Source organism: Candidatus Rickettsiella isopodorum, from assembly GCF_001881495.1.
Taxonomy (GTDB): domain Bacteria; phylum Pseudomonadota; class Gammaproteobacteria; order Diplorickettsiales; family Diplorickettsiaceae; genus Aquirickettsiella; species Aquirickettsiella isopodorum.
In genome coordinates this window covers 1-48,412 of sequence record NZ_LUKY01000027.1, presented here as the reverse complement: position 1 = coordinate 48,412, position 48,412 = coordinate 1, and the positions used below count along the sequence as shown (strand labels likewise).

Here is a 48,412-nt window from a genome sequence, read left to right as displayed (position 1 = left end):
AAAAAAATAGTCTAAATTCAAACGATTAGCTAAGTCAGTCCCTGACTGTTAATCATACTCTCGCCCGCTACAGATATCCAAAAGAACAGATAACTCGGATCCTTGAATTTTTATCGGATTAGCAATCGCTAGAGACCGTCTATTTTTAGTGCAATTTTCCTATCATTTGCCGAATAAGCCTGATAGAATAGCCCACTTTTAGAGCTAAAGATGTTACTTGGCTCACTCAGCCAGGAACTTTTTTAGTGAACTTTACAGAATTTAACTTAAACAGCCAAATTTTATCCGGTATTCAAGCCGAGGGTTACCAAGTAGCCACACCTATCCAAGCAAAAGCCATACCCGCTATCTTACAAGGTCAAGATGTTGTTGGTTTGGCTCAGACCGGAACTGGTAAAACCGCGGCTTTTGCTTTACCCCTACTGCAACACCTAATGTCAGGACCTAAAGGTCAATTACGGGCACTTATCCTAGCACCGACGCGAGAATTAGCTGACCAAATTTGTGTTTCTATCAATAAGCTCGGTGCCAAAACTGGTTTACGCTGTGCCACTATTTACGGTGGTAAAGTCAATTACATTGAGCAATATCGAACATTACGCGGTGGTATCGACATCGTCGTCGCCTGTCCAGGTCGTTTGCTTGACCTACTCCAAGGAGGCAAAAGTAAGCGCGAGCAGGCTAACCTGCATCACATTGAAATATTGGTCTTAGATGAAGCTGATCATATGTTTGATCTCGGCTTTCGAGAACCTATTTATCATATTTTAAAATATTTACCCAAACAACGCCAAAATTTACTTTTTTCTGCCACTATGTCGGCAGATATCCGATTATTAGCAGACAAAGTACTTAATAATCCTGTTTCTATAAAAATTGGTGAATCGGCTCCAGCCAATACCGTCACACAAACCTTATTCCCAATTTCAGAAGCATTGAAAACTGATTTATTGGAAACCATTTTACTAAACAATAAGGTTCAATCAGCCATCATTTTCACTCGAACCAAACATCGTGCCAAGCGTTTGGCTGAACACCTTGGGCATCTCGGTTATAAAGCGACCTCCTTTCAGGGTAATTTATCGCAAAGCAAACGAAAAATTGCGCTCGGTAAATTTCGCCATGGTGAATTGAAATTCTTAGTAGCCACTGATATTGCGGCACGTGGAATTGATATCGATCATATATCCCATGTGATTAACTTTGATATGCCTAATACAGCGATAGATTATACGCATCGGATTGGGCGAACTGGACGCGCATCTAAATTAGGAGCAGCCTTTAGTTTAATTACCAACGGCGATAGACGTCAAATCCGTTCCATTGAGTATTTACTGAAGAAACGTTTAGAAGAATGCATTATCCCTGAATTTGATTATAAAGCGAAAGCAAAAGCCCCCGCCGAACTCACCACGGCAGACCGACCCAGACAGTTTTCTTATACTCATCAAAATTCAGCGCCTAGAAAACCAAAGTCACGTGTTAATTATCAAAAAAGTTATACCGGCCGAAAAAGAAAAACGACCGACTAAATCACTCTATGTTTATTTTCTAAGACCGCTAAAAACGTAATGCTCGCCTTTTCGAATGCTAAAGGCCAGGAATCGTGAAACTAATTTGATTCAAAAAACGTCTGAAATAAATAAATTATGCAAAAATGACGCATTACTGAGATTTATTGTACAATAGCCAGGCTATTTCTGTACGAACAGAATAAAACTCTTATTGTGGTGATAACACTATGAATTTTCTTGATGATTCCCAGCGCATCAAAATCGGCCTGGCTGAAATGCTAAAGGGTGGCGTCATTATGGATGTCACTAACGTTGAACAAGCAAAAGTCGCCGAAGCAGCAGGCGCTTGTTCAGTAATGGCTTTAGAACGTGTACCCGCAGACATTCGTAAAATGGGTGGTATCGCACGTATGGCCTCACCTAAAATAATTCACGATATCATGCAAGCCGTCTCGATACCGGTGATGGCCAAAGTGCGTATTGGTCATTTTGTTGAAGCGCAACTATTACAATCATTGGGTGTTGATTTTATCGACGAAAGTGAAGTATTAAGCATAGCCGATGATGAATGTCATATTGATAAAGAAGCATTTGAAGTCCCCTTTGTCTGTGGTTGTCGCAATCTTAGCGAAGCGTTAAGACGCATTGCCGAAGGTGCTGCTATGATACGTACTAAAGGCGAAGCAGGTTCTGGAAATATTCTCGAAGCTGTGCGTCATATGCGAGCTATCACACGCGAAATTAAACAACTGTCGATTTTAAAAAAAGAAGAACTTTACGCCAAAGCAAAAAACTTAAATGCTCCTTTAGAATTAGTACTTTGGGTTGCTGAACAAGGTAAATTACCCGTCCCACATTTTTCTGCGGGAGGTGTTGCGACACCTGCAGATGCAGCTTTATTACGCCAACTCGGTGCAGAAAGCGTCTTTGTCGGTTCAGGAATTTTTAAATCGGCTGATCCTGAAAAACGTGCCTCTGCTATCGTACAAGCCACTACCCATTTTGATAATCCGGAAATTTTACTCAATGTTTCGAATGATTTGGCAGAAGGGATGAGTGGGTTTAATTTAAAGTCTGAAGAATCCCAATTAATTAATATGAAAATATGAATATTGGAGTTTTAGCCTTACAAGGTGGATATCAAGCACATATCCGCTGTTTAAATAAGCTGGGTGTGTTTTGCTCATGGGTACGTGATCGCCGCACATTGACCGCCAGCGACGCATTAATTATACCGGGTGGAGAAAGTTCGGTATTAATTAAGTTACTTAAGCAACAACAACTTTGGGCGAGTCTGATCGATTATGATAAACCCATCTTAGGGACCTGTGCGGGAGCCATACTACTCGCCAAATCGGTATTATCACCCATACAAGAAAGCTTGGGACGTCTGAATATCTGTGCGACACGAAATGCTTACGGCAGACAACTCGCTTCGCAAGTGGTAAGTGGACATTGTATTATAAGCGATCGAGCGATGGAAATGGTTTTTATCCGCGCTCCTAAACTCACCTTGCTAGATGACAACACCCACATTAAAGTATTAGCCAAATACCAAGATCAGATTGTTGCTGTACATGAAAAAAATATCATCGCTACTAGCTTTCATCCTGAGCTGAGTCAAGATAATTATTTACATCGTTATTTCATCCAGCAAGTCGGCCGAAATTCCGCACAAACTTAAAATTTAAATTATTCTGCCTGCTCTGAATTTGCAACTAAATTCCCAGTAATAATACTTTCTTGGAGTTGCGCGGCAATGTCTTTTAAACCGCCAGGAGAGTGCGGTAATAAGATAGTTGTGCTTTTACTATTGGCACCAATTTCTTTCAGAGTATCAAAATATTGTGTAATCAAGGCTAAATTCATAGTATCCGCCGCTGTTACGCCAGGAATCGCCTTTTGAAATTCACCTACTGATTGTTGTAACCCACAAATGATGGCTTTACGTTGGTTAGCAATACCCTCACCTTGCAAGCGCTTACTTTCTGCTTCTGCCTCTGCTTGTTTTACTTTTAGAATTTTTTCTGCTTCCCCTTTGGCTTGCGCCGCTACTTGTAAACGTTGCTGCTCATTGATTTCATTCATGGCATGTTTTACTTTCTCATCGGGATCAATATTGGTCACTAAAGCTTTCACTATCTCATAACCAAATTCTTGCATGGTCCCTGTCAACTCACTTTTTACCGCGTTTGCAATACTGTCTTTCTTTTCAAAGACCGCATCTAAACTCATGGTCGGTACTTCAGCACGGACCAAATCCAAAACGTAAGCTGTGATTTGTTCTCTCGCATTTTCTAATTTATAGAAAGCATCATAAACACGGTCTTCTTTAATCCGATATTGGACGGAAACCTGGATTTTAACGATCACATTATCTTGAGTTTTGGTATCTAAGGTGACCTCCAATGGATAGATCCGCAGTGAAATAGCGCCGGCAATCCGTTCGATGAACGGAATTTTGAAATTTAAGCCTGCATGTGCACAACGCGTATATTTTCCAAAACGTTCAATCACATCAACCGATTGTTGACTAACGGTGAAAAAGCTCTTCAATAACAAGATTGCTATAGGTATAATGAGAATAAGTAACAGTGATAGGGGCATAAGTGTAACTCTGGTTAAAATTTAGCCTATTCTAGCATGTATTCGCCCTGTTGCCATACTAGGCCGCAATGTGATTATGTCATAGTTAGGCTTTTGTTGCTTTAACAGCTCCTGACAGGCGTCTCTAATATCTTCACAATCCCCTTTTTTTCTAAAAAACGATTGCCGAAACGGTTGTGAATACTCTACCTTCTTTTCTTCTCTGATAACACCTCGTGCATGGAGATCATTTAAGATAGCTATTGCATTACTAATCATTAAATTTTCAAGATCTTTTTTAGGGATTAAAGTTTTATCATTTGGCTTTAATTGTTGATAATCTTCATTTAAAGCCTTAATAATCTTACTAGGTAATAATTTATTTTCTTCATCATCACCTTTTAAAAGCAAACTTCCTTCTTGTTTTAAACCTTCTATTTTCTCCTGTATTTTTTGTTTTTCTGAAAAAAATCTTATTCTAGAAGAAGAATTTTTTAATTTAGCTTCCAACTGAATAATTTTAAGCACTATTTCTTTTAATAGATAAACTCGATTTGCTTCAGAACTTTCTTCAGCGTCATCTATTATCTTTAATCTGCCAACTCGACACTTTCTATAATAATAATCACTCTTAGAAAAATCGAGTAGTGAATTATGCTGCGGCAAACTACCTATTTGAGGCTCTGGAACATCACAACCATTCTTATAAAAATAAATCGCTTTGGCGATATCTATTATCAGCAGCAAACCCGCTAACACGATAACCACCGCCAATCCTATTGGCCCCAAGCCGAAGCCACATACGCTCACTAGCGTCAATAACACCGCTATTGATATACCTAGCACTAAAATATGAGTATGTTTTTGAATATTGGCTTGATAATTCGCTTGTAACCAAGCATGCGCTGCGTCGTCACGATAGGATTTAGCCCTATAGTAACTAAATCCTAAGGTCAGCAAGCTAATGCCAAATTTTGAAAACGTATAAACACGAAATAAGTTTTTGAGATGCGCATAAGCGACTACTCCCAAAGGTGCCATACCATAGACGAATAGTAAAATCAGAAAACTAAACATCAAACACGAAATAAGGATCTTAAAGCAAGCATATAAAAATTTAGTTCTTTCAACTAAATTTTTATTATCCGTATCTTTAAAAAAATTAATCAGCGTTAAAAATGCCCTAGCAAGATGTAGAACATAGAAAAACTCCAGCGCAGGAATAGGTAAATCAATTAAAAAATACTTTAACCCGGCCTTGATAACACCTATTAAGCGTTTCAGCACCAGAAAGATTAGACGCCAAAGAGGAATGGAAGTAATAGAGAGGTACAGTTGCTGTAACTGGTCTAAAAATTGGCGGATTAAGCACCACAGCTCACTTAATGCCAATAAGGCTTGAAGCTGATTAATATACTTCTCTACCTCTAAAAGAAACCAATCGTTAAGCACGTAAAGCATAGTCTATACTCTATGACATGTTTCTTAATTGCATGCCTGATGGCATCAAGCCGCTCATTATAATTAAGTTTCCTTTTACTATCCTTAACACCACCTAGTCATTATTTTTGACTCATTAGTTTAAATAAGCCACCAGAGGTAGGTTGGATACGCTTATCTGTTCCTCTATGTTTCGTGATGCTCGAAATGCCTGTGATAAGGCATCACAGGCCCCGACTTTTTTCCAAAAAGATTGATAAAACGCTTGAGGTTTAACGATTTCTGTTTGTTGGGTACATTCACCCTGCCTCGCTAAAAAAAATAATTGGGCCAAGCTATTTTTTTGTAGTAGGTGATAATCGAGATTACCTCTATCCAATAAATCCAGTAATTCACATAGATTATTTTTTAAAAACACGGTTCTTTTATTTTCAGCCAAATCGATAATGGCTAGGATAAAAAGATCGATTAAAACTTCTTGATCATCGGTATTTAAAGCCCAAGTTAACTCACGGAGTAAATATTCTTTTTTGACATTTAGTTTTTTTTGTGAAGAAAAAAATCGACTGAATGCGCTTAATTTTGTAATTTTTGCTAATTTATTTTCTAATTGCAGTAATTTAACCAATGTTACTTTTAAAATCAGTTTTTTATTGGCTTTATTAACCTCTTTAATCTGCTGCAGCTTCTCTGAAACTTGTGTCTGTAAATATAATATGGGGGAAAAAGTGTGATAATAATCTCGGTTGGTTTGGCCGATGTAGGTATTTAATGGCTCTTCATTAAGATTAGCGGGTTCAGGATCCGGTATATAAACCCCATTAAAATAATAATAAACAGTCAATACGATATCTTGTGAACAAAGTAATACCAACGCGATCGTGATAGCAGAAACTCCGAGACTAGGCGTAGCGGCAGTTAATAGCAAAGCGACGATAGCTAAACCGAACAACAATAAAAATTTCTTTATTTTCGCAGCCTGATCCGACATGAAAACTAGATTTTCGCTTGCGAGGTGTTTATTTTTGCCAATTTTATAGCCTAAATAAAATACAGCTACGAGCAATCCCACACCAATTACCGTATCCGCCAACAGTAATAACGGGTTAGACCAGATTAAAATACTCGTTCCAACGTTGAACAGGCAGGTAAATAACACAAACAATAGGCCTGCGCCTAACATACCGACATGTTTGGTCATGTTATCGCGATAGTGTGCTCGCCTCCATCGCTGTCCGATACTCTGTTTATCGATTTTTAGATAGGCGATAGTGCTGGCTAACAAAACTATCGCGCTATGAATAAGCTTTAAAATACTGTAAGCAAAAAACGAGGCTAACAAAATCGAAGGCAGTGAAGCAAAACCACATCCGAGTAAAACTAATGCGATAATAGCTATCGATACTTTAAATACAGCAAATAATAGCTTACACGTATCACCTAAGTTTTTATTTTTAATTTTATAAAAATAACTATATATCCTTAAAGCTGCTCTTAGCAGGTGTAAGATATAAAGGCTAAAGGTAAAAGGTAGAGGAAGTTTAGTGAGGTATTTTGCGATACTTTCTAGGCGCTTCAAGACGAACGACAAGGCCCGCCAAAACTCAGTTGTAGTGATGTGTTTCTTTATGCTAGAAACAATCCTGGGCATTAAGTTTATTTACCCCCTAACTAGGAAGGCCGGAATTATACTAAACTTTTTTGAAAATTTCTTGTCAAATATTATTTTTTTTATTTATTCCCTATTTTTTCATAAAAGCTTGTTAAACTAACGAGAGTTTTACTAAGGTACTTGATTATGTCACTCATTTCTCCGATTCCATTATTTGATAGTTTAAAATTTATCGATCCCAAAAAAAAACTGCAACCCATTTCAGACACAACCCACCCTAAGCCTTATGCCAGCCAAGATTATTCTCAAGCCTTACAGTTTCTGTATAGTTATCGGGGCAGCGAGGCTACATTTAATGCGTATCGGCGCGAAATTGAACGTTTATTACAGTGGAGTTGGTTCGTTTTAGGAAAGTCGATCAAAGGATTGCGCCGCGATGACTTTGAAGCCTTCATAGAATTTTGCCAGCAACCCCCTAAACACTGGATTGGTGTTAAAACCGTTGCGCGCTATTTCACGCATCAGGGAAAGAGAAAACCCCATCCCCATTGGCGGCCTTTTGTCGCGACGATTAATAAAATGGCTAGTCAACAAGGCATCCTGCCGGATATAAAAAAATATGCCCTATCACAAAAAGCATTACAAGCAATTTTTGCGGTGTGTGGAAGCTTTTATAACTATTTGATTCAAGAAGACTATATTCATTTCAATCCTGTAGCACAAATTCGACAAAAAAGTAAATTCATACGGCAACAAAAAAGTAATCATCAAGTGCGTCGCTTAAGTGAGTTACAATGGTCGTATGTCATAGAAACGGCAGAAATCCTCTTCGAACAGAAACCTGCCTTGCATAATAGAACCTTATTCATTATGAAGGCATTATATGGGATGTATCTACGAATTTCTGAACTTGCCGCGAGCCCGCGTTGGGAACCACAGATGGGTCATTTTCAAAAAGATGCCGATAGCAACTGGTGGTTTTTAACGGTGGGGAAGGGAAATAAAGAACGTTTAATTAGTGTCAGTGATGATATGTTAAATGCATTAAAGCAGTACCGCAAAAGTTTAGGACTAATGAGTTTACCTAGCCGCGGTGAAACCACGCCTTTAATTAGAAAAATTAATGGCCAAACGGCTATTCAAAGTACTCGACAAATTCGTTGTATCGTCCAAGCTTGTTTTGATGCGGCTTTTACTCGTATGGTTAAGGATGGACTTAAAGACGAGGCAATAGAATTAAAAACCGCTACCGTACATTGGTTGCGACACACGGGAATTTCCGAGGATGTCAAGCATCGGCCCCGTGAACATGTCAGGGATGATGCCGGCCATAGCTCTAGCGCAATTACCGATCAATATATCGACGTTGAAATGCGTGCACGCCATGCATCCGCTAAGAAGAAAAAATTAGATCCCTTAGCTTAGTCATACTCTTCGCACTTCAGTTTTTGCCTAATCTATCTCGCAATAAAACTAAGCTAACCAATCTCTAGCAATTAAAAAATTTTCGGTTAATTCTGCTTCTTGAGAGCCTGGTTCCGGTTGCCAATTATAGTGCCAATTCGCTTGTGGCGGCAGTGAGGTTAATATCGATTCAACTCGCCCACCACTTTGCAAGCCAAACAATGTACCGCGATCATAAATCAAATTAAATTCAACATAGCGACTCCGTCGATAGGCTTGAAATTGACGTTCGCGCTGGCCATAAGCATAATCTTTACGTCGTTGTAATATAGGTAAATAAGCTTTTAAAAAATGATTACCCACGCTTTGAATCAATTCAAAGCATCGATTAAATTCCCAGTGATTTAAATCATCAAAAAAAAGTCCACCGATACCGCGCGCCTCTTGCCGATGCTTTAAATAAAAATATTCATCACAATTTTTTTTATAACGCGGATAAAGTTCAATGCCGAAGGGGTCGCAACTTTGTTTAGCGATTAGATGCCAATGCCGACAATCTTCTAAAAAAGGATAATAAGGTGTTAAATCAAAGCCACCACCAAACCACCATTGTGCCACTTGTTGATCAGTGCCTAACACGGCAATAAAGCGCAAATTCATATGCACCGTGGGCACATAGGGATTGCGCGGATGGATCACTAAGGAAATACCGGTTGCTTGAAACGCTGCTGCCGTTAAAGAAGGATGTCGCTGACTGGCACTGGGTGGTAAAGCTCCACCAAAAACATGAGAAAAATTAACTGCACCCCGTTCTATTAGTGCACCGGTCAAAATACAGGTTTTTCCACCGCCGCCTTCACTACGCACCCAATCATCGATTAAAAATTTTTCTTCTTGCTCTTCGTTCTCTAAACTTAAACAAATCTTAGCCTGCAAAGCGAGTAAATAATCTTTGATTGTCGGAATAATTACGTCATAATTCATAGCAAGGCTATTTTATTAATTAAAATTAAAAGTATTATCAGCACTTGGAGCCACCTATGCCCTGGATTAAAGCATTTCACATTATTGCAATGGTCGCTTGGTTTGCAGGTTTATTTTATTTACCACGCTTATTTGTCTATCATGCCGACGCTAAAGATAAAATCAGTATTGAACGCTTTAAGCTCATGGAACATCGCCTTTATTATTACATTATGGCACCGGCCGCTTTATTAACCCTCCTTTTTGGTTTTATCTTGTTTAGCTTGGCTGCCAACTACTATGCGGCTGCCACTTGGATGCATCTAAAATTAGGATTAGTGGCTATATTAATCCTATTTCATCTCTATTGTGGAAAATGTTTACATGATTTTAAGGAGGATAACAACCGACATTCCAGCCTATTTTATCGCTGGCTGAATGAGTTTCCAACCTTGTTGCTCATTGCTATCGTCATTGTCGCTGAGGTACATCCTTTTAGTTTATAATTCTACCATTTCAAAATCTTCTTTCATGGCACCACACTCAGGGCAACGCCAGGTTAAAGGGACATCTTCCCAACGAGTCCCCGGCGGAATCCCGTCTTCTTCCCAGCCTAGCTCCTCATCGTAAACATAACCACAAAGTAGGCACATATATTTTCTAAAAACGTTTGTGTCAGTCATTTTTCCTCTTTCAATTAACTTTTTGAATCTTATTATTATTTGTATTCCATTTGTAGTCCGCTACCGAATAGTAAAGAAATTATTCCCGTTTAGCAAAGTTTTTAAGCCATTTTTTAGTGTAAAACTTCGTTATTTTCTATAGAAAATAATGCACGAACAAATTCCTGTGCTGAAAAAACCTGTAGATCTTCGATACCTTCACCCAAACCTACAAAGCGTATCGGCAACGCTAATTTTTTGGCGATGGCAAAAATCACCCCTCCTTTTGCAGTCCCATCTAATTTAGTCAGCATCAAACTGGTTAAAGCTATCGCTTTGTTAAAAGCTTCCGCTTGCAGTAACGCATTCTGGCCTGTGCCTGCATCCAGGATTAACATAATTTCATGGGGGGCTGTCGCATCCAATTTACTAATAACCTTTTTTACTTTTTGTAATTCTTGCATTAAATTATTTTTACTATGTAAACGACCCGCCGTATCTGCAATCAAGACATCGATGTTTCTCACTTTAGCGGCTTGAAAAGCGTCATAAATGACTGAAGCACTATCAGCACCCTGATGTTGGGCGACGATGGGAATATGGTTACGTTCAGCCCAAATCGTTAATTGTTCAGTAGCCGCTGCTCGAAAGGTATCACCTGCAGCTAACATCACCTGTTTACCTTGCTTCTGCAAGTAATGAGCTAGCTTACCAATACTTGTCGTTTTACCGACACCATTAACGCCAACCACTAAAATAACAGTCGGTTTATGCTCAGAATTAATCACTAACGCAGATTCACACGGTTGTAATAATTCGCCTAATTGTTGTTTTAATATCTCCCATACCGCTAGCCCATCCGCTAATTGATTGCGTGCTAATTTTGTGCTTAAGCACTGGATAATTTCTTCAGTCACTGTGGGACCGACATCGGCTGTTAAAAGTAACTCTTCAACTTCCTCAATTAATTCGGCATCAACCTTTTTTTTACCTAATACTAAGCGAGCAAGACTTTCAGTTAATTGATGACGAGTTTTTTGTAAACTATTTTTTATTCGATTAAAAAAACGAGGTTTACTGCTAATCACTCTCTCCTCATCAGAGAAGTCGGGTTGAGATTCTTTGCGTTTTAAAAATTTAAACATAATCTATGCAGTGTAACTGAAAACGCTTATAATAAATGACTTTTCTAATTAAACGCAATCCGTTATTAACCGAATCATGTCACATTATTCTTAAAACTCTATTTAAGAATAATAACACTCAATAGCTCTAGAGACGTCTGTTCTATGAAAAAGAATGAAGTCAGAATCATCGGCGGACAATGGCGCGGAAGAAAACTTCATTTTCCAGCGATACCCGACTTACGCCCTACTCCCAATCGCATCCGAGAAACTTTATTTAATTGGTTAGCTCCTGACATTGCTAATGCCCATTGCTTAGATTTATTCGCCGGTAGCGGTGCCTTAGGTTTTGAAGCACTCTCCCGATATGCTCAATCCGTTACTTTTATAGAACAATCCACTGTATTAGTTTCCTATTTAAAAACACAGCTCAAACAGCTCGCCGCTGAAAACCGTGCCAAAGTGTATCAGGGACAATTTCCTTTTGTAGCAACGCAACTCTTTAAACCAAAAAAACCTTTATTTAATATCATCTTTCTGGATCCGCCTTTCCATCAAAATTTGATCGGCTCAGCCTGCTTCTGGTTGGTTAAAGAAACGCTTTTGGCACCGGAAAGTAAAATTTATATTGAAGCCGAAGCCAGTCTCAAAAATCTGACGCTTCCAGAAAATTGGCAAATTCAACACTGTAAAACGGCAGGCCAAGTGCAATATGCCTTAATTAAACTGAACCCCTAAAACCATGGCTTGACATTATATTTCCTTCTTGTTTCAATGCAGAAGTAAGTTACACAATTTTATCTACAATAAGATAAGCATGAAAAAAATAACAGTGGCGCTTTTTGTGAGTCTACTATCGGGGTGTGCTTCACAAAACTTACCTAACTCCATAACTCCCACTATCAATACGGGTTCAGACGACGCCTCGATTAAACTAGCCGAGGCAGCGCGTTCCGTTAGTCAATCATTAAATGAATTAAAAGAACTGGAGAAAGCCTCTAGCCCTCCTATTAGCAAACCACTACCCTATCCTAGCTCTTCAGGCTTAGAAAAAACGATCGCTTCGGTTGATTGGTCAGGTCCGATTGAACCACTATTGCAGCGTATCGCCAAACTTGCTCACTTCCATTTAGAAGTCATAGGAAAATGCCCAGCAGTTCCAGTTTTAGTAACGATTTCCTCACAAAATACACCCCTAAACTATATCATTCGCAATGCCAATCTACAAGCAGGAGAAAAAGCCAATATCTTTGTTTATCCGGGCATTAAGACCATTGAATTACGTTATGCTAAAAATTAATGTTAAATGCGTCGAAAATTTATTGCATAAATATTTACGCCTATCATTTAACCTAAAAAAAATTACAGGTTACCGAAAAAATACACTCCCGTTAGTAACAGGCTTAAGTCTGTGTGCACTGCTCACGGCCTGCAGCACCACACAATCTAATTATAAAACCGTAGGTAGTTTAGATAATTTAACACAACTACAGGATTTACATGCACAGGTCACGACTGCCAAAAAACAAATGACCGCTTTACACTCACAAGCACTCCAAGATATTGCGATGAGTATCGGTGCTCAAGCCGGTTTGGCTTGGCGATCTGAGCATATTAATCACGTGTTAACTAAAAATTCGTCACAATTAGATCGTATTTTTAATTTTAATCTCATCTTACTCGACCACAATGTCATTCCTCCTGTATTAGTCCAGGGAAATAATTCGCTGAATCTCACCGATGGACAAACCTTACGTATCGACGATCGCACTTATCAAATTATCAGCCAAGCACACTTCACTACCGCGCCACCACAATGGCGTAACTATCTCTGGATGGATTATCAACACCCCGAATTACCTTTACCTGCTTTTTTACCGAAAACACCTGAAGAACGTCTCGTTTGGAAAAAATATGCCACATTAGGCTGGCAAGATGGTATTAATCAAGCCAATGCTATTTTTAATGATAATTTAGCGCGTTTAACCCGTGATTACACCGGTATGGCTTTATATCGGAATTTATTACTAAAAGGAATGGTCAGTAAACCTTTTGTTGCCCATACCGATTTAGGTGTTACCGGCGATAGTTCTGATTTGCATATTAACGATCAAATATTGCGTATCACTTCATTTCCAAAATTACAAGTTAATCCAAGTCGATGGAAATCCATCGTGACACACGATGACAGCCCATCTACTTCCCGATGAACCGGTACGTTTCACCGCGGCTTGTTTAACCCGGCTACTAATCCATTGCCAAAAAGTGGGCGCTTCAGATATTACACTACAGACCGGTGAACCAGTCTTTGCTGAAAGTTACGGTCGATTATTACGTATTACCCAACGTAAATTATCCAACACTGAAGTCTCAGAAACACTCAATCTTATCTATGGCCCGAATGGTAGCGCACAAATTTTAAGTGGCGTTGATATCGATACACACTATGAATTTCGGCCTAATCGTAACGAGCGTTATCGATTTCGTGTCAATGCCACAGGTTGCTTAGTAGAAGGTCATGACGCGATCCAAATCAGTTTTCGTACCATTCCGAGTACACCACCGAAAATGTCCGATCTGAATCTAGAAACTCCATTAATCGACGCTTTAGCGCCAGCACAAGGTATCGTCTATGTCACCGGTGCAACCGGTTCTGGCAAAACCACGTTGTTAGCCGCTATCATTCGCGATCTGGCTGAAAAAGAAGATTCACATCGTAAAATCCTTACTTATGAAGCCCCTATAGAATTTGTTTACGACTCGATTGCTATGCCTAGTTCCATCATCAGTCAATCCGAGATACCTAGACATCTCCCCAGCTTCGCAGCCGGCGTACGTAATGCCTTGCGACGTAAACCGCGGTTAATCTTAGTCGGCGAATCGCGCGACCCAGAAACTATTGGCGCTTCTATTGAAGCGGCTTTAACCGGGCATCCCGTCTATACCACACTGCATAGTAATGGAGTGGCTGAAACTTTAAGACGATTAGTCAACTCTTTTCCTGCTGAAGAAGCTAAAACGAGAATGATCGATATTATCGAGACCATACGCGTAGTCATTTGGCAACAGCTGGTCCCTAGCACCGATGGACAACGTATTGCTTTACGTGAATTTTTAGTTTTTGATGAAAAATTACGAGATATTTTATTAGACTCTAAACTAGAAAATATCAGTGCCCATACCCGTCTCGTATTAAAAAAATATGGTCAACCGATGTCTGTTGACGCTAAACGCAAATTTAACGCCGGCCTCATCAGTGAACGGGTTTATAAACGGTTAATTCTCAGGACAGAAATAGCCGAACACCATGACGAAATTTAAAAAAAACGTCTGGCAACCCACTGCTACGTTATCCATGCTGCGTTGTCGCGCAAAACTTTTAGAAGCTATTCGTGAGTTTTTTGTCGAACGTGAGGTTCTAGAAGTAGAAACTCCAGTACTTTCCCATGCCACAGTGACAGATCCACATTTGCATAGTTTTCAAACGCAATATTGTTTAGATCATCCTGACCATCAACAAACGCTTTATCTACAAACTTCGCCTGAGTTTGCAATGAAACGTTTATTAGCCGTGGGATCAGGTCCCATTTATCAGATTTCTAAAGCATTTCGTAACCAAGGAGAATCGGGACGTTATCACAATCCTGAATTTAGCTTATTAGAATGGTATCGTCCTGGCTATAATCATCATCAATTAATGGATGAAGTAGAAACCTTATTAAAACGATTGTTAGTTTGCGAGTCGGCGCAACGTTTTAGTTATGCAGAAATTTTTCAACGTTATTTGAAGATCAATCCGCACCTACTATCGCTTAAAAATTCAAAACAACTCGCTGCTCATTTAGGTTTAACAACCGAAAATTTAAATTTAAACACGGTTGAAGATTATTTAAACTTTTTAATGTCTCATGTCATTGAACCACAATTACCTAAACAATTAATTTTTATTTATGATTTTCCTGTTGGTTTAGCCGCTTTAGCCAAAATACGCCACGAAACAACCCCTGTGGCGGAACGTTTTGAGGTTTATCTAAAGGGTATAGAACTTGCCAATGGCTTTCATGAATTAAATGATGCGAACGAACAAAAACTACGTTTTCAAAATGACCTCTGCACCCGTGCTAAAAATCACTCCCCACAAATACCTCTCGATCAATATTTGTTAGCGGCTTTGACACACGGACTTCCTGATTGTTCTGGAGTTGCTTTAGGCATTGATCGTCTATTAATGCTCATGGAAAAAGTAGATGAGATATCAGAGGTGCTTAGCTTTCCGATCCAACGTTCCTAAATAATCGGTGTCTTTTGTTTTATTTTCCGCACGCTACTTTCATAAGTGACTTATTCAACTTCATCACTTTGAATTATTTTTACGCCGACGGTTTTCATTTCGGAAATTGCCAAACGTCCATCTTCTGGATTAACATTCACAGCACGACATCCATCTTCAATCAAATAAGTTTTAAAGCCTAATTTACAGGCATCTAACACCGTATATTTAACACAATAATCGGTTGCTACTCCCATAATATACACTTCGGTAATCTGTAATTCTTTAAGAAACTCAGCCAAACCAGTTTCTTTTTGATGACCATTGTCAAAAAAACCGCTATAACTATCAATTTTTGGATCACTGCCTTTGCGAACGACTTTAATAATATGATCCAATTTAAGATTTTTAACAAATTCAGCCCCTTTGGTATTTTGTACACAATGTACAGGCCATAATATTTGTGACAAACCTGCTTGCTGAATAAACTCGCCTGGAAAACGTCCCTTATGATTCGTTGCAAAACAGGTATGATCTTTTGGGTGCCAATCTTGCGTTGCAATAATATATTTAAAATACTGCTGAACTCGGTTAGCCACTGGAATAACTTCGTCAGCATTATCTACTGCTAAGGACCCTCCAGGCATAAAATCATTTTGTAAATCTACTAAGATCAAAGCTTTTTTCATAAAAGTTAGATTCCTGGGGCAAAGAAAATTGTTATATTTAATTAAGCTAGCTACTTTAAAAAAAGTATCTAGCATTTTTCATTTTAAACTCTTTTGATAATGCAGGAAAGAGGCTTTTGCGATATGAGCTCCCTGTCATTTTTAAAAAAAATTATTTTTACTAAAAAATTTAATTAATATAAATTCAAAGTTTAAGAATCAATAGAAGTTTTTGCTTTTAAAATAAGTTGTAACTTTAAATGATACAGCTTCTCTTCTAAACCCACTGGATAAGTATGAGGATTTAGCAATCGACGAATACTTTCATGAAATTGTTGTAACTCCTGATGAGTTTTTTCTTGACTGGATTTTAACGAAGGTACTTTGTAAACTAATTTTCCTCGTCTAAAAATAGGCGTTAATAAATCACGGTGTGGTGCTGCTGCGGAAATAGAGCGCCGTTTCGTCGGATCGATAGGGTCAATAATAGTAATATTATCTTCTGAAATCCCTAATCGTTCCTCATAAATGGCATCCGCCATCGCCGAACCATCCACTTTATCCGCATAATAACGCCGCACTGATAAAATCCCAGGAGTAGAAATTTTTATGGTTTGTTCGGATAATTTAACTTTATTTTCCCATACACCTTGCGCAGACTTAATTGCACTTAATTTATAAACACCTTCGAGTGCGGGCTGTTCGTAAGCAGTAATTAAATGTGTGCCCACTCCCCAAACGTTAATACTTGCACCTTGTTCTTTTAAACTGGTAATCACTAAAGGATTCAAATCATTACTACCCACTATCAGCGCATCATGATAGCCTGCAGCATCTAAAAGTTTGCGTGCTTGTTGACTTAAATAAGCTAAATCACCTGAGTCTAAACGTATGCCGGCTAATTTAAATCCTTCCGGTTTTAATTCTTCGGCGATCTTGATGGCATTTTTTACTCCTTTAATTGTGTTATAGGTATCCACTAAAAAAATACAGCGGTCGGGAAAGGTTTGCGCATAAGCACGAAACGCTGCTAATTCATTCTCAAAACATAATACCCAACTATGTGCATGTGTCCCACGCACTGGAATGCCTAATAATTTTCCAGCTAATACATTAGAGGTAGCAGAACAACCACCAATATAAGCAGCTCGACTAGCCATCAACGCACCATCGAAACCTTGTGCACGACGTAAACCGAATTCGAATATCGGTTCGCCGCGGCTTGCTTGTAATAAACGTGCGGCACTCGTGGCAATGAGACTTTGAAAGTTAATAATATTCAGTAAAATACTTTCAAGTAACTGACATTGTAATAACGGCCCTTTAACACGAACTAAAGGTTCTTGCGGGAAAACTACAGTGCCTTCCTCTATTGCATCGATGTCACAAGCAAAACGTAAACGTTGTAAATAATTTAAAAAATCGGTAGGAAATAATACTTTCCCCTGCGTATCAGTCAATCCAGCTAAATAATCGATATCGTCTTTAGTAAATTGAAAATTAAGCAAGTAGTCAATTAATGTACCTAAGCCTGCACAAATCGTGTATCTGCCATTAAACGGTGCTTGTCGAAAGTTATGGTAAAAAACCGTTTCACGTTCGTGAATACCCGCCTTCCAATAACCATAGGCCATGGTCAACTGGTAAAAATCCGTTAATAAAATTAAGGAGGATTTATAAAGTGATACTAATGCGTTTTGCATTGAAAATAAACCCCAGCAAGGACGAACAAGTTCCGCGCCTTGAATAATAGTTGTGTTTTTCTTTTGTAGCGGTGGGGATTTTCAAGGAAAGCGTCGTCACTTTTTCCTTGAATGGCTGCGCACACGCTGGGTTAGCTTCAGCCATGCAAGGTTCTTTCAGCATTATTTGAAAAATTCGCATTTTTTGACCCAATAGTTTCAACCACCGGTTTGTTTTTCTCGAATCTCATCCAAAGTTTTACAATCAATACAAAGACTGGCGGTAGGACGTGCTTCTAAGCGGCGAATTCCAATTTCAACGCCACACGAATTACAGAAGCCATAATGACCTTCATCAAGTTGCTGTAAAGCATCCTCAATTTTCTTAATAAGTTTACGTTCACGGTCACGTGCACGAAGTTCTAAATTAAATTCCTCTTCCTGCGTGGCACGATCACTAATATCGGGCAAAGAAGTACCCTCATCTTGTAGATGATGCACGGTTCGACCCATATCTTCCAACAATACGCGTTTTCGCTGTAATAATAAACGGCGAAAATACGCCTGCTGGCTCGAGCTCATATAGTCTTCCCCAGGACGTTCCTTATAAGGCGCTATATTTAAATCGATTTCCGAATTAATAGAAGTCAATTCTAGCCTTGTTTCTGGTAAAGAACGTTGTTTTTTAGATTCTTTTTTAGGTTTTTTATGTTCTGCCATTTTAGTTTCTATTGATGATTGTTGTTTTACCGCAGGTAGCGCCTGGGAATCAGACTTTGCTTGCTGTTGTTTTTTTTTAGAAGGAGCTCGGATAACTTTTGCCTTCGCTACTTTTGTTGATTTTTTTTTAGCTATAGGCTTTCTACTTCTGGTAACACGGGAAGACGTCGACGTTTTTTTTGAGGCTTTGCTTTTACTAGGCTTTTTTTTTACCCGACTAACTACTTTTTTTTTAGTCTTTCTGCGCGTAGCAGTCTTACGGCGAGTCGCTGGCTTCTTACGTGTTGCCGCTTTTCTGCGACGTGGTTTGCGCGTCACTTTTTTAGCCGTGGTTTTTCTACGACGACGTGGTTTAGCAGTCATCCCCACTTTTTTCTTTCTTCGTTTTATCGTTTTTCTTTTACGTGTAGGTGTGGACTTTGCAACCGTAGAGCGTTTTTTACGTCGCTTTGGAGCTGCAGATTTTCTTTTTACTGGCATAAAAAGTTCTCCTCTTGAGAATTTAACATTTGCCGGAATTGGCACACACACATAAACCAAACACATCTATACCAAAAATAATTCGACATGGCAATTATTTCAAAGTACAGGGCCATGTCTCTTCTTTTTATTAATGTGCTTCTTTTTATTAATGATTTATAGATCATATTTTCAATTAATTCCATTTTCCACTACTAACTCGTTGATGACCTGCTAAATCTTTGTAATTTTTTATCTCCTGGTAACCATATTTTAAAAAAAATTCCTCAACAAAAGCTGCCTGCTGATAGCCATGCTCTAAAAATAAAATACCCCCTTGATGAAGATGTTCACGCGCTTGTAGAATAATAATTTCTAAATCCTTCAAGCCTTTTTCCCCTGAAATTAAAGCATTTTTCGGTTCGTAAGCCAAAGCACATTCCGTTTGAAAGTGTGGATCATCGAGAGTAAGATAAGGTGGATTACTGAGAATAATATCAAATTTTTCACCGACTAATAATGCCTGGCACCAATCACCCTGGCGTAGTTCTATCGTTTGTATGTGATAACGGCGGATATTGCGTTCGGCAATCTGTAAAGCACCTGGTGAATAATCCGTTGCAATAAATTGCCATGTAGGTCTAGCCAATGCTAATGCGACCGCAATGGCTGCCGAGCCGGTTCCCAAATCCACTATGTTTCGTTGCTCAGTACTAAAATCATCTAGTATCTTTTGCACTAATAATTCCGTTTCTGGCCTAGGTATCAGTACCTCAGGAGTTACTTCAAAAGACAGCGACCAAAACTCCTGCCGACCCAGTAAATAGGCTATCGGTTCTCCAGATTGTCGACGGGCAATCAATTGTTTTATTCTTTTTTGCTGAGATAATGTCAGTAATCTATCGGGAAGTTGGCTATGTAATTGAGCCCGTGTTAGTCCTAAAACATGAGCAAATAACAATTCTGTGTCTAAATAGGCGCTGGGACTGGTTCGATTTAACTCTTTGATTGCCCAACGCCAATAGGAAACTAACAACATAAGAGGCGCCTGTTAGAAGTCATTATACTCACAGCAATTGGTCTTTTGGTAAGTGCCCAAATGCCGTGAAGAGGATTGCAAATCACGCAGCAGCACAGGTAAAAATTCAAGTGCGAAGAGTCTCTCGCTTAAAATTCTTTAGGATTTTGCTTACGTCGAATATAGGAGACAAAAAATAAGATAATTAACAACGGCAATAAAATCGGCAATAAAATCGGAAATAAAATAATAGCAACAATCGTCCAAATAACCGCAATAGCACCAATTATCAATGCTCCAGCCCAGGTTAAAATAAATAAGAGTAAAATACTTAACGAAAAAAAGAATACTGAAGCAACCAAAAACCCCCAGACGCTAAAACTAATCATTACAGCACCGGTAAATAAAGTCAGTGCGATGTGACCGCCAATAATGAGTAATAACAGAATAAACAATGCAATAGCCATCGATCGAAACATTGATCTTCCCTCCACATGAAAAACGATTAAGTTTTACGTCTAATCACCTAAGGCAGCTAATTCATCCGCTTGATATTCACGCGTCAAGGATTGAATAACCGGCTCTAAATGGCCTTCCATGATATCAGATAATTGATACAGCGTTAGATTAATTCGGTGATCGGTTAAACGACCTTGAGGAAAATTATAGGTCCGGATACGCTCTGAACGATCCCCAGTACCAACAAGATCGCGACGGGTTTCTGCTTCCTCGCGTTGTTGCTTTGCTTTCTGAGCGGTTAATAATTTAGCTTGTAGTAATGACATAGCCCGAGCACGATTTTTATGTTGTGAACGTTCATCTTGACATTCAACCACTAAGCCAGAGGGTAAATGGGTAATACGGATGGCAGAATCGGTTTTTTGTACATGTTGTCCTCCTGCACCTGAGGCACGAAAGGTATCAATTTTTAAATCTACAGGGTTGATGGTGACATCATCCACCGATTCGATTTCCGGTAGTATCGCCACTGTACAAGTCGATGTATGCACACGCCCCTGTGCTTCGGTTTTAGGCACGCGTTGCACACGATGCGCGCCGGATTCAAATTTCAAATGCGCATAAACAGCCGTTCCAGCGATACGTGCAATAATTTCTTTATAACCTCCTTGTTCGCTAGGATTCATATGAATAATTTCCATTGTCCAACCTTGATTTTCGGCGTAACGCGAATACATCCGAAATAAATCACCGGAAAAAATAGCCGCTTCGTCGCCTCCAGCAGCTGCACGAATTTCTAAAAAAACATTCCGTTGATCATTAGGATCTTGCGGCAATAATAAGTGTTCTAATTCTTTTTCTAACTCTTGTTGTTTTTGTTGTGCAATTTTAATTTCTTCTGCGGCAAGCTCTCGCACTACCGTATCCTTATCATGCAAACATTGCTCGGCTTGATTTAGGATATCTAAGTTAGTCCGATATTGCTGAAAACATTGTACGACAGAGCCTAACTGAACATACTCCTTAGATAAGTCACGGAAATGATTTTGATCCTTAATCACGTCCATATCACCCAACAAGGCAGTTAATTCTTCGTAACGTTCGACAATTAAGGTCAATCTATTGAATAAAGAGGTCTTCATATGACCACTTTATACCTAAAGCTCATCACGAAGTCGAGTGCTGGATAGCGCGTTATATAAAGCTTGGAAAATTGAATCTTAATGATTCATAAGCTATTCTAAAAATGAGTAGACCACTATAGCGGGCGCTATAAGGTTTTACACTATATAACCTAAGGGGATAGTATGAAAAAATTATTACTAATGGCTTCAGCTATTTGCATGGGTTTATTAAGTAGCATCAATGTGGCTAATGCCCATCCAGGACAAAGTGCTTGTGCATTTAATGCTCACTTAGTAAAAAAGGCTGGTTTTTGCTCTGGTTCATATTATGATTGCGCATGTATACGGCAGTTATTAACCAGACTAAACGTTTCACCACATGCATGTACAAATATTGCATCATGTCAATATCGTTATGTTTGCAGCGAATACCATAATCTCGCTACCAATAAATTAATTCCTAACCGAGGCCCAACTATTTATTGGCATACTTCAAAACCTTTTTAATAAAAAAGGCGCCGGGCAAATTTAGGTATCCCTTCTTCAGTGAAGGGATATTTTTTTGTGCGTGATACGCTTCGTACTTGAATTTTTGTCTGTGTGTTGTCGCTCAACTTGCAATCCTCTTCGCGGCACTTGCCAAAAACTCAATGGCTGTGAGTATGCTTCTCGATATTTGCTGGTAAAGTTTAAGTTATTATCTTAGGTTATGCTTCATGTCGAAATCAGTTAATGCTTCTATTGCCATCTCAGCACAGCAAAAAAATCAGATCGACTGTTTCGGTTCCTGGACCTTAAACGGTATTCATAAAAAAAGCTTAGATCAATCTTTTAAAAAGCTGAACCACAACACAGCATCCCCACTCATTTTAAATACTAAATCCATCACACGTATGGATAGCAGTGGTGCTTGGCAACTTTATCAATGGAAAAAACAACTGGCTAAAAAAAGAGAAGTCCAACTCATCGGTTTGAATCCCAAACACAACGCACTGTTTGGGATGATAGAACAGACAGCCAAACAAATAAAACCGCTACCCAGTGTAAAAACTTATACCGGTTTAGCCTTACTCGGTAAAAAAACAGTCGAATCATGGCAGGAATTTAAATCTTTTTTACGTTTTATTGGGAAAAACTTTTTTAGCGCCTGGCATACTATTTGGCATCCGCGTCAACTTCGTGGTCATGCCATCCTAGGTATCATTGAAAATACCGGCTTAGATGCCTTAGCCATTATTGCCTTATTATCTTTTATGATTGGTATTGTCTTAACCTATCAAATGGGGTTTCAATTAAAAAATTTTGGCGCGACCATGTTTATCATTGATTTATTAGGATTGGCCATACTACGTGAATTTGCGCCATTGTTGACGGCGATCATGATAGCCGGTCGTAGTGGATCGTCATTTACGGCTCAACTGGGTATGATGAAGATTAAAGAAGAAATTGATGCTTTAAACACGATGGGTGTTTTACCGAGTCAATTGTTAATTTTACCACGTATTTGGGGCTTATTGATTGCTTTACCCTTACTCACGATTTGGGCAGATATTTTTGGTCTACTCGGTGGGATGGCGATGACACATAATATGCTAAATATTAGTTATACTGATTTCTTACAACGCTTTCCAAAAGTTGTTTCACTTTCTTCGCTCATTATTGGCATCGGTAAAGCACCCATATTTGCGCTGATTATTGCCAGCACTGCTTGTTTCCAAGGTTTGCGTGTCAGTGGCAGTGCTGATAGTGTTGGCAAACAAACCACACGCAGCGTGGTACAAGGCATCTTTTTTATTATTGTCGCCGATGCACTCTTTTCAATTTTATTTAGCAAGCTAAATATCTAATCCTCGTTATTTTCTCATGTGAAGTCTCAGGTAGTCAAAATCGCGCTATACTCAGATTATGCAGTCGTCTGACCCGGTTATAAAAGTTGAAAATGTTAAACTATACCTCGCTGGCCAATGGATCCACTGTGGCATTAATTTACAAGTGCAACGTGGAGAAATCATTGCCATTGTCGGGGGTAGTGGTTCTGGTAAATCGACCTTGTTGCGCGAAATTTTAGCATTACTGACACCGACTTCGGGAAACATCACCGTATTTGGTAAAAATTTAAGCAAACTTTCCTCAACTGAGTTGCTCAAATTACAATGTCGTTGGGGAGTCTTATTTCAACAATCTGCACTCTTTACATCGCTTAACGTGATTGAAAATATTGCTTTTCCTCTACAAGAACATACTCAATTGGACAAAACGACTATCAAAGAACTCGCTTTAATTAAATTATTAGCGGTGGGCTTGCCGATAGAATCCGTCACAAAATATCCCTCTGAACTCAGTGGCGGGATGCTTAAGCGAGCCGCTCTCGCACGAGCTTTGGTGATGGATCCTGAATTACTGTTACTGGATGAACCCACATCAGGCCTCGATCCACAAGGTGCCGAAGAATTTGATGCACTTGTTTTAAATTTACGCAGTATTTTAGGATTAACCATCGTCATGGTCACACATGATTTGGATACCTTATGGCAAATTACCGATAAAGTTGCTTTTTTAAGTGCAGGACGCGTTTTAGAATTTGCACCCATGGCACAACTAACACAATCCAAGCAAGCTGCTATAAGCGCTTATTTTCAAGGGCCACGGGGACGCACTACGCAACATCTTTACGAGGGAAATCATGGAATCTAAAGTCAATTATACCTTAGTCGGTGCTTTTGTTCTTATTTTAACCATCGCCCTCATTATTTTCATTACGTGGTTATCGGCTGGATTATCCACAAAGCGCTATAAAAATTTTATGGTCATCATGAATGAATCCGTAGCCGGCTTAGGCGTTAATTCTCCCGTTAAATATAATGGTGTTAATGTTGGTACGGTTAAGAAAATTTTTTTAAGTCATAAAAATCCAGAACAAGTTCGCTTGGTGCTACAAATAGAAGAGCATACACCCATTACTGAAGGAACGACAGCTACCTTAAATAGTCAAGGTTTGACGGGTATCACCTATCTCGCGTTACAAGGTAGTGACTCTAACGTCAATCGTATTCCACTGCTTCCCGGTGAAAAATATCCTATTATTAAAAGTACTCCTTCCTTGTTTTTGCGTTTAGATACGACATTGCGCAATTTAAATAATAATATGAAACAAATTACACAGGATATTAATGACGTATTAGGTGGCGAAAACCCCATTTTATTTAGAAAGATTTTAAATAATTTATCCATAACCAGTCATCATTTAGCCGCTCAAAGTAAACGTCTCGATACTATTTTAATCAATACGGCTCGTTCAACCCGTTCATTTCCATCTTTAATGAATACATTAACCCAACAAACACTTCCTTCTACCAATCAAGTATTAAATAATTTAAGTATCATGACCGATAATTTGCTTGAACTATCAGATAATCTAAGACAAAACCCTAGTATATTAATTCGCGGACAAAAACCACCCCCTTTAGGACCAGGAGAACAATAGCGTGTTTAACTTTCTACGTTGTCTTGGCTTCAGTAAAAATAATAGCGTCCATAAAGCGGCTGTCTGTTTGTTAAGTTTCCTGCTGTTATCCGCCTGTTCGATATTTGAACCCGTTAAAATACCACCGATGCATTACTTTACCTTAGCCATGCCTGATCCAGATTGGGATTGCTCCATTCAACAAGGATGTAGCACTATTTTAGTCAATCAACCCCGTGCGAATGCAGCTTATAATAGCCCACGTATGATTTATATTCCGGCCTGTTATCAAATCCAATATTTTTCACAAAACCGCTGGGCCAACATGCCCACACAAATGTTACAGGCTTTATTGATCAACTCGTTACAACATACCGGTTATTTTCAAGCAATTATTAATACACCGTCCACCACTTATTACGATTGGATACTCAATACGCAATTACTCAGCTTTCAACAAGAATTTATCACCCTTCCCAGTCGTTTCCGCATCGCGATACGTGCGCAACTCATTGATGCTCGATCCAGACATGTCATTGCGACTCAGGATTTTATTGTGATGCAAATCGCACCGCATGATGATCCTTACGGTGGAGCGCTGGCCGCCAACCTAGCTACACAAAAAATACTCAATGAAATTAATTGTTTTTGCTTAAGAAATTTAACGTGAGATGATAGATTTTATCCGAACTAAGATTGCAATTTAAGCTTTGGTAGGAAATAACATAATAACATTAAAATGATCATTTTTTTGTTTCGCATCCTCTGGCCAAACATAAATTTTTTTATCGTTGCTGATTTTCTTCAAGCCATTTACTTTTTTCCTCAATGCATAACGGTGATTCTTTTTCTTAATTCTTTTTTGTATCGATAACATAGCGATGCTTAACCTCTTAATGTTAAAATTAGTAATAAATTTTTAATAAAATAAAAAAATAGATAATTAGTATAAGTAGATTATATTAAGCCTATATTAAATAAAAATTAAATTGACTCAATAAATTATTAAAAATATGTCTCACTATTTAAAAATAGAATTTAAAAAAAAAATACTACTGATCCCATTTTTTCCATTGTTATTAGTTTGCTACGAAATAATTAATTATTTAGCCAACGATATGTACTTACCGGCTTTGCCGAGTATGATTAACGATCTCGGAATCAGTGCCGAATTAGGCCGACAAACTTTAACTGCCTGGTTTTTCGGCGCAAGCGCTTTTCATTTATTATCAGGTCCTATCTCGGATCGATTTGGTAGAAAATCCGTTTTACTGATAGGTGGAGTTTTATTTACTACCGCCACGTGGATCTGCGCATTCACTGAGAACATTAGCACTTTACTCATCGCACGATTTATGCAAGGGGCTGTGGTGTCTACTTTAAGTGCAGCCGGTTATGCCTGCATACACGAAGCTTATCAACGTAAACAAGCGATTCAAATTTTAACTGTGATGAGCAGCGTAGTGATCTTAGCTCCGGCTGTAGGACCTCTGCTAGGTGGGATTTTTTTACAATCGCTCAACTGGCGTTGGATATTTGTTTTTTTAGCGCTAAGTGCCAGTATCATTTGGTTAGGTTTATGTTTCATCATGCCAGGAACTCACACAAACACCCGAAGATTAATGTTCAGATGGTCACCTGTGCTAATAAACTATCAGCAGATTCTTAAAAATAAAGCATTTATGTTTAATCTATTTATTATTAGTTTTAATGTCTCAGCTAAAATGGCATGGATCGTGGGTGGTCCGTTTTTAATCATCAGTCAATTTAAATTAAATTCGCTTTATTTTGGTCTAATACAAATTTTAATATTTGGCAGTCAGATTTTAGGCACACGAATTGTGCAACGAATTATCCATCATATAGAAATAAATCATTTAATTAATTACGGCTTAGTCATTTCCTTATTCTCGAGCTTACTCGCAGTAGGTTTAAGTTTTATTTTTCCAAATAAGCTCATCGGACTGGTTATCAGCTTAATGATTTTTTGTTTCGGTACCGCACTGTCCAGTCCTTTACAACGACTCTGCATCGAAGCAAGCCCTGAACCGATGGAAGCACGGATAGCCATCTATGCCACTTTGATGAGTTTATTTTGCACTTTAGCGAGCTTTTTATTTAGCTTCACTTATACCGGCAGCTTACTCTGGTTTGCTAGCTTATTATTTATACTCGCCAGTCTCGCCAGTTTAGTGCGTTGGTTTAGCTTGAAATACTTTTTTAGTGTTTAAAATTTTTATTTTTTAGATGTGATTACCAAAATTATTACTGCTTAGGTAAACTTCGAATTAGTTTTTTTTTAACCTCATCCTGTAAGATCAAAATACTCAATAGTGAATTGACACTATTAAGCAATTAATTATTTATTACAATAACAATGAGGTTATTATGCCCGTCCTATTTGATTTCGATGAAAAAACTATTAATACCACTTTACTTTGTCCAGCCAGTCGCGAATATTTAGCTAATCCTCAGATCGATCAAAAACTATCTAGCCTCATTGAAAATTTAGATTCACTTGAAAAAACTTATCAAGCTCAAACTGAAGATGCTTTTAAAAAAGCGAAAATTAAAACTAATAAAATGATTTTATGGCTTGGTGGAGCTTTTATAACGACAGTCCTATTGTTCGCTGCTGCAACATTATTAGTCCAATTTTTTCCGCCTGCGGCTGCGCTTATCCTACCCATCTTTACAGCGATCGGGAGTTGGCTGCCTTTACTCGTACTCACTACCTTTTTACCCAGCGCAGGTCTGGGCATAGCAAGTCTCTTTGCATTACGCAGTTGCAATAAAATTAAAACAACACTTGAGATCAGTAAGGACCTATCAAAGCAATTAGAACACGCTAGAAATCATATAATGGAAACAATACCTCATCATTCATCGATGAAATCATCCATTGAAAATGAATTGGAAAAATTGGTTTCGTCAAGCGGAGAAGACGCTTCACAAAGCCTCAAAACAGTAACAGTACCCAGACGGCACAGTGTATTTAACAATACAAGCAGTCAAAATATAGAAGACTCTCAAAATACAATCCCAACGAAACAAGTAAGTAAAAGCTTCTAACTCGTTATCATTTGTCAACCACTCAGGCTGAGGCTTTCGTTTCGGCCTGAACATCCCATCCTGCTATAAGCATTATAGTCCTTGCATAATCTCATTGATCACATTGTGAATAGATCTTTTTGATTGAGTTTCGCCGCTTTACTTAAAGCAACGCTCGGCGCATGGATGAGTTTATTGGTTAATCGATAAGCTAAGTGTTTGATGACTTCCTCTTGTGCATGGCCTTTCTCTAACAAAGCTAAGGCTTTTTTGACTTCTGCATCACGGAATTGTTCCGCTTTCTGGCGATAAGAACAAATGATCGGTGTAGCAGCGGCTTTTATTTTCAACTGTTCTAGGTAATGTTGAACCTTTTCTTCTATCAGGCTTTCAGCTTTTACGGCTGCGGCTTTTCGGCCTTGTTGATTCTTCTGGATTAACTTATGCAAATCATCGAGTGTATAAAGGTATACATCTTCTAATTCATGGACACTAGGCTCTATATCTCTAGGCATACCGAGATCAGCAATAAATAAAGGTCGGCGTTTACGTTCTTTTAAAGCCTCTTCTAACATAACCTTTTTAACTAGCGGTGCATCACTCGCCGTCGCGGCAATAATAATATCGGCTTTGGCTAAAAAATAAGGGATCGCATTTAAACAAATCGCCTGGCCGTCGATAGCTGTGCTCAGTTTTTCTGCTTGCTGTGGCGTCCGATTGGCAATCCAGAAATGACAAACGCCTTGTGAGAATAAATGTTTAGCCACTAAGGAAATCGTCTCGCCCGCACCTACCAACAAAACCCGCGTATCAGCCAAATGGGCAAAAATTTGTTTGGCGCAAGTCACCACCGAAAATGCAAGCGATACCGGGTGGGCAGTAATATCAGTGGCAAAACGCACTTGTTTGCTGACAGAAAATACATATTGAAACAGTCGATTAAAATGCGCCCCCACACTTCCTAAGGAATGTGCTAAAGAATAGGCCTGTTTTATCTGCCCTAAAATTTGTGGTTCACCTAAAATTTTAGAATCTAAACCGCTGGCTAAACGCAGTAAATGACGCAAAGCATCTTCTTGCTGGTAAACATACCAATGAGATTTTAGGCTATCTTGTGGAAGCTTTTTATGTCGATACAACCAGTTCATAGTATTTTGTGGATCACCATTAATACAATAGAATTCCGTACGATGACAGGTCGATAAAATCACAACCTCTTCTGTGAAGGTATCCTGTAACATAGCGCGCAAAGAACTTGCCAAATAATCTTTACTAAAACTTAACTGTTCCCTGATTGTGAGATCCGCTGTTTCATGATTAATTCCACAGGCAAGCAATTTCATAAAATTTTACACTGCACTCCCCACCAAACTGACCCATTCTTGTTGATGATGAATAGTCATTATTTTAAATCCTGCAACACGATAGGCTTGCTGCACAGGCTCAATTTGTTCATTTAAAATCCCTGCTAATATACAATAGGCTCCCGATTTAACTAAGGACCTAAAATAAGTCGCTAAATCGATCAAGGGTTGAGCTAAGATATTAGCCAGAAAAATATCGACCGGTTCCTGCGATTGAAAATCAATAGGCAAAAAAATCTTTAATTTTTCTGCGGATATCTCATTCTTCTCAGCATTCATTGTCGTTGCGGCTAATGCTTGCGGATCATGATCCACGGCTATCACCTGCTTTGCGCCACATTTCACAGCCGCTATCGCTAAAATACCGGAACCGCAGCCATAATCGATTACCGTTTTATTTTGAAGTCGCTGGCTATCTAACCATTCTAAACATAAGGCAGTACTCGGATGGGTGCCGGTACCAAAGGCTAAACCCGGGTCTAAACGTATATTCACAGCGGTTTTCACCGGTGGTTCATAAGCACTAGGACAAATCCAGATCTTTTTTCCAAAGCGCATTGGTTTAAAATCATTCAGCCATAGTCGTTCCCAAGCTTGATCCGCTAATATTTCACTATGACTGGCTAAAATAATTTTTTCATTAAATTCTTGGTGCAAAGCATCCATCAACGCAGATAATGAAGTATGCTCTGGGAAGACAGCACTGATTTTAACTTGCTGCCAAAGGGGTGTGCTATCTAAAGGGGGTTCATACACACTTTGTTCATCCAATGCCTGCCAAGTAATCGATAAAGCGGAGGCGTTCTCTAAAAATTCACTCAGCCTTTCGGTATGCTCGCGCTGTGTATTAAGATGTAATTGTAAGCAAGCCATCATTGAAATGAGATCTCATACTATTTATAACGCTAAACGTTGTTCAAGGTAATGGATATTGGTTCCACCTTTAATAAAATTGGCATCACGTACTAAAGCTTGATGCATCGCAATATTAGTATGAATACCTTCGATCACAATTTCATCTAAGGCATTGCGTAATCGTGCCAGTGCAATTTCGCGTGTCTCTCCATACGCAATTAATTTACCTATCAAGGAATCATAATAAGGCGGCACCCGATATCCAGTATAAATGGGCGTATCAACACGGATCCCAGGACCCCCTGGAGGATGATATAAGGTAATTGTTCCTGGGGAAGGCATAAACGTTTTCGGGTCCTCAGCATTAATACGACATTCAATCGCATGACCCCGTATCCTAATTTGTTTTTGTTTATAATTTAATTTTTCATCGGATGCGATACGCAATTGCTCAACCACTAAATCAACACCCGTAATCATTTCCGTAATAGGATGCTCGACTTGAATACGTGTATTCATTTCAATGAAGTAAAAATCACCATTTTCATACAGAAATTCAAAAGTACCCGCCCCTCGATAGTTCATATCACGACAGGCTTTCACACACAGTTCACCCATATGCTGACGTTGCTTTTCAGTAATCCCGACAGCAGGCGCTTCTTCAATAACCTTTTGATGACGGCGTTGCATTGAACAATCTCGCTCACCTAAATGTATAGCATGACCTTGACCATCACCTAATACCTGAATTTCGATATGTCTAGGATTCGTTAAAAATTTTTCCAAATAGACGCTTGCGTTTTTAAAATTAGCGTGTGCTTCGGATCGTGTCATCGCAATCGCATTTAAAAGCGCTGCTTCACTATGCACCACGCGTATTCCTCGCCCACCACCACCTCCTGCCGCTTTGATCAAAACTGGATAACCAATTTTTTGCGCAATTTTTAGATTTTTTTTGTCATCATTATCCAATTCTCCTTCTGAACCAGGTACACAAGGGATCTTAGCTTTACGCATCGCAGCAATTGCCGATACCTTATCACCCATCATACGGATGGTCTCAGGCTCAGGCCCAATAAAAACAAAACCACTTTGCTGAACACGTTCTGCAAAATCTGCATTTTCAGAAAGAAAACCATAACCTGGATGTATACCCATCGCATCGGTAATTTCAGCCGCACTGATAATGGCAGGAATGTTTAAATAACTTTTCGCAGCAGGCGGAGGACCAATACAAACCGTTTCATCAGCTAATTTCACATGCTTTAAATTATCATCGGCAGTTGAATGTAAGGCAACGGTTTGTATACCTAATTCTTTACAGGCACGTAAAATACGTAAAGCAATTTCACCACGATTTGCAATAACCACTTTATTTAGCATTATTTTTACCTACTCATTTTTTCTAGCCGTAACACCCGCTGTTGCAAGAACGAAATAAAGTCAATTAGTAAGTTTCTATTCAATCACGAATAACGCTTGATTATATTCAACGGGCGTACCATTTTCTACTAACCTAGCTTTAATGATGCCCGCTTTATCTGCTTCAATCTGATTCATCATTTTCATAGCTTCGACTATACACAACACTTCACCTAATTTAACTGTCTGACCTAAACTCACAAAAGGAGGAGCATCTGGACTGGGCGCCAAATAAACAGTACCTACCATCGGTGAACGCACTTTATGACCACTTATTTCAACATCTGAAAAGGCTGAAGACGCTGTTTGAGGTGGCATAATTTCACCCGCAGAACTAGGCTGTAAGCGTGTTGTCCGAGCAGGTGAAGATGATTGTCGCTTTATGCGTATCGATTGATCCCCTTCAGAAAATTCAATTTCAGTCAAACCATGCTCATTCAGGAGTTTAATAAGCTGATTAATTTTTTCCGAATCCATAAAAAACGGCCTCTTTTTCAAACAATAATATGCGACTTATTGGAGCATATCCTAGCTGACTTTGCTAGTCTTTATCTATTCTTCGCACTTGAATTTTTGTCTGTGTTGCTGCTCAACTCGCTCTCTTCGCGCCACTTGCCAAAAAACCAATTGCTATGAGTATACACTCAAGTTTGTTAAGCTGAGTATAATGACATTTTTATTGGTTGTTTAAATAATCGCTAGCGTAGAGATTGCATTATGCAAAACCTAGGTTTAAAAAACCCCAATGTCGCTAACAAACAGACGTTGGCAGAAATTAGCTGTACACAATTGCTCGGTGTTGGCCAAAAAATAACCGGCTATTTGAACAAATGTGGAATACTTAACTTACAAGATCTGCTGCTGCATCTACCGTTACGTTATGAAAATAGGACTCAACTTACGCCTATCGAAGCGCTTCGTAGTGGCACGCACGCACTAATTGCAGGCGTTATTCAGGCCGACTCACACCGCATTAAAAGCAGAAAAGGCTATTCTTGTAAACTCAGTGATGAGACAGGCTGTATTACGCTACGATTTTTTCATTTCAAACCTAAGCAATCTCAACAATTTAAAAAAGGACTGCGTTTACTTTGCTTTGGAGAAATACGCACAAAAAAAAATAAGTTTTTTGAATTAGAAATGATCCATCCCGACTATGAATTCTTACGCAGTCATAATCAGCTTATTTTACCCAATTATTTAACCGGTATTTATCCCAGTACACCGGGCATGTCCCAACGCCTATGGCACAAACTGATCACTCAAGTATTACATTTATTATTCACAAAGGCTGAAACTAAGTTAATCCACAAACAACAGCATTATTTTCCTGAATATTTACCTGAAAATTTACTAAAACGTATCCAATTCCCTACTTTATTGGAAGCTTTATATTACATCCACCGCCCTCCTGCCGATGCCCCTTTAGACGAATTAGCAACTGGAAAACATATTACCCAACAACGTTTGGCCTTAGAAGAATTACTCGCTCATTCGCTTAGTGTTCAACAAATGAAGAAAAAACGTGCTGCCGAAATTGCACCTCATTTAAAAGCTGATCCTGCTTTAATTAAACGGTTTTTGACTGCCTTACCTTTTCAATTAACTCAAGCACAAAAACGCGTCATCAAAGAAATTAATCACGATATGCAAGGCGTGATTCCGATGCAGCGCTTATTACAAGGTGATGTGGGTTCAGGTAAAACCGTCGTCGCTGCCTTTGCTACATTAATTGCCATTGCTAATCACTATCAAGTCGCTCTCATGGCTCCAACTGAATTATTAAGTGAACAGCATTATCAGCATTTTCATCGCTGGCTAACCCCTTTAGGTTTTCATGTGGTGTGTTTAAATGCAGGTTTAAAAGGCAAAGTCAAAAAACAAATTTTGGATGAAATAAAAATTGGCAAAGCACATATCGCTATTGGCACTCACGCACTTTTTCAAGATGGCGTGCATTTTGAAAACTTAGGTTTCATTATCGTCGATGAACAGCATCGGTTTGGTGTACAACAACGTTTAGCCTTATGGAAAAAAGGTCAGCAAGAAAATTTACAAGCCCATCAGCTATTCATGACCGCCACACCGATTCCGCGAACTTTAGCCATGACAAGTTTTACCGATTTAGATATTTCTTTTCTAGATGAATTACCACCCGGCCGCCTACCTGTACAAACTATTGTTCTCTCCGATCATCGCCGTTCAGATGTAATAGAAAGAGTGCGTGCCACGTGCACTCAACAAAAACAAGTCTATTGGGTATGTCCACTCATAGAAGAATCGGATTTACAACATTATCAAGCGGCTGAAACGACTTTTAAAGCATTAAAAGCGGATTTAACCGATTTACGCTTGGGATTAATACACGGAAGACTGCCGAGTGCTGAAAAAGAACGGATTATGCGTGATTTTAAAAAGGGTGAGATTGATTTATTAGTAGCCACTTCAGTCATTGAAGTGGGTGTCGATGTCAGTAGTGCTAATTTAATTGTCATTGAAAATGCTGAACGCTTAGGCTTAGCACAACTTCATCAATTGCGGGGTCGCGTCGGTCGTAGTGATAGCAAAAGTTTTTGTATTTTACTTTATCAAACCTTATCCCCATTAGCTAAAGAACGTTTAGGTATTATGCGAAGCAGCAACGACGGTTTTATGATCGCTCAACGCGATTTAGAATTACGCGGCCCCGGTGAAATTTGGGGCTTGCGCCAAACCGGTTGGCAGCAATTACGCATCGCTGATCTTAAACGCGATCATGATTTAATTCCACATGTCTTAAATCTCAGCACAACACTAAACAGCGACTATCCTCATTTAATCAAACCTATTATTCAACGCTGGGCAGAAAATAATGATGGTAGCTATAGCAAAGTTTAGTGTTGTGCAGCGATCGTTTTACTAAAACCATACTGACTAGTTAGCGATGATGGATTATCATTGATTAGACTGTTGCTAGAAACAAAATGAGCCTGATGAAAAAAATGGGTTGAATGACTGCCCAATAAAGCCGATGCAGAAAGAGACATTGGAACTGAAGCTGGAGCTGTCACCATATGCGCCAATCTAATTGCCTCTTCATAAGTAGGAGGTTCTACATCCCACTCAGGCGCAGAAAGAGAAACTGTACTACTACTACTTGCCATCACATCCGTATAACTTGGTGGCGGCAGTACTTGAGAGCAAAAAAAATGTAGTTCATTTTCTAATTCCGTTAGCCGTCTAACATTTTTTTTCCTAAAACAAGACAAAAAAATTCCCATCCCTAATTTTAAATAGCTTATACTTAGCTTGATAAAACCATGCGTTGTACAGACTAGCACAGGAATAATAAATAATAATGCTATCCAGCCAGAATTAGCGGGTGACAAACCCATAAGAAGAAGCATCAAAGCAATACCAACACCACCAACTGCAATGACCAAAAAACCAAAAAAAAATTGCCTAATCGAGTCTCCCAAATCAAATTTTATTTCATCATTTTTATCTTTTTGTTGGGCTAACTTCAAATATTCTTTGAGTCTTTTGAATTGCTCAGGCGCATTTTTATCAAATTGAGCTTGTTTTAAAACCGTATGGACCAGCCCACTATCGCAACTTTTAGGTAAATGCGTCAACAAATCAGGGCATGCCAAAAAACTATTTGTCGTTTGATGGTCAAACACATTAACATTCACGCAATACCAACATTCTGAAGGCGTCATATACAGACCATGCAAACCTATTAGACTATCTGCATAGATTTTTTTTATTCGATAAGTTTTCATATACTCTCCTTGCAAATAAAATCTATTCTTATCAAACTACTGTCATTAAAAAGTGTAACACCTTCCTTGCCTTGGATCAGTCTTTCTTTTATTAATTAAAAATAATAGATGTGCCTATTCGTTGATACTCATCTTATTTGATTAACTCGTTTTTTTCTTAGGCATATATAAATCAGTAATCGTTCCTTCAAAGATTTCACTGGCTAGCATCACAGTCTCAGATAGTGTGGGATGAGGATGTATCGTTAATGCAATATCTTCGGCTTCACAACCCATTTCTATCGCCAATGCAATTTCAGCAATCAGTTCACCTGCATTAGGACCGACGATGCCTGCGCCCAAAATACGGTGGGTTTTGGGATCAAATAATAATTTAGTCAAACCCTCATCACGCCCTTGTCCCAAGGAACGCCCACTCGCTAACCAGGGAAAAACGGCTTTTTCGTAAGGAATATTTTTCTCTTTAGCAAGTATTTCCGTTAAGCCAACCCAAGTAATTTCGGGATCAGTATAAGCCACGGAAGGAATACAACGCGGTTCGAAAAAGTGCTTTTTACCGGCAATTACTTCGGCTGCGACACGCCCTTCTGCCACGGCTTTGTGTGCCAACATAGGATTACCAATGACATCCCCAATAGCGAAAATATGTGGGATATTGGTTCTCAGTTGTTTATCGACCGGAATAAAACCTTGTTCAGTGACATTGATACCTAAGACTTCGGCACCCATTAATTTTCCATTTGGTTTACGACCTACGGCAGATAAAATTTGATCAAATCGTTGTGGTTTTGAAGCTCCCTCACCTTCAAACGTCACCCATAGGCCATCTTTCTTAGCTTCGACTTTGGTTACTTTGGTTTTTAATAAAAATTTATACTGTTTTTGCAAACGTTTATATAAAGGCATTACCATATCTTTATCAGCGCCATTGATGATCATGTCACCAGCTTCTACCACGGTAATATCACTACCCAAGGCATGGTAAACTGTTGCCATTTCCATACCGATGATGCCGCCACCTAACACTAAGAGATTACGCTGAACTTCTTTTAATTCAAGTGCACCGGTTGAATCGATAATTCGGGGATCATCCGGTAAAAAAGGCAAACGTATCGGCTGCGAACCCACCGCAATGATGGCTTGTTCAAAAACAATTTTCTGTTTTCCAACCGTTAATTCATTTTTCCCGGTAAATTTTCCTTCACCAACAATGCATTCAACTTTACGTTGTTTAGCTAACAGGGATAAGCCACCAGTTAATTTTTTTACGACACTATCTTTCCAGCTACGCAATTGTTTGATATCAATTTTAGGTTTACCAAAACTTACACCCAATTCAGCCATGGCGCGGGCGTCTTCTATCACTTTAGCCGCATGTAATAACGCTTTAGAGGGGATACATCCGACATTTAAACAAACACCCCCTAATGTCGATTCTCTTTCCACTAGTATGACTTTTTTACCTAAATCTGCGGCGCGAAATGCAGCGCTGTAACCACCCGGGCCGCTACCTAATACGAGTACTTCGGTTTTTTTAATTTCTAATTCAGCCATATATTCCTCTAAAATAATTTTAATATATAAATAAATAATACCAAAGTCTTCTTGATATACTCAGAGCAATTGGTTTTTTGGCAAGTGCCGCGAAGAGAATGACGAGTTGAACGGCAACACAGGCAAAAATTCAAGTGCGAAGAATATTACAATAGCCAACGTCGTATGTCTGACAGACACTCCGTTAAATGCATAATGAAACGAGCACCTTCCGCACCATCGATGACACGGTGATCATACGATAACGATAAAGGCAACATTAATCGTGGCACAAACTCTCCATCCTGATAGAGTGGCTTAAACTGTGCCTTAGAGACACCTAAAATAGCCACATCGGGTACATTCACTATAGGTGTAAATGCTGTACCGCCGATACCTCCTAAACTTGAGATAGTGAATGAACTACCTTGTAAATCAGCAGCCGTCAGTTGTTTAGCACGTGCTTTCTGACTCACTGTTCCTAATTCTTGTGCTAATTCTAAAAGACTTTTTTTATCCACATCCCGTATCACCGGCACCACTAAACCTTCCGGTGTATCAACGGCAATACCGATATGATAATATTTTTTCAGGATCAAGTCCTCGCCATCGGCTGACAAAGAAGCATTAAACGATGGAAATGATTTTAAACTGGTTACAACTGCCTTCATAATAAAAACTAATGGGGTTAATTTAATATTTTGCTTGGCAGCAAACCCCGCTTGTGCTTTGCGAAAAACTTCCAATTCTGTAATATCCGCATCGTTAAATTGGGTGACATGCGGAACCAACAACCAATTGCGATGTAAATATTGAGCGGTTAATTTTTTAATCCGCGTTAAAGCCTGCTTTTCTGTTTTACCAAATTGATTAAAATCAATCTCCGGCGCGGATGGTAAACCCATCTGACCATTAGAACTTTGACTTAGATGAGCTTTAACAAATTTCTGTAAGTCTTCTTTAATAATGCGACCTTTTTGTCCGGTACCGCTAATTTTATTCAGATCGAGCCCAAACTCACGTGCTAAACGTCGCACACCAGGCCCGGCATGGATATCTTCTTCGTCATCCTTCTCTTCTTCTTGTATTTCGTCCTTTAACTCTGCCGATCGAGATGAAATATTTATATTTTTATTTGATAATTCTGATCCAGCCATTTTAGTGCTTGTATCTGGGGAAGATTTTTTTTCTACCTCCGCTGGTGCAGCCGAAGTCGCACTCGCTTTTTCAGTGGAGGAACTCGCGTCTGCTGTTTCTAAAATAGCAATCAAATCACCTTTAGTGACTTTATCGCCTACTTTGACTTTCAACTCTTTTAGCTTTCCGGCTAAAGGCGATGGAATATCCATCGATGCTTTATCACTTTCTAATGTAATGAGCGCATCTTCTACCGCAATATCTTGTCCTACTTTAGCGGGTATTTCGATAATAGCCGCAGCAGCCACATTACCTAAATCTGGAACATGTATTTCTTTTAAACTAGACAAACGTTTTCTCCTCAATGCTCTTCGCACTTGAATTTTTACCTTTGTTACCGCTCAATTTGCAATCCTCATGTATATTCATACACAAATAATAAACGTTAAATGGTAAAAGGATTTGGCTTTTCAGAATCAATCGCATATTTTTTAAAGGCCTGTTCGATTTGAGTCGTACTGACTGAACCTTCTGCCATCAAGGCATGTAAACTGGCTATCACAATGTAGTAACGATTCACTTCAAAAAACTGACGCAATTGCTCGCGCGTATCACTCCGCCCATAACCATCGGTTCCTAATACCACATAAGGAGCTTTAACAAACCCGCGAATTTGATCGGCATTTAAGCGTATGTAATCCGTTGCAGCAATCACTGGTCCTATTCGATCCTGTAAACATTGCGCCACATAACTCTGTTGTTCGGGTTCGTTAGGATGTAATAAATTATGTCGCTCAATGCTTAAGGCTTGTTTACGACACTCTGAAAAACTGGTGACACTCCAAATATCGGCGGTCACATCAAAATCCGTTTTTAATAATTCTGCCGCCGCTATCACTTCATTTAAAATTGTGCCTGAACCTAATAATTGTACGTGTCGTTTACTCGGTTTGGTTTCGGATAATAAATACATTCCCTTAAGAATGCCTTCTTTATGGGCTTCGTTCAATGCAGGATGTGCATAGTTTTCATTCATTAAAGTTAGATAATAAAAACTATTTTCTTGCTCTTGCATCATGCGACGCAAGCCATCTTGAATAATGACCGCTAATTCATAACCGAAACAAGGATCATAAGCCACACAGTTAGGCACTACCGAAAAAAACAACAGATTATGTCCATCTTGATGTTGTAATCCCTCACCCGCTAAGGTTGTTCTACCCGCTGTGGCACCTAAAATAAATCCGCGCGCTTGCATATCCCCTGCGGCCCAAACAAAATCACCCACCCGTTGATAGCCAAACATGGAGTAATAAATATAAAAAGGGATCATACTTAAATTATTGGTACTATAAGAAGTGGCAGCCGCCATCCAAGAACAAAATGCACCCCCTTCATTAATCCCTTCTTCTAATAATTGACCTTTTTTATCTTCACGGTAATACATTAATTGACCCGCATCGACGGGATCATAGAGTTGACCTACCGGAGAATAAATACCAATCTGACGAAATAAACCTTCCATACCAAATGTACGTGATTCATCAGGTACTATTGGTACAATACGCGGACCTAAGGTTTTGTCCTTTAACAGATGACGCAAAATTTCTACAAATACCATGGTTGTAGAGATTTCGCGTCCTTTAGACCCTTGTAACACATTGTCAAAATTATTTAATGGCGGTGCTATTAAACTTTCGTCAGACCGCATACGACGCGCAGGTAAATATCCACCCAATTTTTTTCGCTGTGCTTTTAAATACTTGATTTCTGGGCTTTTTTCATCAGGACAGTAAAAGCTTAAATTTTCAATATCCGTATCACTCATCGAGAGTTTGAAACGATCACGAAACGTACGTAATTGTTCTTGTGTCATCTTTTTTTGTTGATGCGTAATATTCTGGCCTTCACCCGCCGTGCCCATCCCATATCCTTTAATAGTTTTCGCTAAGATCACTGTTGGCTGACCTTTATGTTCTACTGCCGCTTTATAAGCCGCATAAACTTTTTTAATATCATGACCGCCACGTTTTAAAAGCCATAGTTGTTCATCACTCATATCGGCAACCATAGCTTTTAATTCTGGATATTTCGCAAAAAAATGTTCACGAATGTAAGTACCATCTTTCGCACGGAAATTTTGATATTCACCGTCAAGGGTTTCCATCATTAATTGAGGTAACAAACCTTGCTTATCTTTTTTAAATAATGGATCCCAAGCACTACCCCATAAAACCTTATTGACATTCCAACCTGAACCACGAAATACTCCTTCTAATTCTTGGACTATCTTACCGTTTCCTCGTACGGGCCCATCCAATCGTTGTAAATTACAGTTAATAACAAAAATGAGATTATCTAACTTTTCCCGCGCGGCAATACAGAGCGCGCCGAGTGATTCCGGCTCATCCATTTCTCCATCACCACAAAACATCCACACTTTTCTATCTTTGTTGTCTAATAATCCACGATTTTGTAAATATTTTAAAAAACGTGCTTGGTAAATGGCCTGCATAGGACCTAAGCCCATGGAAACGGTTGGGAATTGCCAAAATTCTGGCATAAGCCATGGATGAGGATAAGAAGAAAGGCCTTTTCCGCCTATTTCTTGACGAAAAAGGGCTAATTGCTCTTTTGTAAGGCGTCCTTCTAAAAAGGCACGTGCATAAATACCCGGTGAAGAATGGCCTTGAATATACAATAAATCGCCACCGTGTTCAGAATTAACCGCATGAAAAAAATGATTAAAGCCTACTTCATACAAGGTCGCTGCCGAAGCATAGGTCGCTATATGACCTCCGAGCTCAGAAGAAACTTTACCCGCTTGTAACACCATCATCACAGCGTTCCAACGAATTAAAGCGGCAATGCGTTTCTCTAGTTTTTCATCCCCAGGAAAAGATGGCTCTAATTCGACAGGAATCGTATTCACATAGGGTGTATTGAGACCTATCGTGAGCTCTAAGCCCCGTTGACGCGCTTTATTGACGAGTTGTTGGATAAGAAATTGTGCCCTATCTGCTCCTTCAAACTTTAAAACAGATAAAAGGGCATCTATCCACTCTTTGGTTTCAAGCGGATCCTTATCTAGATAAGGAGTTTGCTGTGTCATAAGGCTTACCTTTAGAAATTCTTCTATTGATGATTGATTATTTTTTGTACTAACTGTTTAGTGAGCCAATTATAACAGCACGCCCAGCGTCACAGCGAATACGATAATTAAAAAGAGAATTAAATCACGGTCTATGAGTTTTAAAGCGGAACCATAGTTCTCATTCGTAAATTCAGCCGTCTCATCGAGTCCTAAAGCAATGCGCCCACTTTTTTCAATGAGCTCTCGATTAAATGAAACATCTCTTAGCAAATAATCGAAACAAAATTGACTGGTTTGTACAAAATTACCCGCTAAGGCAAACAATATTGAAAATAAACGTACCGGTAACCAATCCAATAACGCTCGAACTTGTTGAGCTGACTTTCCTAAAGCAGGATAACTGGCATGGATGTGTGCAGAACGTTCAACAAGACGATAAACTAATGCGGCGATAGGGCCTAACAAAGCCATCCAAAAAATTACTGCAAACAAGGCTTCATTGGCTTGCCAAAATATTGGCTGATGTATTTGCTTGGTATCAAAAATATTGATGGGGCCCAAACAATAAAAAAGCACCACGGCACCTATTAAAAAAGCTAATAAACCTTGAATAAAAGCAGCACTTAAAAAATAAATCACGGCCACAGGTATCACAATAGGTAATACGACTAATATTAAAGGGATAAAATATTGCTGTGCCCAAGTTTTATTTTTAGTCATGTCATTTATTTTGCTGACATATTCCTCAAACCAATTAAAACGAGCTAAAAAGTTACCTCGATGTAAGAAACGTTCCAATGCTAAGCACAGTAACAGTGTAATAAATGTCATAATCTTCCTCCGGGCATCCTAGCCCTATGTTTAAAAATTATTATTCGGCTTTATACTCTTCGCACAGATGTGAGTATATACTCTTCGCATAGGCGTGAATATATAGTGAAAAGACATAGTTTAGTCTACTCGCATCTTTTCATTCAAGGCCAAAGGTGTAGGATAACGTAATACGACCCAATAAGATGAACCCACAAATGTCAAAATAGTGACCGCTTGGATCAAATAGCTTGCTTTATCGCCGATTAAGGCCGGTGTCGTTTCAGCGGCTAAATAAGCAATTAATAAAGAAAATTCGCTGGCTTGTCCTAAACGTACGCCGACTTCACGAGCGATATATTTTTTTTCACCGGACATTTGCAATAATACTTGAAACAACCAGGGTTTAATTAACAACACCAATCCTGCTAATAAGAATGCGGGTATAATGACCATCGGTAAATAATGTAAATCAAAACTTGCGCCTATCGCAAAGAAAAACATAATTAAACAAAAATCACGCAATGGTTTTAAATTATCGGCAATGAAAACCGCAATCGGCCCTTCTGCTATCGATACACCCGCTAAAAAAGCACCTATTTCTGCTGACAAGCCCAATGCACGCGACAATTCCGCTAACCCTAAACACCAACCTAACGCAACTAAAAAAAGATATTCTTGGACACGATCAAAACGAATAAATAATTTACTAATGAAATAGCGTTGGACGACAAATGCAAAAGCAAGCAATGAAGGAAAAGTAATTAAGGTTAAACCCAAATCGGCTAATTTAGAACCGGTTAGATGGGCACCATGCACAAACAACAACATGCCAATGGCTAATAAGTCTTGTAGCAACAACACACTGATCATCGTTTCACCAATCGGCTTATGATGTAACGCGAGTGTGGGCAATAATTTAAGACCGATAATAGTACTCGAAAAAATTAAACTAGCGCCGATTAATAAACTTTCTAAGAGAGTAAAACTAAATAAATAGCCGACTGCAAAACCTATCGTTGTAAACAAAGCACTAAAAACTAAGGTCACAATGGCTGTTTTACGTAAGCTACGATAAAACTCTTGCGGTGTTAAATCCAGACCCACTAAAAATAACAAAAAGATAATGCCCACATCGCCAATGTCGCGTGCTAGAGCCAAGTTTGGCACTAACTTCAAACAACTAGGACCTAATATCAAGCCGAGTAAAATATAAGCAACTAATAAAGATTGACGCGTATATAGCGCTATTGTTGCTAATACGGCCGCACCGGTAAAAATGACAAAAATAGAAAAGACAAAACTTTGATCCATTATTCCTCCAGGCAAAGCAAAGAGGCATTACCTCCCGCCGCCGTCGTATTGATGGATAATGAACGTTCTAAACACAGACGAGGTAAATAATGCGGTCCGCCTGCCTTAGGTCCTGTTCCAGAAAGACCTTCCCCACCAAAAGGTTGTACGCCCACCACTGCGCCTATCATAGAACGATTCACATACTGATTTCCGACATGAACCTGGCGCGAAATCGACTCCACCGTTTGTTGAATCCGACTTTGTATCCCTAAAGTCAAACCATATCCAGTATGATTGATAGCCTGGATTACTTGCTCACGATCTTTAACGGTATAACGAATTACATGCAAGATAGGACCAAAAACTTCACGTTTTAAAAGATCCAAACTTGTTAACTCAAATAGACTAGGAGCAAAAAAGTTCGTTTGATCCAATCCACTCGGCAGCTTGCATTGATAAAGCAATTTAGCTTCTTGGGACATGCGATCAAAATGTTCCTGTAAGGTTTTCTTAGCCATACTATCGATCACAGGACCCACATCGGTAAACAACTCACTAGGATCACCTAATTTGAGTTCCGCCATCGCACCACATAGCATTTCAATTAAGGATTCTGCCATTTCTTCTTGAATAAACAATACACGTAATGCGGAACAACGTTGTCCGGCACTACCAAAAGCGGAGTTCAATACGTCAACCACCACTTGTTCCTTAAGTGCCGATGTATCAACGATCATAGCATTCTGTCCACCGGTCTCCGCAATAAAAGGTAAAATTCCACCCTCACGACTAGCTAAACCTTGATTGATTTCACGCGCAGTTTCAGTAGAGCCAGTAAATACAATGCCTTTAATCCGAGGATCAAAGGTTATTTTTGGCCCAATAACCGCACCACTCGCAGGTACAAGTTGTAATACATCCCCTGGAATTCCTGCTTCATGTAAAAGTTGTACCGCTGCATTAGCGATTAACGGTGTTTGACTTGCAGGCTTAGCAATCACTGTATTACCCGTCACTAAAGCGGCGGTCACTTGACCAATAAAAATCGCTAACGGAAAATTCCAGGGACTAATACAGGCAATAACCCCTCGACCTTGAAAGCTTAACCAATTTTCCTCACCCGTCGGCCCAGGTAATAATTGAGGTATTAAATCTAAGCGCGCGCGCATGGCATAATAACGACAAAAATCTACGGCTTCTCGTACTTCAGCCAGTGCATCATTGAGTGTTTTACCCGCTTCTTTGATCGCTAGCGCCATAAATTCACTTAAGCGTTGCTCAAAAAGATCCGCAGCACGCTCTAAACAAGCCGCACGTATTTCTATCGGTGTATTTGCCCAAGTAAAATTTATTTGATGCGCGTTGCTTATCGCCTGTTCCAATTGTTCGACACTCGCTAAACTAACATGCCCAACGATTTCCTGTGGATTAGCCGGATTGTTGATAGCCCGTGTTTTCTCGCCATCGACTAAAATACCTTTAATCAAAGGTCCCGCGATATAAGATTTTTTAGAGGCTATGTCTATTTGACTGGCCAGTGGTTCCCAGGTTTCACTATCCGAAAAATCGATACCTCGAGAATTTTTGCGGCCGGGTCCATAAATATCTCTTGGTAAAGGAATTTTAGGATGTGGAATGACTTTCAATTGAGATAATTTTTGTACTGGATCTTCTAACATTTCTTCGATAGGAATAGCCGGATCAACAATACGATTCACAAATGAAGTATTCGCACCATTTTCTAACAAACGTCTCACCAAATAGGCAAGTAAATCTTCATACCCACCTACCGGTGCATAAACACGACAAGGAACATTAAGATGCTTAGGACCTACGATATGATCATACAAGGTATAACCCATACCATGTAAGCATTGCATCTCAAAATCTCGATTCTTTCCAGCCAACTCGAGTATTGTTGCTAAGGTATAAGCATTATGTGTCGCAAACTGCGGATAGATTTGTGCAGCGTGTTCCAGTAATTTTTTTGCACAGGCAACAAAACAAACATCCGTTGCCGCTTTACGCGTAAAGACCGGATAGCCTTGCAATCCTTTTAATTGTGCATTTTTGATTTCGGTATCCCAATAAGCCCCTTTAATTAATCGAACCATCCAACGTTTATTTTGTTTTTTTGCCAGATCAACTAACCAATCAATAACAAAAGGGGCTCGTTTTTGATAAGCCTGCACCGCCAAACCAAATCCTTCCCAATGCGCTAAATCGGAATCACAAAATACTGCAGCAATAATATCTAAGGAAATATCCAAACGATCGGCTTCTTCGGCATCCACTGTCAGTGTCAGGTTATTCGCTTTCGCTGCTAAAGCTAATATTTTTAACTGCTTAATTAAAAAAGGAACCACCACTTCTTTTTTAGCAAACTCATATCGTGGATGCAGCGCAGATAATTTAACTGAAATACCGGGTGCATCGTTTAAAGATTTGCTTGATGCCGCCTTACCAATCGCAGTGATTGCAGTGTAATAGGCTCGAAAATAACGTTCCGCATCTTTTTCGGTACGTGCCGCCTCACCTAACATATCGTAAGAAAAACAATAGCCTTTCGCTTCATAGGCTTTAGCGCGTTTCAGCGCTTCATCAATTCCTTGCCCCATGACAAATTGACGACCTAATACCTGCATGGCTTGTTTGACTGTCTTACGGATAATAGGCGCACTACTTCGACTAACAAACCGGCGCAATACATTACCTAAACCACCCGATTGATCCGATTGTAATAATTTTCCTGTTAAAACAAGACCCCAAGTACTAGCATTAACAAAAAAAGAAGCACTTTGACCTAGGTGCGAAGCCCAATCGGCATGGGTAATTTTATCTTTTAATAAGGCATCGATGGTATTACTATCTGGAATACGTAACAATGCTTCTGCCAAACACATCAATGCAATCCCTTCTTCACTCGATAAATCGTATTCGTATAAAAAAGCGTCTAAGCCACCTTTCGATAAACGCTGCTTACGAATTTGATCAATTAATTGGGCAGCATATTGTGAAATTTTTTCTATCACTTGACGAGGTAAAGCAGCTTCTTGCAATAACTGTTTAACACACGTCGTTTCATCCGCATAATAAGCTTGCGCAATAGCTAATCTTAACGGATTTTTCTTAACTGATATTAAGGGAATCGACATTTGAGCCTCTATAAAATTCCGAAAAATTATTTTTTTATTTACTCTGCACTTGGATTTTTGCCTGTATTGTCGCTCGACTCGTAATTTTCATGTAGTTAATACATTCTGGTTGCTTCACTACGCGACATCTTACCAACAATCTAATTGCTGTGAATATTTTAAACAGCATGAACCAACGTTCTATGCAGAATAATTCATATCCGTTGTCTTTTAAATAATGTACTAATCGTACATGAGTTCATCAAGCGGGGTTTGAGCAGTTGAGCCTCCATTTTGCATCAACTCACATAATACATCCGTAATGCAAAGATAGCGTAAAATATTAGGGGTTACTTCATCAAAGCTTGCTTTCACTCCTAATAAAGATTGCTCTATCTCATCAAAACTAACACCAATTCCATAACCTAAACAGAGCGAGCACAGTTGATCCGCACGGCGCGCAATTGCTGGTAACAATCCGACCTCAGAAAAAACCTCATCATAGGTAATGGGCCTACCCTTCAGTGTAAAATTGACCTTTAATGCCATAGCAATGGAATGTAGTGCTCTTTTTAATTCCATGACACTTCTACTCCTTCCACCACGGAATAGCCATCTTACGCGGTCCGGCTAACACCGTTCGTAACCAACGTAAAAAAACTGTAACAGAAAAACCATAGTGTTCTAATAAACCAAAAAACGCCATGGCGACTATTGCTAATAGAAAGCTCCAAACACGAATATGCAATAAAAACAAGAGCAATGGGAAAGCCGAACGCGCATCGATTAAAAAGAATCGCGGTATACGTGCCGAATCACGCCAATGTGCAGCTGTAGGAACTCGTGCCATAAATAGTCCTATGACCTATTTGGTTAATATTCTATCATTTATGCCGGGAATCATACAGCAACTGACTAAAAATTTAAAGTTGAGAAATGGCAGGCAGTCATCGAGTTAGCTTGCTATCCTAGTGATGATTTAAAATGAGTATTTTAAACTATCCGTTTGCACTCAGGTTTAATTAATAAATTTTATGATTCGCTTGACTCAACTTTAACTAAACGCTTTAATACGCAACCTAACGTCAAGTTTACGAAAAATAGAATCTGCACCAAAAAACGTCAACCTGGCCGAATAGCTCAGTCGGTAGAGCAGAAGACTGAAAATCTTTGTGTCGGTGGTTCGATTCCACCTTCGGCCACCAGAATAATCAAGTAAAATCAATAAACTAACAAACTTCTCTACAACTTCAAGTTTCTACTTACCAAATTCACATTTTCAAGCTGAACAATTGGATACATAAAAATAGATTTATATTTCGTTTCTAATTAATTTTAAACCTTGTTGGAGAGATACTTATCCATTAGATTTAAAACCTAACTCCGCATGACTTTCTATATATTGGCTTCCTTAACTAGGGTCTAAAGAAGAGCCCATTACTATTTTCCTGCTCTTGTGATGACGTTGCTTCTTTGGGTATTTGATTTGAAGTTCTGTTTTGTGCCAACATTAGTTGTCTTAATTGCTCAATTTCTTCTTTCATCTTCTTTCGCTCTCGTGCTCGTTTTGCTTCTGCCTCCTCTCGTTCTTGCGCGCGTTTTGCTTCTGCCTTCTCTCGCTCTTGTGCTTGTTTTGCTGCTGCTTCTTCTCGCTCTTTTCTCATCTGTGCAATCTCTTTTCCTACTTGTGCAAGCTCTGCTCTGAAGGCTTTACGATCACATTCTATTTCGTCTAATATTTTTTGAATCTCCGCTTCACATTGAGGAGCATAGGTTTTTAGTAT

At 39.1% G+C, this 48,412-nt stretch carries 45 protein-coding genes and 1 tRNA gene; 19 read left to right on the top strand and 27 right to left on the bottom strand.

The features are described 5' to 3' along the window. Positions 1-245: 245 nt before the first annotated feature. From A1D18_RS00810 to pdxT, 3 genes are all read left to right on the top strand, one after another. On the top strand, positions 246-1,532 hold the full coding sequence (locus A1D18_RS00810) for a DEAD/DEAH box helicase (RefSeq protein ID WP_084028679.1): 1,287 nt from the start codon (positions 246-248) through the stop codon (positions 1,530-1,532). A 209-nt stretch (positions 1,533-1,741) separates the two neighbouring features. Beyond that, positions 1,742-2,623 carry a pyridoxal 5'-phosphate synthase lyase subunit PdxS gene (pdxS, locus tag A1D18_RS00805; protein WP_071661920.1) on the top strand — a complete coding sequence of 294 codons (882 nt, stop codon included), beginning with the start codon at positions 1,742-1,744 and terminating at the stop codon, positions 2,621-2,623. Beyond that, positions 2,620-3,198, top strand: a complete 579-nt coding sequence (pdxT, locus tag A1D18_RS00800) for a pyridoxal 5'-phosphate synthase glutaminase subunit PdxT (protein WP_071661919.1) — start codon at positions 2,620-2,622, stop codon at positions 3,196-3,198. The genes pdxS and pdxT overlap by 4 nt, the downstream gene beginning before the upstream one ends. An 8-nt stretch (positions 3,199-3,206) precedes the next feature. Here the strand turns inward: pdxT and A1D18_RS00795 are convergent, their stop codons facing one another. The 3 genes from A1D18_RS00795 to A1D18_RS00785 all read right to left on the bottom strand — a co-directional run bounded on the left by A1D18_RS00795 (position 3,207) and on the right by A1D18_RS00785 (position 7,191). After that, the gene (locus A1D18_RS00795) at positions 3,207-4,121 is read right to left on the bottom strand and encodes an SPFH domain-containing protein (RefSeq protein WP_071661918.1); all 915 of its coding nucleotides are present in this window, start codon (positions 4,119-4,121) and stop codon (positions 3,207-3,209) included. A gap of 21 nt (positions 4,122-4,142) precedes the next feature. Beyond that, positions 4,143-5,561, bottom strand: coding sequence for a hypothetical protein (locus tag A1D18_RS00790; RefSeq protein WP_071661917.1), 1,419 nt, complete (start codon positions 5,559-5,561; stop codon positions 4,143-4,145). 115 nt (positions 5,562-5,676) lie between these two features. Continuing rightward, positions 5,677-7,191, bottom strand: coding sequence for a hypothetical protein (locus A1D18_RS00785; RefSeq protein ID WP_071661916.1), 1,515 nt, complete (start codon positions 7,189-7,191; stop codon positions 5,677-5,679). A 147-nt stretch (positions 7,192-7,338) separates the two neighbouring features. On the opposite strand from A1D18_RS00785, the gene A1D18_RS00780 reads away from it, so the two are divergent. After that, complete coding sequence (locus tag A1D18_RS00780; RefSeq protein ID WP_071661915.1) at positions 7,339-8,577, top strand: tyrosine-type recombinase/integrase; 1,239 nt, start codon at positions 7,339-7,341, stop codon at positions 8,575-8,577. Positions 8,578-8,625: 48 nt separating this feature from the next. Here the strand turns inward: A1D18_RS00780 and hemF are convergent, their stop codons facing one another. Continuing rightward, on the bottom strand, positions 8,626-9,540 hold the full coding sequence (gene hemF, locus A1D18_RS00775) for an oxygen-dependent coproporphyrinogen oxidase (RefSeq protein ID WP_071661914.1): 915 nt from the start codon (positions 9,538-9,540) through the stop codon (positions 8,626-8,628). A gap of 56 nt (positions 9,541-9,596) precedes the next feature. Between hemF and hemJ the strand changes: the two genes are divergently transcribed. Further along, entirely contained in the window at positions 9,597-10,025 is a 429-nt protein-coding gene (gene hemJ / locus A1D18_RS00770) for a protoporphyrinogen oxidase HemJ (protein ID WP_071661913.1), read from the top strand. Here the strand turns inward: hemJ and A1D18_RS00765 are convergent. Next, positions 10,020-10,202 (bottom strand): rubredoxin, encoded by a 183-nt coding sequence (locus A1D18_RS00765; protein ID WP_071661912.1) that lies wholly within the window; start codon positions 10,200-10,202, stop codon positions 10,020-10,022. The genes hemJ and A1D18_RS00765 overlap by 6 nt on opposite strands. A gap of 113 nt (positions 10,203-10,315) precedes the next feature. After that, entirely contained in the window at positions 10,316-11,326 is a 1,011-nt protein-coding gene (ftsY, locus tag A1D18_RS00760) for a signal recognition particle-docking protein FtsY (protein WP_084028678.1), read from the bottom strand. A gap of 144 nt (positions 11,327-11,470) precedes the next feature. Between ftsY and rsmD the strand changes: the two genes are divergently transcribed. The 5 genes from rsmD to epmA all read left to right on the top strand — a co-directional run bounded on the left by rsmD (position 11,471) and on the right by epmA (position 15,596). Continuing rightward, positions 11,471-12,043 (top strand): 16S rRNA (guanine(966)-N(2))-methyltransferase RsmD, encoded by a 573-nt coding sequence (gene rsmD / locus A1D18_RS00755; protein WP_071661911.1) that lies wholly within the window; start codon positions 11,471-11,473, stop codon positions 12,041-12,043. Positions 12,044-12,122: 79 nt separating this feature from the next. Beyond that, a complete protein-coding gene (gene dotD, locus A1D18_RS00750; protein WP_071661910.1) occupies positions 12,123-12,605 on the top strand; it encodes a type IVB secretion system lipoprotein DotD in 483 nt (160 codons plus the stop codon). Then, complete coding sequence (locus A1D18_RS00745; protein WP_084028677.1) at positions 12,592-13,515, top strand: type IV secretory system conjugative DNA transfer family protein; 924 nt, start codon at positions 12,592-12,594, stop codon at positions 13,513-13,515. The genes dotD and A1D18_RS00745 overlap by 14 nt, the downstream gene beginning before the upstream one ends. Beyond that, positions 13,490-14,626, top strand: a complete 1,137-nt coding sequence (gene dotB, locus A1D18_RS00740) for a Dot/Icm type IV secretion system ATPase DotB (RefSeq protein ID WP_071661909.1) — start codon at positions 13,490-13,492, stop codon at positions 14,624-14,626. The genes A1D18_RS00745 and dotB overlap by 26 nt, the downstream gene beginning before the upstream one ends. Next, the gene (epmA, locus tag A1D18_RS00735) at positions 14,613-15,596 is read left to right on the top strand and encodes an elongation factor P--(R)-beta-lysine ligase (RefSeq protein ID WP_071661908.1); all 984 of its coding nucleotides are present in this window, start codon (positions 14,613-14,615) and stop codon (positions 15,594-15,596) included. The genes dotB and epmA overlap by 14 nt, the downstream gene beginning before the upstream one ends. A gap of 50 nt (positions 15,597-15,646) precedes the next feature. On the opposite strand, the gene pncA is transcribed toward epmA, so the two are convergent. From pncA to prfA, 6 genes are all read right to left on the bottom strand, one after another. Beyond that, positions 15,647-16,264, bottom strand: coding sequence for a bifunctional nicotinamidase/pyrazinamidase (gene pncA, locus A1D18_RS00730; RefSeq protein WP_071661907.1), 618 nt, complete (start codon positions 16,262-16,264; stop codon positions 15,647-15,649). 191 nt (positions 16,265-16,455) lie between these two features. Continuing rightward, complete coding sequence (locus A1D18_RS00725) at positions 16,456-17,946, bottom strand: nicotinate phosphoribosyltransferase (protein ID WP_071661906.1); 1,491 nt, start codon at positions 17,944-17,946, stop codon at positions 16,456-16,458. Positions 17,947-18,144: 198 nt separating this feature from the next. Next, positions 18,145-18,645 carry an RNA polymerase-binding protein DksA gene (gene dksA, locus A1D18_RS06905; RefSeq protein WP_084028680.1) on the bottom strand — a complete coding sequence of 167 codons (501 nt, stop codon included), beginning with the start codon at positions 18,643-18,645 and terminating at the stop codon, positions 18,145-18,147. Between the two features lie 655 nt (positions 18,646-19,300). After that, positions 19,301-20,143, bottom strand: a complete 843-nt coding sequence (gene prmC / locus A1D18_RS00715; RefSeq protein ID WP_071661905.1) for a peptide chain release factor N(5)-glutamine methyltransferase — start codon at positions 20,141-20,143, stop codon at positions 19,301-19,303. 128 nt (positions 20,144-20,271) lie between these two features. Then, positions 20,272-20,601 carry a hypothetical protein gene (locus A1D18_RS00710; RefSeq protein ID WP_071661904.1) on the bottom strand — a complete coding sequence of 110 codons (330 nt, stop codon included), beginning with the start codon at positions 20,599-20,601 and terminating at the stop codon, positions 20,272-20,274. A 39-nt stretch (positions 20,602-20,640) separates the two neighbouring features. Then, positions 20,641-21,723 (bottom strand): peptide chain release factor 1, encoded by a 1,083-nt coding sequence (gene prfA / locus A1D18_RS00705; protein WP_071661903.1) that lies wholly within the window; start codon positions 21,721-21,723, stop codon positions 20,641-20,643. 165 nt (positions 21,724-21,888) lie between these two features. Between prfA and A1D18_RS00700 the strand changes: the two genes are divergently transcribed. The 5 genes from A1D18_RS00700 (at position 21,889) to A1D18_RS00680 (ending at position 25,838) form a co-directional block, all read left to right on the top strand. Then, positions 21,889-22,212, top strand: a complete 324-nt coding sequence (locus tag A1D18_RS00700; protein WP_071661902.1) for a hypothetical protein — start codon at positions 21,889-21,891, stop codon at positions 22,210-22,212. A gap of 209 nt (positions 22,213-22,421) precedes the next feature. Further along, positions 22,422-23,552 (top strand): MlaE family ABC transporter permease, encoded by a 1,131-nt coding sequence (locus A1D18_RS00695; RefSeq protein ID WP_071661901.1) that lies wholly within the window; start codon positions 22,422-22,424, stop codon positions 23,550-23,552. A gap of 58 nt (positions 23,553-23,610) precedes the next feature. Beyond that, positions 23,611-24,399, top strand: a complete 789-nt coding sequence (locus A1D18_RS00690) for an ABC transporter ATP-binding protein (RefSeq protein WP_071661900.1) — start codon at positions 23,611-23,613, stop codon at positions 24,397-24,399. Then, positions 24,389-25,189, top strand: coding sequence for an MlaD family protein (locus tag A1D18_RS00685; RefSeq protein WP_071661899.1), 801 nt, complete (start codon positions 24,389-24,391; stop codon positions 25,187-25,189). Before A1D18_RS00690 ends, A1D18_RS00685 begins: the two co-directional genes overlap by 11 nt. 1 nt (position 25,190) lies before the next feature. Beyond that, positions 25,191-25,838, top strand: a complete 648-nt coding sequence (locus A1D18_RS00680; protein ID WP_071661898.1) for an ABC-type transport auxiliary lipoprotein family protein — start codon at positions 25,191-25,193, stop codon at positions 25,836-25,838. 33 nt (positions 25,839-25,871) lie between these two features. Here A1D18_RS00680 and A1D18_RS06815 read toward each other — a convergent pair whose 3' ends face one another. After that, positions 25,872-26,045 carry a hypothetical protein gene (locus A1D18_RS06815; protein WP_171910799.1) on the bottom strand — a complete coding sequence of 58 codons (174 nt, stop codon included), beginning with the start codon at positions 26,043-26,045 and terminating at the stop codon, positions 25,872-25,874. A gap of 136 nt (positions 26,046-26,181) precedes the next feature. On the opposite strand from A1D18_RS06815, the gene A1D18_RS00675 reads away from it, so the two are divergent. Next, positions 26,182-27,399, top strand: a complete 1,218-nt coding sequence (locus tag A1D18_RS00675) for an MFS transporter (protein WP_071661897.1) — start codon at positions 26,182-26,184, stop codon at positions 27,397-27,399. Between the two features lie 157 nt (positions 27,400-27,556). Continuing rightward, positions 27,557-28,240 carry a hypothetical protein gene (locus A1D18_RS00670; protein ID WP_071661896.1) on the top strand — a complete coding sequence of 228 codons (684 nt, stop codon included), beginning with the start codon at positions 27,557-27,559 and terminating at the stop codon, positions 28,238-28,240. Positions 28,241-28,338: 98 nt separating this feature from the next. Here A1D18_RS00670 and hemA read toward each other — a convergent pair whose 3' ends face one another. The 4 genes from hemA to accB form a co-directional block, all read right to left on the bottom strand. Beyond that, a complete protein-coding gene (hemA, locus tag A1D18_RS00665; protein WP_071661895.1) occupies positions 28,339-29,562 on the bottom strand; it encodes a glutamyl-tRNA reductase in 1,224 nt (407 codons plus the stop codon). 6 nt (positions 29,563-29,568) lie between these two features. After that, the gene (gene prmA, locus A1D18_RS00660) at positions 29,569-30,459 is read right to left on the bottom strand and encodes a 50S ribosomal protein L11 methyltransferase (RefSeq protein ID WP_216095005.1); all 891 of its coding nucleotides are present in this window, start codon (positions 30,457-30,459) and stop codon (positions 29,569-29,571) included. 21 nt (positions 30,460-30,480) lie between these two features. Further along, complete coding sequence (gene accC, locus A1D18_RS00655) at positions 30,481-31,821, bottom strand: acetyl-CoA carboxylase biotin carboxylase subunit (RefSeq protein ID WP_071661894.1); 1,341 nt, start codon at positions 31,819-31,821, stop codon at positions 30,481-30,483. Between the two features lie 75 nt (positions 31,822-31,896). After that, complete coding sequence (accB, locus tag A1D18_RS00650) at positions 31,897-32,337, bottom strand: acetyl-CoA carboxylase biotin carboxyl carrier protein (RefSeq protein ID WP_071661893.1); 441 nt, start codon at positions 32,335-32,337, stop codon at positions 31,897-31,899. A 240-nt stretch (positions 32,338-32,577) separates the two neighbouring features. On the opposite strand from accB, the gene recG reads away from it, so the two are divergent. Then, complete coding sequence (gene recG, locus A1D18_RS00645) at positions 32,578-34,737, top strand: ATP-dependent DNA helicase RecG (protein ID WP_084028676.1); 2,160 nt, start codon at positions 32,578-32,580, stop codon at positions 34,735-34,737. Here the strand turns inward: recG and A1D18_RS00640 are convergent. From A1D18_RS00640 to icmT, 9 genes are all read right to left on the bottom strand, one after another. Continuing rightward, positions 34,734-35,624, bottom strand: a complete 891-nt coding sequence (locus A1D18_RS00640; protein ID WP_071661892.1) for a hypothetical protein — start codon at positions 35,622-35,624, stop codon at positions 34,734-34,736. The two genes, recG and A1D18_RS00640, sit on opposite strands and share 4 nt — an antisense overlap. A gap of 141 nt (positions 35,625-35,765) precedes the next feature. Further along, the gene (gene lpdA / locus A1D18_RS00635) at positions 35,766-37,178 is read right to left on the bottom strand and encodes a dihydrolipoyl dehydrogenase (RefSeq protein ID WP_071661891.1); all 1,413 of its coding nucleotides are present in this window, start codon (positions 37,176-37,178) and stop codon (positions 35,766-35,768) included. Positions 37,179-37,324: 146 nt separating this feature from the next. Then, positions 37,325-38,644 carry a dihydrolipoyllysine-residue acetyltransferase gene (gene aceF / locus A1D18_RS00630; RefSeq protein ID WP_071661890.1) on the bottom strand — a complete coding sequence of 440 codons (1,320 nt, stop codon included), beginning with the start codon at positions 38,642-38,644 and terminating at the stop codon, positions 37,325-37,327. Between the two features lie 95 nt (positions 38,645-38,739). Next, positions 38,740-41,406: a pyruvate dehydrogenase (acetyl-transferring), homodimeric type gene (aceE, locus tag A1D18_RS00625; RefSeq protein WP_071661889.1), complete on the bottom strand. Its 2,667-nt coding sequence runs from the start codon at positions 41,404-41,406 to the stop codon at positions 38,740-38,742. A gap of 69 nt (positions 41,407-41,475) precedes the next feature. Beyond that, positions 41,476-42,219 (bottom strand): hypothetical protein, encoded by a 744-nt coding sequence (locus A1D18_RS00620; protein WP_071661888.1) that lies wholly within the window; start codon positions 42,217-42,219, stop codon positions 41,476-41,478. A gap of 120 nt (positions 42,220-42,339) precedes the next feature. Further along, complete coding sequence (locus tag A1D18_RS00615; protein ID WP_071661921.1) at positions 42,340-43,515, bottom strand: cation:proton antiporter; 1,176 nt, start codon at positions 43,513-43,515, stop codon at positions 42,340-42,342. Further along, the gene (gene putA, locus A1D18_RS00610) at positions 43,512-46,649 is read right to left on the bottom strand and encodes a bifunctional proline dehydrogenase/L-glutamate gamma-semialdehyde dehydrogenase PutA (RefSeq protein ID WP_071661887.1); all 3,138 of its coding nucleotides are present in this window, start codon (positions 46,647-46,649) and stop codon (positions 43,512-43,514) included. Before putA ends, A1D18_RS00615 begins: the two co-directional genes overlap by 4 nt. Positions 46,650-46,871: 222 nt before the next feature. Then, on the bottom strand, positions 46,872-47,210 hold the full coding sequence (locus A1D18_RS00605; RefSeq protein ID WP_071661886.1) for a type IV secretion IcmS family protein: 339 nt from the start codon (positions 47,208-47,210) through the stop codon (positions 46,872-46,874). Between the two features lie 7 nt (positions 47,211-47,217). Continuing rightward, positions 47,218-47,478 carry an IcmT/TraK family protein gene (gene icmT / locus A1D18_RS00600; protein WP_071661885.1) on the bottom strand — a complete coding sequence of 87 codons (261 nt, stop codon included), beginning with the start codon at positions 47,476-47,478 and terminating at the stop codon, positions 47,218-47,220. Between the two features lie 279 nt (positions 47,479-47,757). Between icmT and A1D18_RS00595 the strand changes: the two genes are divergently transcribed. After that, positions 47,758-47,833: transfer RNA gene (locus A1D18_RS00595), tRNA-Phe, on the top strand. A gap of 210 nt (positions 47,834-48,043) precedes the next feature. Here A1D18_RS00595 and A1D18_RS06810 read toward each other — a convergent pair. Continuing rightward, the coding region (locus tag A1D18_RS06810; RefSeq protein ID WP_216095004.1) for a hypothetical protein at positions 48,044-48,412 on the bottom strand (369 nt) is incomplete at its 5' end.

Excerpts from the sequence above, each read along its gene's own strand:
- A1D18_RS00620 (WP_071661888.1), bottom strand. The coding sequence starts at position 42,219 with ATGACATTTATTACACTGTTACTGTGCTTAGCATTGGAACGTTTCTTA.
- rsmD (WP_071661911.1), top strand. The coding sequence starts at position 11,471 with ATGAAAAAGAATGAAGTCAGAATCATCGGCGGACAATGGCGCGGAAGA.
- pncA (WP_071661907.1), bottom strand. The coding sequence starts at position 16,264 with ATGAAAAAAGCTTTGATCTTAGTAGATTTACAAAATGATTTTATGCCT.
- A1D18_RS00690 (WP_071661900.1), top strand. The coding sequence starts at position 23,611 with ATGCAGTCGTCTGACCCGGTTATAAAAGTTGAAAATGTTAAACTATAC.
- A1D18_RS00745 (WP_084028677.1), top strand. The coding sequence starts at position 12,592 with ATGCTAAAAATTAATGTTAAATGCGTCGAAAATTTATTGCATAAATAT.
- A1D18_RS00765 (WP_071661912.1), bottom strand. The coding sequence starts at position 10,202 with ATGACTGACACAAACGTTTTTAGAAAATATATGTGCCTACTTTGTGGT.
- recG (WP_084028676.1), top strand. The coding sequence starts at position 32,578 with ATGCAAAACCTAGGTTTAAAAAACCCCAATGTCGCTAACAAACAGACG.
- aceE (WP_071661889.1), bottom strand. The coding sequence starts at position 41,406 with ATGACACAGCAAACTCCTTATCTAGATAAGGATCCGCTTGAAACCAAA.
- A1D18_RS00785 (WP_071661916.1), bottom strand. The coding sequence starts at position 7,191 with ATGCCCAGGATTGTTTCTAGCATAAAGAAACACATCACTACAACTGAG.
- prmC (WP_071661905.1), bottom strand. The coding sequence starts at position 20,143 with ATGTTGTTAGTTTCCTATTGGCGTTGGGCAATCAAAGAGTTAAATCGA.
- pdxT (WP_071661919.1), top strand. The coding sequence starts at position 2,620 with ATGAATATTGGAGTTTTAGCCTTACAAGGTGGATATCAAGCACATATC.
- accB (WP_071661893.1), bottom strand. The coding sequence starts at position 32,337 with ATGGATTCGGAAAAAATTAATCAGCTTATTAAACTCCTGAATGAGCAT.
- A1D18_RS00670 (WP_071661896.1), top strand. The coding sequence starts at position 27,557 with ATGCCCGTCCTATTTGATTTCGATGAAAAAACTATTAATACCACTTTA.
- A1D18_RS00685 (WP_071661899.1), top strand. The coding sequence starts at position 24,389 with ATGGAATCTAAAGTCAATTATACCTTAGTCGGTGCTTTTGTTCTTATT.
- accC (WP_071661894.1), bottom strand. The coding sequence starts at position 31,821 with ATGCTAAATAAAGTGGTTATTGCAAATCGTGGTGAAATTGCTTTACGT.
- dotD (WP_071661910.1), top strand. The coding sequence starts at position 12,123 with ATGAAAAAAATAACAGTGGCGCTTTTTGTGAGTCTACTATCGGGGTGT.
- A1D18_RS00640 (WP_071661892.1), bottom strand. The coding sequence starts at position 35,624 with ATGAAAACTTATCGAATAAAAAAAATCTATGCAGATAGTCTAATAGGT.
- A1D18_RS00795 (WP_071661918.1), bottom strand. The coding sequence starts at position 4,121 with ATGCCCCTATCACTGTTACTTATTCTCATTATACCTATAGCAATCTTG.
- icmT (WP_071661885.1), bottom strand. The coding sequence starts at position 47,478 with ATGGCACGAGTTCCTACAGCTGCACATTGGCGTGATTCGGCACGTATA.
- A1D18_RS00695 (WP_071661901.1), top strand. The coding sequence starts at position 22,422 with ATGTCGAAATCAGTTAATGCTTCTATTGCCATCTCAGCACAGCAAAAA.
- pdxS (WP_071661920.1), top strand. The coding sequence starts at position 1,742 with ATGAATTTTCTTGATGATTCCCAGCGCATCAAAATCGGCCTGGCTGAA.
- A1D18_RS00605 (WP_071661886.1), bottom strand. The coding sequence starts at position 47,210 with ATGGAATTAAAAAGAGCACTACATTCCATTGCTATGGCATTAAAGGTC.
- prmA (WP_216095005.1), bottom strand. The coding sequence starts at position 30,459 with ATGATGGCTTGCTTACAATTACATCTTAATACACAGCGCGAGCATACC.
- A1D18_RS06815 (WP_171910799.1), bottom strand. The coding sequence starts at position 26,045 with ATGTTATCGATACAAAAAAGAATTAAGAAAAAGAATCACCGTTATGCA.
- dksA (WP_084028680.1), bottom strand. The coding sequence starts at position 18,645 with ATGGCAGAACATAAAAAACCTAAAAAAGAATCTAAAAAACAACGTTCT.
- epmA (WP_071661908.1), top strand. The coding sequence starts at position 14,613 with ATGACGAAATTTAAAAAAAACGTCTGGCAACCCACTGCTACGTTATCC.
- hemJ (WP_071661913.1), top strand. The coding sequence starts at position 9,597 with ATGCCCTGGATTAAAGCATTTCACATTATTGCAATGGTCGCTTGGTTT.
- prfA (WP_071661903.1), bottom strand. The coding sequence starts at position 21,723 with ATGAAGACCTCTTTATTCAATAGATTGACCTTAATTGTCGAACGTTAC.
- putA (WP_071661887.1), bottom strand. The coding sequence starts at position 46,649 with ATGTCGATTCCCTTAATATCAGTTAAGAAAAATCCGTTAAGATTAGCT.
- hemF (WP_071661914.1), bottom strand. The coding sequence starts at position 9,540 with ATGAATTATGACGTAATTATTCCGACAATCAAAGATTATTTACTCGCT.
- A1D18_RS00710 (WP_071661904.1), bottom strand. The coding sequence starts at position 20,601 with ATGTTTCGATCGATGGCTATTGCATTGTTTATTCTGTTATTACTCATT.
- A1D18_RS00675 (WP_071661897.1), top strand. The coding sequence starts at position 26,182 with ATGTCTCACTATTTAAAAATAGAATTTAAAAAAAAAATACTACTGATC.
- lpdA (WP_071661891.1), bottom strand. The coding sequence starts at position 37,178 with ATGGCTGAATTAGAAATTAAAAAAACCGAAGTACTCGTATTAGGTAGC.
- A1D18_RS00780 (WP_071661915.1), top strand. The coding sequence starts at position 7,339 with ATGTCACTCATTTCTCCGATTCCATTATTTGATAGTTTAAAATTTATC.
- hemA (WP_071661895.1), bottom strand. The coding sequence starts at position 29,562 with ATGAAATTGCTTGCCTGTGGAATTAATCATGAAACAGCGGATCTCACA.
- A1D18_RS00790 (WP_071661917.1), bottom strand. The coding sequence starts at position 5,561 with ATGCTTTACGTGCTTAACGATTGGTTTCTTTTAGAGGTAGAGAAGTAT.
- ftsY (WP_084028678.1), bottom strand. The coding sequence starts at position 11,326 with ATGTTTAAATTTTTAAAACGCAAAGAATCTCAACCCGACTTCTCTGAT.
- dotB (WP_071661909.1), top strand. The coding sequence starts at position 13,490 with ATGACAGCCCATCTACTTCCCGATGAACCGGTACGTTTCACCGCGGCT.
- A1D18_RS00725 (WP_071661906.1), bottom strand. The coding sequence starts at position 17,946 with ATGCAAAACGCATTAGTATCACTTTATAAATCCTCCTTAATTTTATTA.
- A1D18_RS00700 (WP_071661902.1), top strand. The coding sequence starts at position 21,889 with ATGAAAAAATTATTACTAATGGCTTCAGCTATTTGCATGGGTTTATTA.